The following is a 57,671-nucleotide window of genomic DNA, read 5'->3' as shown; positions in this document are numbered from 1 at the left end:
CGCGGGCTCGACCGGGACCCGCGGTGCCTCGGCGGCGCGCGGAGCCGGCGCCTCGGCTCGGACGGCGGCGGGCGTGCCGGCAGGCGGCGCGATCGGCGCCGCCGCTCCCCCGGCGCCGACCTGGCGCTCGAGGCGCTCGACGCGCGCGAGCGCACCGCGCTCGGTGTCGTCGCTCGACGGCACGAGCACGCGCGCGAGCATGAGTTCGAGATGCAGGCGCGGGGAGGTCGCACCGGTCATCTCGGTGAGGGTCTGGCTGACGAGATCGGCGACCCGGGAGAGCTCGGCCGGGCCGAACGACTGCGCCTGCACGGCCATGCGCGCCAGTTCGTCTTCGGGGACGCCCCGCAGCACGGCGGCCGCGGCCTCGGGCGTCGAGGCCGCGACGACGATGAGGTCGCGCAGCCGCTCGAGCAGGTCTTCGACGAATCGACGAGGGTCTTGGCCCGTCTGCACGACGCGGTCGGCCGCTGCGAACGCGCCGGCGGCGTCGTGCGCGCCGATCGCGTCGATGACCTCGTCGAGGAGGGCCCCGTGCGTGTAGCCGAGCAGCGCGACCGCGCGCTCGTAGTCGATCGCTGAACCCTCGGAGCCCGCGATCAGCTGGTCGAGCAGCGACAGGGTGTCACGGGGCGACCCGCCGCCGGCCCGCACGACGAGTGCGAGCACGCCGGGTTCGACCGAGATGCCCTCTTCGTTGCAGAGCTGCTGCACGTACTCGAGCATCGGCGCGGGCGGAACGAGCCGGAACGGATAGTGGTGCGTGCGCGACCGGATCGTGCCGAGCACCTTGTCGGGCTCGGTCGTCGCGAAGATGAACTTGATGTGCTCGGGCGGCTCTTCGACGATCTTCAGCAGCGCGTTGAAGCCGCCGGAGGTCACCATGTGCGCCTCGTCGATGATGAAGATCTTGTAGCGGTCGCGCGCGGGGGCGAAGATCGCCCGCTCGCGCAGGTCGCGGGCGTCGTCGACACCGCCGTGGCTCGCCGCGTCGATCTCGACGACGTCGAGCGAGCCGCCCCCGCCGCGCGACAGCTCGACGCAGCTCGGGCACACACCGCACGGGGCGTCGGTCGGCCCCTCGGCGCAGTTGAGGCAACGCGCGAGGATGCGAGCGGAAGTCGTCTTGCCGCACCCGCGCGGCCCGCTGAACAGGTAGGCGTGATTGACCCGATCGGTGCGGAGCGCCGTCATCAGCGGTTCCGTCACCTGGGACTGGCCGATCATCTCGGCGAACGTCTCTGGCCGGTAGCGGCGATATAGGGCGGTGACCACGCATCAATCGTAGTTGCCGCGTCCGACACGGCATCCGGATGCCTCGGGCGTACGATGCTCGGACGGAAGGAGCGTGATCACGGTGACGACGATGACCCCGGCTCAGCTCGAACGGTTCCAGGCCCGGTTGCTCGCCGAGCGTGCCGACGCCGAGGAGCGCGCCGCCGAGTTCGACGACCAGATGAGCGAGGTCCGCCATGCGCGGTCCGAGGCGAGCGCCGACGACGAGCACGACCCCGAGGGGCCCACGATGACCCAGGAATGGTCGCAGCGCACCGCCGTGCTCGCCGACGTGCAGGCGGAGCTCGCCGACATCGACCACGCCCTCGCCCGCATCGCCGACGGCACCTACGGCGTCTGCGCCCGCTGCGGCAAGCGCATCACCGTCGCCCGGCTCGACGCCCGGCCGACCGCGACGCTCTGCATCGACTGCGCACGCCTCGCTCGGTGACGACGGGGTGCCCGGCGCTCGGCGCCGGGCACCCCGTCCGCGGGTTCAGGCCCGGCCGGAGCGCCGCCGCACGACGAGCAGCATGCCGAGGCCGAGCAGGAGCACCCCGCCGCCCAGGACGAGCGGCCCGAGCAGGTCGACGCCGGTCGAGGCGATCGCTCCCGGCTTCGTTCCGGGCGTCGGTGCGGGTGACGACTCGTACGTGAAGCCGGCGGGCAGACTCGCCTCGCCGCACTCCTCGGTGCCGACGACCGTGACGTCGACGACGCCGGTACCGGCAGGAGCCACCGCGACGATCGTGCCGTCGTCGATCACCTCGAACGAGGTCGCCGGTGCGTCACCGAACAGCACCTCGGTCGCGTCGGTGAAGCACTGACCGGAGATGGTCACCTCTGTGCCGCCCGCCTCAGGTCCGTTCGGCGGATCGACGTCGTCGATCACCGTCGGCACGTAGGTGAACGCGAGCGGACCGCTCGCGCCGCCCGGCGTCGTCACGACCACGTCGACCTCACCGGCGGCGTGGGTCGGGGTCTCGAACGTGATCTCGGTGTCGCTCACCTGCGTGAACGGCACCGACACCCCGTCGACCGTGAGCTCGGTCGCACCGCCGAGCGCCGTACCCGTGACGGTCACCGACGTGCCGCCCGCGGTCGGTCCCTGCTCGGGCGTGAGGCTCGTCAGGCTCGGCACCGCGTAGTACGTGAACGGCAATGCGTTGCTCGGCCCACCCGCCGTGACGACGACCACGTTCACCTCGCCCGCCGCGTGCGCCGGGGTCTCGAACGTGATCTCCGTCGGGCTCACCTGCGTGAACGGCACCGACACCCCATCGACCGTCACCTCGGTCGCCCCACCGAGATCGGTACCCGTGATCGTCACCGGCGTACCACCGGCCACCGGACCCGCATCCGGATCGAGATCGGTCAGCACCGGCGCCGGCACGTACGTGAACGGCAACGCATTGCTCTCACCGCCCGGCGTCGTCACCACGACGTCGACCGGGCCCGCCGCGTGCGACGGCGTCTGGAACGCAACCGTCGTGTCGTCCACCTGCGTGAACGGCACCGACACCCCATCGACCGTCAACTCAGTCGCACCGGCAAGGTTCGTCCCGGTCACCGTCACGAGCGTGCCACCCGCCGTCGGCCCCTCCTCCGGCGAGAGCGCCGTGAGCGTGGGCACGTCGTAGTACGTGAACGGCAACGCATTGCTCTCACCACCGGGAGTCGTGACGACGACATCGACCGGTCCCGCCGTGTGCGCGGGGGTCTCGAACGTGATCTCGGTCGGGCTCACCTGCGTGAACGGCACCGACACCCCGTCGACCGTCACCGCCGTCGCCCCGCCGAGATCGGTGCCCGTGATCGTCACCGGCGTACCGCCCGCCACCGGCCCCGCATCCGGGTCGAGCCCCGTGAGCAGCGGACCGGGCAGGTAGGTGAAGACGAGCGGGTCGCTCGCGCCGCCCGGCGTCGTGACGACCACGTCGACCGGCCCGGCGGCATGCGCCGGGGTCACGAAGGTGATCTGCGTGCCGCTCACCTGCGTGAACGGCACCGGCACCCCGTCGACCGTCACCTCCGTCGCGCCGCCGAGTGCCGTGCCGTCGATCGTCACCGGCGTGCCGCCCGCCGCTGGGCCCTCGTCGGGCGTGAGGGTCGTGAGCACGGGCTCGTCGAAGTACGTGAACGGCAGCGCATTGCTGTCGCCGCCCGGCGTCGTCACGACGACGTCCACGGGGCCCGCGGCGTGCGCGGGCGTCGAGAACGTGATCTGCGTACCGCTCACCTGCGTGAACGGCACCGACACCCCGTCGACCGTCACCTCGGTCGCGCCGCCGAGATCGGTGCCCGTGATCGTCACCGGAGTGCCACCCGCAACCGGGCCCGCTTCGGGATCGAGGTCGGTGAGCACCGGCGCAGGAATGTACGTGAACGTCAGCGGGCCGCTCTCGCCGCCGGCGGTCGTGACCGTCACGTCGACGGGGCCGGCAGCGTGCGCGGGCGTCGAGAACGTGATCTGCGTGTCGCTCACCTGCGTGAACGGCACCGAGACACCGTCGACCGAGACCTCGGTCGCCCCGGCCAGGTCGGTGCCGTCGATCGTCACGGGGGTGCCGCCTGCGGCCGGCCCTTCGTCGGGCGTCAGCGTCGTGAGGACCGGAGCGGGCACGTAGGTGAACGTGAGCGGAGCGCTCACGCCCGCCGCGGTCGTGACCGTCACCCCGACCGGGCCTTCGGCGTGCGGCGGAGTCGAGAAGGTGATCTGGGTCTCGCTCACCTGCGTGAAGGGCACCGAGACACCGTCGACGGTGACCGCGGTCGCACCGCCGAGCGCCGTGCCGTCGATCGTCACGAGCGTGCCGCCTGCGGTCGGTCCCTCGTCGGGCGTGAGCGTCGTCAGCACCGGCGCGACGAGATTCGGTCCGACGAGGGCGCGAGCGAGGTTCAGCTCGAGGAGTTCGGGCACGATCGTCGTCGGCAGGAGGCTCAGGCGCAGGGCGGTCTCCTCGAAGACCTGGCCGGCGACGCCGGGCGACGGCTCCTGCACGTTCGCGAGCAGCGACACGACCGTGTTGAGGAGGAGCAGCGCAGGGTTCAACTCGTTGATGACGGGGTTCAGGACGTCGTCGGTCAGCGTGGTGAGGAAGGTTCCGAGCGCGCCGGTATCGGGGTCGATCACCGCGTCCACGATCGGGCCGAGGGTATCGAGGATGATCTCGTCGGTGAGTCCTCCGATCGGCAGGCCGCCGAGCGCGGTGATGCCGACCGTCGCCGTGCCGTCGGAGATCTGCAGGAGCGTTCCCGTCACCGTGACGTTGACGAGCGGGAGCGACAGCGGTGCCGGTCCGTTGATGTCGACGTCGATGGAGACGGCGGCGTTGTTCAGCGCGTTCGTGACCGCGAGATCGAGATCGGCGACGAGTCCGTCGACGAGTTCGGCGACCTGGCTCGTGACCTCGGTGAGCACCGCGCTCGAGAGCAGCTCGGTGCTCGGGTCGAGGTCATTGAGCCCTCCGACGAGTTGGTCGAGGTCGAGCGTGATCGTGCCGTTCTGCAGGTCGATGACGACGCCGCCGCCGGAGTCGAGCGGCACGTCGAGCACGGCGTCGACCGCGGCCTGCAGGTCGACGGTCACGGTCGCGGAGGCGTCTCCCAGGCCTCCGACCGCGAGGACGCTGCTGACGGCCGAGAGGACGCCCTCAACGAGCAGTCCATCGGGACCGGCGAGTGCGTCGACCTCTGCGTCGAGGTCGGCCACGGCTGCGTCGACCGTGCCGGTGATGCCCTCGACGACCGGGCTGTCCACGACGACCGTCGCGCTTGCGATCTCGTAGTCGCCGACGGGCGCACCGCCGGTGTTCGCCGCGGCGTTCGCGCTGATCGCGCCGAGCGTGACGTCGAGGTCGGAGATCGTCGTGGCGAACTCGGGGCCGAGCAGCTGGGCCAGGTCGAGGCTCATCGGGCCCGGCGCGACGCCGGGCGCGGGGGTGACCCCGGTGCCGATCGCACCCGAGTCCGAGATGAGCCCCGAGGCGCCGATCGACGATCCGTCGATCGCTGCGCTCGCGTACTGGCCGACGACGCCCGCCTCGGTGAAGTTCAGCGGCACCTGCACGCCGCCGCCGATGTCGATGCTCAGCACCGAGAGCGCCGAGAGGTCGAGGTTCGTCGAATTGGTCTCGGGGGTGACGCCGTCGCTGGAGGCCGTCTCGCCGTCGATGCCGGCGACAGCGCTCAGATCGACGAAATCGAGCAGCGTGCCCGAGAGGAACTGTCCTTCGGCGTACGACGTGTCCCCCGGTGCGGCTTGCGCGGAGATCGCACCGCCGCCCGCGGTGAGCGCGACGACCCCGACGGCGGCGAGCCATCGCAGGGCCCGGTGCCCTCGCGGGTCTTCGGCTCGGTGCGCTCCTCGGCGCCTCCGTTCGACGGTCGTACGGGCGCGCGCGACGAACATGTGACGTCCCCCCAGAGTCAGCGTGCGACGCCCCCCGCGCCGCATGGGCTCAACATATTGCGGCACGGCGCCACCCGATAGGGGAAGCGAGGAAAATCACCCCCGAACGGGGGTCAGGTCGAGCTCCGCAGCCCCCTGAACGACGTCAGGTACAGCGGCGACGATGCGAGCACGACGTAGAGGGCCGCACAGCCCGCGAGCGTCGGAACGAGGCCGAGCTGCTCGGCCGCGAGGCCGCCGAGGAACGCGCCGAGCGGCATCGTCGCGGCGACACCGGCCGTGGTCACCCCGAACACGCGGGCGCGCATGCCGTCGGGGATGAGGCCGTACATCGCGGTCGAGATCATGGGGTTGATCGCGCCTGCGGCGAATCCGGAGAGCGCGAGCACCGGCAGCAGCACCGGCACCGGCGCGCCGAGCGCCATCGTGAGGTACGGCAGCGTGCCGGCCACCATGAAGCATGCGGCGAACATGAGCCGTCCAGAGAAGCGATGCCCGACCGCCCCGAAGACGATCGACCCGGTGAGGGCGCCTGCCGCGAAGCAGCCGACCATGAAGCCCAGCTGGGCCGGGTCGCCGAGCACCTGCGTCGCGTAGAGCGGCTTCAGCACGGTCATGCCGGCCGCGTCGATCGCGTTCGTGAGCGTGACGAGCAGCACGATCGAGCGCAGCAGCGGCGAGGATGCCACGAAGCGAAGACCCTCGACGAAGCCGCCGCGCTCGGAGCGAGTCGCGGCGGACTGCTCCTGCGCCCGCCCGTCGGTCGATTTGGTGCGGGCGGTGCGCGGGATGAAGCACGCCACGAGCAGGGCCGAGACGGCGAACCCGCCCGCGTCGACGAGGAGCGCCGGCATCGGACCGAGGAAGGCGACGAGGGCGCCCGCCGTGCCCGCGCCGAGCATCACGGCCGTCCGCTGCACGGCCGCCTGTGCGCCGGCCGCGCGCTCGATCGGCCAGCGCGCGAGCGCCGCGAGGTCGGGCGTCATCGAGGTCTTGGCGGTGTCGCCGGGAGGGTCGAGGAGGCCGCCGAGGAATACGAGCGCGAGCATGACGCCGAAGGGCAGGCCGACGGTCGCATGCAGCAACGGGATCGCGAGCACGGTCACGGCGCTCGCGAGGTCGGCGACGATGCTCGACACCCGGTAGCCGAAGCGGTCGACGAGGACGCCGCCGAGGGCGCCGCCGATCACGAGCGGCACCGTGGAGAACACGCCGACGACCCCCGCGGCGAGCGGCGAGCCCGTCTCGGTGAGGGCGATGATCGGCAGCGCGACCAGGGCGACGGCGTTGCCCCCGAGCGAGAACAGCGCGGCGGCGAGATTCGCGAAGAGCGGGAGCCGCCGGGTCGCCGGTGGGTTTCGAGGCGCGTCCTCCTGCGTCGGGAGATCCGCGACCCGCTCGAGGTCGATCTCGGCGCTCATTGCTCGGTCCTCGGGAACGTGTGGGTGATCCAGCGCACCGCTCGGGTGCCGGGGCGCGGCTCGCGCCCGACCGCCCACCACTTCTCGCGCACGGCGGCCAGGTCTGCGGTGAGCTCCCGGAACTCGTCGAGCGTGAGCTGCGCGCCCCCGTCGCTCGAGTCCGATGCGGCGATCCACTCGGGCTCGAGCGCGAATTCGGCGTCGAGCGCGTCGAGCAGCTCGCGATGGTACGCGTCGATGACCGTCCTGCGCATCGCCTCGGCGGCCTCTCGGCGGTCGGGATCGTCGAGGTACGACTCGGCGTTCAGGCTCGTCATCTCGTGCGCCGACCGCCACCAGCGCTCGCGGCCGTCGCGCTCGTGCTCGGGCGCGGGCTCGACGAAGCCGTACTTCGCGAGGGTCGACAGGTGGTAGCTGATCGACCCCGATGCCGCGCCCGTCGCCTCGGCGAGCATGCCGACCGAGTGCGGCCCGTGCATGCGCAGCAGGCCGAGGATGCGCAACCGCAGCGGGTGCGCCATGGCGCGCATGGCCCCTGCGTCGCGCAGGTCGATGGAGTTCTCGTGTTCGCTCACACCGCCATGTTAACTCTGCAAGAGTTATTGCACAACAGTTGTTGCAGAGTTGCTCAGATCACCTCGAGCGCCTGGCGGGCGATCTCGAGCTCCTCGTTCGTCGGCACGACGAGCACGGTGACGGGCGACCCGTCGGTCGAGATCACGCGGGTCTGCCCCGAGCGCACCGAGTTCCGCTCGGCGTCGAGCTCGATGCCGAGCCGCTCGAGCCCGGCGAGCGCGGCGGCCCGAACGCGCACCGAGTTCTCGCCGACCCCGGCGGTGAACGAGATCACGTCGACACCGCCGAGCTGCGCGAGATAGGCCCCGATGTACGCCTTCAACCGGTGCGCGTACACGTCGAGCGCGAGCGCCGCGCGCTCGTCGCCCGCCCCGGCCGCTTCGACGAGGTCGCGCATGTCGGCGTGCCCGCCGAGCCCGAGGATGCCGCTGCGGCGGTTCAGCAGTTCATCGACGCCGTCGACGTCGAGCCCCGCGCGCCGCTGCAGGTGCAGGAGCACCGCAGGGTCGAGGTCACCCGACCGGGTGCCCATGACGAGCCCCTCGAGCGGCGTCATGCCCATGCTCGTGTCGACCGATCGACCGCCCTCGACCGCGCACGCCGACGCCCCGTTGCCGAGGTGCAGCACGATCTGGCGCAGCTCCTCGAGCGGCCGGCCGAGGAACTCCGCCGCGGCCCGTGAGACGTACCGGTGCGATGTGCCGTGGAACCCGTACCGCCGGATGCGGTGCTTGGCCGCCACGTCGCGGTCGATCGCGTACGTGTAGGCGGCCGGCGGCATCGTCTGGTGGAACGCCGTGTCGAACACCGCCACGTGCGGCACGTCGGGGAACGCCCGCTGCGCCGCCTCGATGCCCTCGAGGTTGGCCGGATTGTGCAGCGGCGCGAGGGTCGACAGCTCGTCGATGTTGATCTTCACGAGGTCGGTGATGACGGTCGGCTCGAAGAAGCGCGCACCGCCCTGCACCACCCGGTGCCCGACCGCGACCGGCGGGTTCGCCGCGAGCGGCGGCCCCGCCTCGGCGAACGCCTCGAGCATCACGTCGAAGGCCGCGAAGTGGTCGGGCACCTCGACGTCGCGTTCACGGGTGACGGATGCCTCGTCGCCGCCCCCGCCGCCCCCGTCGGCGCCGTCGGGCCCGTCCGTCGAGACGACGTGCTTCGCCCGCCCGCCGGGGCGCCCGATCCGCTCGACCAGCCCAGACGCGAGCGAGCGCCCGGAGCCGGACTCGATCAACTGGTACTTCAGTGACGAGGAGCCCGAGTTGATGACGAGGACGACGCTCACGAGGCATCCGCCGCCTGGATCGCCGTGATGGCCACGGTGTTGACGATGTCCTGCACGAGTGCGCCGCGCGAGAGGTCGTTGATGGGCTTGCGCAGGCCCTGCAGCACGGGCCCGATCGCGACGGCGCCCGCCGACCGCTGCACCGCCTTGTAGGTGTTGTTGCCCGTGTTGAGGTCGGGGAAGACGAACACGGTGGCCCGGCCCGCGACGTCCGACTGGGGCAGTTTCGTGCGCGCGACCGCCGCGTCGGCGGCCGCGTCGTACTGGATCGGCCCCTCGACCGCGAGCTCGGGGGCGCGCTCGCGAACGAGCTCGGTCGCGCGGCGCACCTTGTCGACGTCGGCGCCCTCGCCCGATTCCCCCGTCGAGTACGAGAGCATCGCGATGCGCGGCTCGATGCCGAACTGGGCGGCGGTCTGCGCCGACGAGATCGCGATGTCCGCGAGCTGCTCGGCCGTCGGGTCGGGCACGATCGCGCAGTCGCCGTAGACGAGCACCCGGTCGGCGAGCGCCATGAGGAACACGCTCGAGACGATGTCGACGCCCGGCTTCGTCTTGATGATCTCGAACGAGGGGCGGATCGTGTGCGCGGTCGTGTGCGCCGCGCCCGACACCATGCCGTCGGCCATGCCGAGCTCGACCATCATCGTGCCGAAGTACGACACGTCCTGCACTCGCTCGCGCGCCTGCTCGAGCGTGACGCCCTTGTGCGCGCGCCGCTTCTGGTACTCCTCGGCGAAGCGCGTCACGTAGACGAAGTCGTGATTCGACAGCACCGCCGCGCGCGAGATGTCGAGGCCGAGCCCGATCGCACGCGAGCGGACCTCGATCTCCTCGCCGAGGATCGTGAGGTCGGCCACGTCGCGGGCGAGCAGGGTCGCCGCAGCCCGCAGGATGCGGTCGTCGTAGCCCTCGGGCAGCACGATGTGCTTGCGCTCGCGGCGCGCCCGCTCGAGCAGGCCGTACTCGAACATGAGCGGCGTGACGACCTCGGGGCTCGCGATCTCGAGCCGGTCGAGCAGCGCGTCGGCATCGACGTGGTGCTCGAACAGCGACAGGGCCGTGTCGCGCTTGCGCTGCGACTCGGCGGCGAGCCGCCCGCGGGTGTGGGTGATCGCGAGGGCGGTCTCGTAGCTCGAGAGCTCGGTGCGGATGATCGGCAGCCCCGCCTTGAGGCCCTCGACGAGTCGCACGATGTGCTCGGAGAGGGGGAAGCCGCCGTTCAGCACGATGCCCGAGACCGACGGGAACGTCTGCGACGAGTGCGCCGTGAGCACTCCGAGCAGCACCTCGCTGCGGTCGCCGGGCACGATCACGACCGAGCCCTCGATGAGCCGCGAGAGCACGTTCTCCATCGACATCGCCGCGATCACGACGCCGAGCGCCTCGCGGTCGAGCAGGTCGGGGTCGCCCGCGTAGAGCTCGCCGTCGACGGCCTGCATGATCGTGCGCATCGAGGGCGCGACGAGGAACTGGTCCTCGGGGATGGCCCAGACGGCGACCTGGGATGCCTCGCCGGCGACGACGCCGCCGGGCCGGGCGCCCGCCACCGGGCCGAGCCCCGCCGCACGGACCGCGTCGACGATCTCGTCGAGCCGGTCGGGGTCGGCGCGATTGACCACGACGCCGAGGAGTGAGGCGTGCTCGCGCTCGAGCTCCTCGACGGCGAGCTCCGAGAGCTGGGCGAGCTCGTCGGGCGTGCGAGCGTCGCTGTCGCCGAGCCGCTCGCTGAGTGCACGCCCCTGGTACTCACCGACACGTCCGCCGAGCACGAGCAGCACCGGGGTTGCGAGGTTGGCGGCGATGCGCGCGTTGTACGCGAGCTCGGTGGGGCTGCCGACATCGGTGTAGTCGGAGCCGATGATGACGACCGCGTCGCAGCGGCCCTCGACGGCCTTGAAGCGGCGCACGATCGTCGCGAGCGCCGCATCGGGATCGGCGTGCACCTCGTCGTACGAGACGCCGATCGCCTCGTCGTAGGTGAGCGGCACCACGCCGTCGTGGGCGAGCAGCAGCTCGAGCACGTAGTCGCGTTCGGCGGTCGATCGCGCGATGGGCCGGAACACGCCGACCTTCGCCGCGCGTCGGGTCAGCGTGTCGAGCGTGCCGAGCGCGACGGTGGACTTGCCGGTGTTGCCCTCGGCCGAGCAGATGTAGATGCTGTGCGCCACGCATCCAGCCTATTCGGCGGGCTCCTCGCCCTGCCGGGCGTTCGGCTGGAAGTACTCCGAGTGTTCGCACTCGTCGGGCACGCTGCCGACCGAAGCCGCCTCGCGATAACCGCCACCCAGCAACACCGGGTCGCCGACCTCCGTGACGAGACCGTCGAACTCCACCTCGAGCCCGCCAGGTCCGCGACCCGCGCTTCGTCGGGCAGGACGATGCCGATGACGTCACCGCCCTCGGCGCGCGCCACGAGGCATCCGCTCTCGACGTCGATGCTGCCGACGGAGGCCGCCTGCTCCTCGATGTCGGAGCCGCCGACCCTCATGAGGACGGTCGTCGGGCCGACGGCGCGCGCCTCGACCGATGGGGCGGCGCACCCGGCGAGCGCGAGAATGCCGACCAGCGCGCCCGCGACGGCGCCACCCTCGACTCGGCCGAGTCCGGCCATCCCGCCCCCCTCGCGCCCCGTGCACGAGACCGACCACAAGATCAGGTGACCACGCCTCGTGCGACCACATGACCACATGACCACAGCAGGTGCAACCACGAGTCCGTCACGTCGGCACGAGTCGACCACGCTGCGAGGTGGCGGATTCGACCCCTACTCGGTGCGCGCTCGGCGGCGCCGCCGGAGGTTTCGCTCCGCAGACGGTGTGGACAAGTGGAATTGTGGACGGGCGACGTGTGGACAAGTGGAATTGTGGACGGGCGACGTGTGGAAATGTGGAATTGTGGCCGGCTTTCTCGGAGCGATACTCCCTCCGGGTGCGCGTTCCAGGGGGCTCGTGCGGCCCGCGGTGCAGCGGGGCCGCTCGACTCGGGTAGACTGTCCGAGGCTCCCCACGTGGCGCTATCCAGGCCAACTCCCCCAGGGCGGAAACGCAGCAAGGGTAACCGGGCTCTGGCGGGTGCGTGGGGGGTCACTGGAGGATTCGCCTAGTGGCCTATGGCGCACGCTTGGAAAGCGTGTTGGGTGAAAGCCCTCGGGGGTTCGAATCCCCCATCCTCCGCCAAGAACGATCACGCCGGGTGCGCGCACAGCACCCACACCGGGGTTCGAATCCCCCGTCCTCCGCCAAGAACGATCACGCCGGGTGCGCGCACAGCACCCACACCGGGGTCGAATCCCCCATCCTCCGCCAAGAACGATCACGCCCGTCACGCGATCGGCACCGCCCCTCGCCGGCATCTTCCCGATGCCGGTCGAGGGGTGTTCTGCGTCGAGGCATCCGCCCGTGCCCCCATGTCCGCCATCGTCGCCGGCAGCGCCTATGCTGTCCTGAGCCGGGTCGTGAGGGCCCGAGATGTCGACGAAGACGACGGCGTTCTCGTTGACCCCACGACGCCGGCACATTCTTCCCCTTCCGTCCGATCGCCGCGTCCACGCGCCTCGCGCCCCGCCGTGTCCTCATTAATGCCGAATAGCGTGCACCTCGCGCGAGGCGGATGATGTGAGAGATGTCAGCGGCACCGGTGGAAGCGAGGAGTGGGGATGCAGGGGGCTCCTCCATCAGCGCGGCGGCAGCAGGGGGCGACGGCCTCAGGGTGATCACCCTGAGGCCTCGTCGCACGCTCGGATGGAGCTACGGCGTCGCGGCAGCGGCGCTCGTGCTTCCACTGCTCGCCGTCGAGCTGTGGGTGCTCGATCCGACGGGGTCGTGGCCGATCGTCGCGGCAACGGCCGCGATCGTCGGCGGGCTGATGTGCCTCGCCTGGATCGCCTACCGCCGCACCCGGGTGTCGATCAGCCGCTACGGCATCGTCGAACGCGGATTCTTCGGCACCACCACGGTCGTCGCGGCCCGCGACGTCTCGAAGGTGCTGCGGCTCGACCTCTACCGGTCGAACAGCCTCGACACGACCGACGAGCTGTTCGTCGTGTGCCGCAGCGGCCGCGGCCGGTTCCGCATGCGCGGCCGGTTCTGGGACGCGTCGGCGATGGACCTCGTCGCCGGTGTGCTCGACGTCGAGGAGTCGACGCGGGACGAACCGGTGACGCTCGCCGAACTGCGCGAGAGCGATCCCGGGCTGCTCTACTGGTTCGAGCGTCGCTCGCTCATGGCCTGAGCCGCGAGGCCAGTGGTCTCGACACGCGTTTCGCGCTGCTCGGCCGACGGCATCGCGCTCCTCGACCGCCGGGTCACTGCGTCGCGACGCCGAGCTTCGGCGACGCCGGCGTGCTCGACGGCAGCTCGTGGAATCCCAGCCGGTCGTAGAACGCCCGCGCACCCGTGTTCTCGGCCGCGAGGCCGAGGTGGAGCGCAGCGACTCCTCGCTCGGCGAGTGCACCGCGCACCGTGTCGATGAGCCGGCGCCCCCAGCCCTGCCCCTGCAGTTCGGGCAGCAGGTCGATGTGCAGGTGGGCGGGGTACCGGTCGAGTTCGGGGATGAGCATGCGCTCGGAGTGCACGCCCGTGTCGATGAGGGCGGCCTCGGTGAACGCGGGTGCGTGCTCGGTCGGCGGCGCGGCGACGGGATGCCTCGCCGCGAAGCCCGGCGCCCACTCGCGCCGCCACCACTCGACGAAGTCCGCCGTGTCGGCGACGGCCATCACGTAACCCGCGGCACGTTGCTCGTCGGCCACGACGAAGGTGAGTTCGGGCGCGTACTCGACGTACGGCAGTGCGAACACCTCGGGCATGAGCGTGTCGTCGGAGTACACCCCCGTCGCGTCGCCGCCCGCTGCCGCGGTGCGCAGGCAGACCAGTGCGACGTCGTCGCGGTCGGCTGGGCGGTACGGGCGGATCTGGAACATCACGCCCATCCTCCCGTACCGGGTCTCGATACGCGTCCTCGTTCGTCGGGCGCTACTTCATCAGTGCAGCCTCAGCGGCGCTTGGCCATGCCGAAGATGCCGGTGATGACCTGCTTCAGCACGGTCTGGGTGGTGCGCGAGCCGAGCACTTCCTCGAGCGCCGACTTCTCCTTCGACCGCGACCGCGACGACGACCGGGAACTCCCCGACGTCTGCTTCATCAGTCGGTCGTACTCGGCCTGCGCCTTCTTGTCGGCCTTCGCGGCGTCGGCCTGAATCTTCGCCTGCATCTTCGCGTACTCGGCGTCGGCCTTCGCCTTGGCCGCCGCGGCTTCTTCGGCATCCACCCTCGCCGCGGCATCCGCGAGCTTCTTCGTCAGGATCTCGTGCGCCGACTCGCGGTCGATGCCCGTCGAGTACTTCGCCGAAAGCGGCGACGCGGCGACGGCCGCATCGATCGCCGCGTCGGGTGAGGGCGACATCGACGCCCGCGGTGCACGAAGCCTCGTCCACGCGACGGGCGACGGCGCGCCCTTCTCGTTCATCACCGTGACGATCGCCTCGCCCGTGCCGAGCACGGTGAGCGTCTCTTCCAGGTCGTAGCCCGAGTTCGGGTAGGTCGACACAGTCGCGCGCAGCGCCTTCGCATCGTCGGGCGTGAACGCGCGCAGTTGGTGCTGCACCCGCGAGCCGAGCTGGGCGAGCACGTCGCCCGGAACGTCCTTCGGCGTCTGCGTGACGAAGAACACGCCGACCCCCTTCGACCGGATGAGCCGCACCGTCTGGGTGATCTGCGCGAGGAACTCCTTCGACGCGTCCTTGAAGAGCAGGTGCGCCTCGTCGAAGAAGAAGACGAGCTTCGGCTTGTCGAGGTCGCCGACCTCGGGCAGGTCGGTGAAGAGATCGGCGAGCAACCACATGAGGAACGTGGAGTACAGCGCCGGCTTGTCGGCGACACCCGGCACCTCGAGCAGGCTGATGACACCCCGTCCGTCGGGCGCGGTGCGCAGGAACTCGGCCGTGTCGATCTCGGGCTCGCCGAAGAACACGTCGGCGCCCTGGTCGGCGAAGGTGATGAGCTCGCGCAGGATCACGCCGACGGTCGCCTTCGAGAGGCCGCCGAGGCCCTCGAGCTCGCCCTTGCCCTCGTCGCTCACGAGGTAGGCGAGCACCGCCCGCAGGTCTTCGAGGTCGAGCAGCGCGAGGTTGTTCTTGTTCGCGTAGTGGAAGACGAGTCCGAGGCTCGATTCCTGGGTGTCGTTGAGGCCGAGCACCTTCGACAGCAGGAGGGGCCCGAAGCCCGAGATCGTCGCGCGGATGGGCACGCCCCTGCCGACGCCGCCGAGTGAGAAGAACTCGGTCGGGAAGCTCGCCGCCGTCCAGTCCTGCCCGATTCCGGCCGTGCGCTTGAGGAGCTTCTCGTTGCCCTCGCCCGGCGTCGCGACGCCGGAGAGATCGCCCTTGATGTCGGCGGCGAACACGGCGACGCCCGCCGCGGAGAGCTGTTCGGCGAGCACCTGGAGCGTGCGGGTCTTGCCGGTGCCGGTCGCGCCGGCGACGAGGCCGTGCCGGTTCGTCATCGCGATCGGGATGCGCACCGGCACGTCGGGCATCGCGTCGCCGTTGACGAGGGCGCCCATCTCGAGGGCCGGGCCCTCGAAGGCGTACCCGCTGCGCACCGCGTCGATGTGCTTCGCGTCGAGGGGGCCGGATGCCTCGGCCGCGGCCTGCTCGGGCGCCGCGACCGGTTCGGGCGAGGCCGCCGCCGGCGCGGCGGGTGGTGCCTCCGACGCGGGTTCCTCCGCCACGGCTTCGGCCGCGGCATCCGACTTCGTCGCCGCCTCGGCGGCCGCCTTCGCGAGCGCCGCCGCCTCCTCGGCGGCCTTGATCGCCGCCTCCGCCTGCGCCTGCAGCGTCTTCGCCGCCTCGGCCGCAGCGGCGGCCGCCTCCTGAGCTTGCTTCACCGCGTCATCGGCCATGCGGCGATCCTATCGAGGCGCCGGTACCGGACCCGGGGCCGCCTTCGCCGAGCCGGGGCGCGCGTCGCGGAGCATTCCCGCCACGACCAGTGCGACGGCCCCGACGAGCACGAGCAACCACAGCCCGAGGGCGTACGAGTTCGTCTCGGCGTTGTAGGTCGCACCCATCACGAGCGGCGGGAAGTACCCGCCGAGACCGCCGGCCGCGGCGACGACGCCGGTCACCGCGCCCACCTTGTCCTTCGGCGTCGACGGCCCGACCCAGGCGAAGACCGCGCCCATGCCGAGGCCCATCGCCGCGGCCATGAGGATGAACGTCACCCCGGTCACGATGCCCTCGGGCGGCTGCTGCCCGACGATGTACGCGAGCGACACGATGCCCGCGAGCGAGATGAGCGAGATGACCTTCGGACCGACGCGGTCGGAGAGCGCACCGCCGATCGGCCGGGCCACGACCGCGGCGGTGGCGAACAGTGCGGTGCGCGTGCCCGCGCCGACCGGGTCGACCTCGTCGGGGTAGATCGTCGTGAGGTACTTCGGCAGGAACGTCGAGAAGGCCACGAAGCCTCCGAAGACGATGCCGTAGAGGAATGCCATCTCCCACGTGATGCGGAGCTTCAGTGCGCTGACGACCTTCGGCACGAGCGGCTGCCGGCTCGACTCCCAGGCGGGCGAGTCGCGCAGGAACAGCCAGACGATGATCGCCGTCGCGGCCATGATGCCGGCGACGAGGAGGTGCGTCGGCAGGTAGCCGATCGACTCCGCGAGACGCGGCGTGAGGAACGCGGAGATCGCCGTGCCGATCATGCCCATGCCGAACACGCCGGTCGCGAAACCGCGTCGCTTCGCTTCGTACCAGGCGCTCGAGAAGGGCACGCCGACCGCGAAGATCGTGCCCGCGACGCCGAGGTAGAACCCCGCGACGAGCAGCAGCGGGAAGCTCTTGATCTCGCCCGCGAGCGCGACGAGCAGCACGGCCGGCACCGAGCCGAGCAGCACGATGGTGAACATCCTGCGTCCGCCGAAGCGGTCGGTCATGGCACCCGTCACGATGCGGCCGAGCGCGCCGACGAGCACGGGCGTCGCGAGCATGAGCGAGATCTGCCCCTCGTCGAGCCCCATCTCGGTCGCGTACGTCTTCTGCAGCGGGGCGATGAGCATCCACGCCCAGAACCCGATCGCCGAGGCGAAGGTGGCCAGCAGCACCTGTCCGAGCTGCCCCTTCAGCGAGGGACCGCCCTGCGCCTCGGCCACTGCCCCGGCCTGCTTCGATGACTCGCTCAACGCTGCCCCCGATCGGTGCGATGTGCCGGCGAACCCGCCGTCTGCGCCCGACAGTACCGGGCGCATGACCCGTGTGGCCAGCCATTTCGGCCGAGTTCGTGAACATCGAATAAACCCGGTGAAACGCCTCGACAGACCGCCGTCGCGACCAATACGGTCGGTAGTGTCCGCGTCAAGCGGCAACCACCGGCGGCGCCGGCAACGGCGTTCGTCGCACAGGCGAGGAGGCCTTCGTGAGTCAGACGCCCCCGAGTTCGAGCGGTCCAGCCACCGACGGCGCGCTCGCCGATGCCCTCGTCAAGCTCGGCCGCTTCGTGCGGCCCGGCGAGGTGTCTCCCGACCTCCGCACCGTGACGCTCGAGGGCGGCCGCAAGGGCGACGTCTTCTACCGCGACCGCTGGTCGCACGACAAGGTCGTGCGCTCCACCCACGGCGTGAACTGCACGGGCTCGTGCTCGTGGAAGGTCTACGTGAAGGACGGCATCATCACGTGGGAGACGCAGCAGACCGACTACCCCTCGGTCGGCCCCGACTCCCCCGAGTACGAGCCACGCGGCTGCCCCCGCGGCGCGGCGTTCAGCTGGTACACCTACTCGCCGACGCGCGTCCGCTACCCGTACCTGCGCAGCGTGCTGCTCGAGCGGTACCGTGCGGCGAAGGCCCGGGTCGGCGGCGACCCCGTGCTGGCCTGGGAGGCGCTCGTCACCGACCGCGAGGCATCCCGCGCGTACAAGCGGGCCCGCGGCAAGGGCGGGCTCGTGCGCGCGAGCTGGGACGAGGCGCTCGAGATCATCGCGGCGGCCCACGTGCACACGATCAAGGCGCACGGCCCCGACCGGGTCGCGGGCTTCTCGCCGATCCCGGCGATGTCGATGGTGTCGCACGGCGCCGGCGCGCGCTTCGTCAACCTCATCGGCGGCACGATGCAGTCGTTCTACGACTGGTACGCCGACCTTCCCGTCGCGAGCCCGCAGGTCTTCGGCGACCAGACCGACGTGCCCGAGTCGGCCGACTGGTGGAACTCGAGCTACCTCATGATGTGGGGCTCGAACGTGCCGGTCACCCGCACGCCCGACGCGCACTTCATGACCGAGGCGCGCTACCGCGGCCAGAAGGTCGTGACCGTCTCGCCCGACTACGCCGACAACACGAAGTTCGCCGACGAATGGCTCGCCCCGCACCCCGGCACCGACGCGGCGCTCGCGATGGCGATGGGTCACGTGATCCTGCGCGAGTTCCTCGTCGAGCGACGCACCCCGCGCTTCGTGCACTACCTGAAGACCTATTCGGATGCCCCGTACCTGATCACCCTCGAATCGCGGGGCGACGGGTTCGTGCCGGGCAAGTTCCTCACCGCGGCCGACCTCGGCGGCGAGGCGGCCGAGACGGCCAACGCGGCGTTCAAGACCGTGCTGCTCGGCGAGGGCGGCGAACCCGTCGTGCCGAACGGCTCGCTCGGTCACCGGTTCGGCGCCGAAGACGAGGGCAAGTGGAACCTCGACCTCGAGGACGTCGACCCGCTGCTCTCGATCATGGACGACGCCGCATGGCTCGGCGCGACCGCGGCCGTCGACCTGCCGCGCTTCGACGTCGCGCCCGAGCCGGGCGCGGAGCACGAGGGCGGCACCGGCGTCGTGCGTCGGGGCGTGCCGACGCTCGAGGTCGCGGGCCGTACGGTGACGACCGTGTTCGACCTGCTGCTCGCGCAGTACGGCGTCGGACGCGACGGGCTGCACGGCGAATGGCCGACCGGCTACGACGACCCGTCGACGCCCGGAACGCCCGCCTGGCAGGAGGAGGTCACCGGCGTCCCCGCGGAGCAGGCCGAGCGCATCGGGCGCGAGTTCGCCGACAACGCCGAGCGCTCGGGCGGCCGCTCGATGATCCTCATGGGCGCTGGCACCAACCACTGGTTCCACTCCGACACGATCTACCGCACCTTCCTCGCACTCACGACGATGACCGGCTGCCAGGGCGTGAACGGCGGCGGCTGGGCGCACTACGTCGGCCAGGAGAAGGTGCGGCCCGTCACCGGGTACACGCAGTACGGCACCGCGAGCGACTGGTCCAGACCCGGCCGCGCGATGATCGGCACCGCGTTCTGGTACCTCGCGACCGACCAGTGGCGCTACGACGGGCTGCCCGCCGATCAGCTCGCCTCGCCGCTGGCCTCGGGCCTGTTCGCCGGGCGGACGACGGCGGACTGCCTCGTGGAGTCGGCCAAGCGCGGCTGGATGCCGAGCTATCCGACGTTCGACCGCAACCCGCTCGACCTCGTCGACGAGGCCCGGGCCGCCGGCCGCGAACCCGCGGACTACGTCGTCGACTCGCTGAAAGACGGGTCGCTGCGCTACGCGTGCGAGGACCCCGACTCGCCCGAGAACTTCCCGCGTGTGCTCAACGTGTGGCGGGCGAACATCCTCGGCTCCTCGGGCAAGGGAAACGAGTACTTCCTCAAGCACCTGCTCGGCACCGACTCGGCGGTGCGCGCGGGCGAGGCACCGCCCGAGCGCCGGCCGAACACCATCGAGTGGCACGACGAGGCTCCCGAGGGCAAGCTCGACCTGCTCGTCACGACTGACTTCCGCATGACCTCGACGACGCTGTTCTCCGACGTCGTGCTGCCCGCCGCGACCTGGTACGAGAAGCACGACCTCTCGTCGACCGACATGCACCCGTTCGTGCACTCGTTCAACCCGGCGATCGCGCCGCCCTGGCAGACGAAGACCGACTTCGAGATCTTCCACCTCATCGCCCAGCGGCTCTCGGAGTACGCCCGCGTGCACCTCGGCACGCGCAGCGACCTCGTCGCGGCGCCGCTCATGCACGACACCCCCGACGCGATGGCGACTCCGCACGGCATCGTCGAGGACGGGCAGCCGCTCGTGCCGGGCGTCACGATGCCGAAGCTCGTCGTCGTCGAGCGCGACTACACCGCGATCGCCGACAAGATGGCGACGCTCGGCCCGCTCGCGGTGAAGGCCGGCATGGTCACGAAGGGCATCGTCTTCGACCCCACCCCCGAGGTCGCCGAGCTCGGACGGCTCAACGGGGTCGCCACGGGCGGCGCGGGCGCCGGGCAGCCGCTGCTCGACACCGACGTGAAGGTCTGCGAGGCGATCCTCGCGCTCTCGGGCACGACCAACGGGCGGCTCTCGGTGCAGGGCTTCCGCCAGCTCGAGAAGCGCACGGGCCAGCGCATCGCGCAGCTCGCGGAGGACCACGAGGGCGGGCGTATCCGCTTCGCCGACGTGCAGTCGCGACCGGTGTCGGTGATCACGAGCCCCGAGTGGTCGGGCTCCGAGCACGGCGGCCGGCGGTACACGGCGTTCGCGATCAACGTCGAGCACCTGAAGCCGTGGCACACCCTCACCGGGCGCCAGCACTTCTTCCTCGACCACGACTGGATGAGCGAGCTCGGCGAGAACCTGCCGGTCTACCGGCCACCGCTCGACCTCGCGCGACTCTTCGGCGACTCGCCGGCTCCCGGATCGACGGCGCCGAGCGGCGACCCCGCGGCGGCCGGACGTGCCGAGGTCGCGGTGCGCTACCTCACGCCGCACTCGAAGTGGTCGATCCACTCGGAGTACCAGGACAACCTCTTCATGCTCTCGCTCTCGCGCGGCGGCCCCACGATCTGGATGAGCCCGCAGGACGCGGAGAAGATCGGCGTGCGCGACAACGAGTGGATCGAGTCGTACAACCGCAACGGCGTCGTCGTCGCCCGCGCGATCGTCTCGCACCGCATGCCCGAGGGCACGGTGTACATGTACCACGCGAAGGACCGAACGGTGGATGTGCCGCGGACCGAGACGAGCGGCCTCCGCGGCGGCATCCACAATTCGCTGACCCGGGTGCTCTTGAAACCCAGCCACCTGATCGGCGGCTACGCGCAGCTCGCCTTCGCGTTCAACTACCTGGGGCCGACCGGCAACCAGCGAGACGAAGTCACGGTGATCCGCCGTCGCAGCCAGGAGGTCGAGTACTGATGAAGGTCATGGCGCAGATGTCGATGGTCATGAACCTCGACAAGTGCATCGGCTGCCACACCTGCAGCGTCACCTGCAAGCAGGCGTGGACGAACCGCTCGGGCGTCGAGTACGTCTGGTTCAACAACGTCGAGACGCGGCCCGGCATCGGGTACCCGCGTCGCTACGAGGACCAGCAGAAGTGGGGCGGCGGCTGGGTGCGCACGAAGTCGGGCCGTCTGAAGCTCCGCTCGGGCGGCCGGCTCAAGAAGCTCGCGACGATCTTCTCCAACCCGAAGCTGCCCGAGATCCACGACTACTACGAGCCCTGGACCTACGAGTACGACATGCTGCTCAACGCCCCCGCGGGCGAGCACACCCCGGTCGCGAAGCCGAAGAGCCTGCTGACCGGCGAGGACATGAAGATCTCGTGGTCGGCGAACTGGGACGACAACCTCGGCGGCTCCCGCGAGACGATGCAGGACGACCCGATCCTGCAGCACATGTCGGAGCACGTCGCGAGCGAGTTCGAGCAGACGTTCATGTTCTACCTTCCGCGCATCTGCGAGCACTGCCTCAACCCGTCGTGCGTGGCCTCCTGCCCGTCGGGCGCGATGTACAAGCGGGTCGAGGACGGGATCGTGCTCGTCGACCAGGACCAGTGCCGCGGCTGGCGCATGTGCGTGTCGGGATGCCCCTACAAGAAGGTCTACTTCAACCACAAGACCGGCAAGGCCGAGAAGTGCACGCTCTGCTACCCGCGCCTCGAGGTCGGACTGCCGACCGTGTGCTCCGAGACCTGCGTCGGGCGGCTGCGCTACCTCGGGCTCGTGCTCTACGACGCCGACAAGGTCGCCGAGGCGGCCCGGGTCGAGAACGAGCAGGAGCTGCTCGAGTCGCAGCGCAGCGTCTTCCTCGACCCGCACGACCCCGCCGTCGTGCAGGCCGCGCGCGAGGCCGGAATCCCGGAGGACTGGATCGACGCGGCCCAGCGCTCCCCCATCCACAAGCTCATCAACGAGTACAGGGTCGCGCTGCCGCTGCACCCCGAATACCGCACGATGCCGATGGTCTGGTACATCCCGCCGCTCTCCCCCGTCGTCGACGTCGTGGCCTCGTCGGGCAACGACGGCGAGGACGCGAAGACGCTGTTCTCGGCCATCTCGAAGCTGCGGATCCCGCTCGAGTACCTCGCCGGCCTCTTCACCGCGGGCGACACGCGCCCCGTCGAGGCGTCGCTGCGCAAGCTCGCCGCGATGCGCTCGTACATGCGCGGCATCAACCTCGGCGAGGGCAAGGACGAACGCATCGCCGACGCCGTCGGCATGACGGGCGAGACGATCGAGGAGATGTACCGGCTGCTCGCGATCGCGAAGTACGAGGAGCGTTACGTCATCCCCGCCGCGCACACCGAGCAGGCGCGCGAGCTCGACGAGCTCGCGTGCTCCCTCGACTACGACGGCGGCCCGGGCATGGGCGGCGCGGGCCCCTTCGGCTCGTCGAGCGGCCAGCAGGTGCCGGTCGCGGTCGAGAACTTCCACGCGCTGAAGAACCGGCAGACCGCCGACCGGCCGTCGACACCGGGCCGGGTGAACCTGCTCAACTGGGACGGCAACGGCTCGCCGCAAGGCCTGTTCCCGCCGAAGGGCGACGGCGTGGGCGACGGGGGCGAATGATGGCCAGGCTGCCGCTCATCTTCCGCCGCCCCGGCTCTGTGCCGAACGCGTCGGGTCCGCGCATCGCGCTGAGCGACGACCAGCGTCGCCTCGCGCACATGGCCGCGTCGCTGCTGCTCGACTACCCGGGCGAGGGCTTCGCCGAGCGCGCGGCCGCGGTCGAGGCATCCGTCCCGGGGCTGCCGTCCGAGCTGTCCGGCGAGTTCTTCGGGTTCCTCGAGCACGTCTCGTCGACGCCCGCCGCCGCGCTCGAGGCCGAGTACGTCGCGACCTTCGACCTCAAGCGCAAGTGCTGCCTCTACCTGACGTACTTCCAGGCGGGCGACACCCGCCAGCGCGGCGCCGCGCTGGTCTCGTTCATCGAGACGTACCGCGCCACCGGGTGGGAGTTCGACGCCGACGAGCTGCCCGACTTCCTGCCCGCCGTGCTCGAGTTCTCCGCCCGCAGCGATTCGCCCGAGGCATCCGAGCTGATCGCCGCCCACCGCGACGGGCTCGAGGTGCTGCGGGAGGCCCTCGAGAAGCAGGGCAGCCCGTGGGCCGGGCTCGTCAGGGCCGTGTGCCGGTCGCTGCCCGAGCTCGACGACGCGACCCGCGAACGCTATCTCGCACTCGTGAACGAGGGGCCGCCCGCCGAGACGGTCGGACTGTCGTTCCTCGGGAGCATCCCGCCGTACCGGCCGGTCGGCGCCGCGCACGAGGAGGTCCGCGCATGAACGACGCCTGGAACGTGCTGCTCTGGGTCGCCCTGCCGTACGCGGCGTTCGCGGTGTTCGTCGTCGGGCACATCTGGCGGTACCGCTACGACAAGTTCGGCTGGACGACGCGGTCGAGCCAGACCTACGAGAACCGCCTGCTGCGCTGGGGGTCGCCGATGTTCCACCTCGGCATCCTCATGGTGATCGCGGGGCACGTCGTGGGCCTGCTCATCCCCCGCGAATGGCTCTACGCGATCGGCATCGACGAGCACATGTACCACCTCGGGGCGACCGTGCTCGGCTCGTTCGCGGCACTGCTCACGATCGCGGGACTCGTGATCCTCATCTACCGACGGCGCACGGTCGGACCGGTGTTCCTCGCGACGACGCGCATGGACAAGGTCATGTACGTCTTCCTCGGCGGCGTGATCCTGTTCGGCACGCTCGCGACCGTCATGTACCAGGTGCTCGGGCCGGGGTACGAGTACCGCGGCACGGTGGGGCCGTGGTTCCGCAGCCTCATCCTCCTGCAGCCCCAGCCCGAGCTCATGGCCGACGTGCCGCTCATGTTCCAGCTGCACGTGCTGTGCGCGACGCTGCTGTTCGCGCTGTGGCCGTTCACGCGACTCGTGCACGTGTTCTCGGCGCCGATCGGCTACCTGTTCCGGCCGTACATCGTCTACCGCTCGCGCGACGCCGCGAGCACCCGTCCGGGCACGAGCGGACGGAAGCGCGGCTGGGAGGGCATCCAGACGCCCGACCCGAAGAAGCTCACGAAGCTCTGACGAGGCTTCGCGCGCCTCGCCTCATGCCGGGAACGGCAGCGCGCGTCCCGTCTCGATCCACGACTTGAAGCTCGAGAGCACGAGCGGCCACGTGTCGCTCGTCTCGGCCTCGGCAGGATGTCCTTCGCTCCACTCGTCGTTCGTGAACGTGAGCTTCGTGAGCGCGTCGCCCGCCGAGCTCATGCGCCAGGTCATACGGCTGCGGAGCTCCGCGTGGTTCTCGCGGTAGGTCGGGCCCGGATGCTCGGAGAGCTGCAGCAGCGCTCCGGGCTCGGCGGCGAGCACCTCGCCGTAGACGTGGACGGTCTCGTCGCCGTCCTGGCCCGGGCCGACGTACTCGTAGCGCTCGCCGGGGGCGAGCTCGCCGCGGAGCACCGAGCCCCACATGACGGCGCGGCTGCCGTCGTCGCCGGTGATCGCGTCCCACACCTGCTGCGGCTCGGCTGCGACGTACAGGGTCATCTCGAAGTCGGACATGGTCGGTTCTCCGCTCTCTGGTTCTGCCGGTCGATTTCCGCCGGTCGATTCGGTTCGACGCTACGGATGCCGCGTGGCGGGCGTCTTGCAGAAACGCGACAGCGACTCGGTGAGGGGCGGCGGGCGACGGGTGTCGGCGGACGACGCCATACTCGGACCATGCAGCCCTCGGACTACTGGCGCACGCGCGCCGGCGCCGCCGACAAGGGCGTGCTCGCGCCGAGGCGCGGCGAGCCGGGTCTGGCACCGATCGCGGCCGACGCGGCCGCCCAGCACGCCGCCGACGCGCCCGTGCGGCTGGCCCGATTCCCGGCGCCGCCCCCCGTCGCGCACGTCGTGCGGCACTTCTGGGTGCCCAGGTGGCGGTTGCCCGCCGGCGTGGTCATCGAACAGGGCGTGCTCGAGTACCCGTCGGCGAACCTCGTCGTCGAGCCCGACGGCACCGCGCTGCACGGTCCGTCGATCGGTCGCGGCGTCTCACGGCTCGAAGGCGAGGGTTGGGCCGTCGGCGCCCTCCTGCAGCCCGGCGTCGCCGGGCTCATCGCGCCGGGCGAGGTCCGCTCGCTCGTCGGCGGTTCTGTGCCGGTCGAGGCGTTGCGGCTGCGGGGTACCGCGGCAGGCGTCTCGCGGGTCCGCACGGCGGCCGAGGACGGCCGCGACGACGAGGCGGTCGCGGCGTTCGCCGACTGGCTCGGCGCGCAGCACATCGTCCTCGACCCCGATGCCGCCCTCGCGGCGCGCGTCGTCGAGCTCGCCGAGACCGACCGTACGATCCTGCGGGCGGGCGAGCTGGCCGACGCGAGCGGGCTCGGGCTGCGTGCGCTCGAGCGTCTGGTGCGCGCGCGGCTCGGCCTCACCCCGAAGTGGCTGATCAGTCGATACCGCATGCAGGAGGCCGCGCATCGGCTCGCCGCCGACGACCCGCCGTCGCTCGCCGACCTCGCCGCGGAGCTCGGCTTCGTCGACCAGGCGCACTTCACCCGCGAGTTCCGCACGGTCATCGGCGAGACGCCGCGGCGCTACGCCGCAGCGGCGCAGGCGACCCGGGCGGCGGGGGTTCCCTCCGGCCACCCGGCCGACCTAGGGTGAGGAGCGTGAGCCCTGCAGCGCGAGCGGACGAGGTCATCGAAGTCGACGGTCGCGAGGTGCGCATCTCGCACCCCGACAAGGTCGTCTTCCCCGAGCCGGGGCTCACCAAGCTCGATCTCGTGAAGTACTACCTCGCGGTCGCCGACGGTGCGCTGCGCGGCGCGGGTGGGCGCCCGATGGTGCTCAAACGGTTTGTCAAGGGCATCGACCAGGAGGCCTTCTTCCAGAAGCGCGCTCCCGACAAGCGCCCCGAGTGGATCGAGACCGCGACGCTGCACTACGCGTCGGGCAATTCCGCCGAAGAGGTCGTCGTGAACGATGCGGCCGCGCTCGCCTGGGTCGTGAACCTCGGATGCATCGACCTCAACCCCCACCCCGTGCGAGCCGGCGACCTCGACCATCCCGACGAGCTGCGCGTCGACCTCGACCCGATGCCCGGCGTCGACTGGTCGCAGATCGTCGACGTCGCGTTCGTCGCGCGCGAGGTGCTCGACGACGTCGGGCTGGTCGGCTGGCCGAAGACGTCCGGCTCTCGCGGCATCCACATCTCGGTGCGCATCGCACCCGAGTGGACCTATCCCGAGGTGCGGCTCGCCGCCGAGACGCTCGCGCGCGAGGTCGAGCTCCGCGCTCCCGGCCTCGCATCCGCCCGCTGGTGGAAGGAGGAGCGCGGCGAGAGCGTGTTCGTCGACTTCAACCAGAACGCGAAGGACCGCACGGTCGCCTCGGCGTACTCGGTGCGTCCGCTGCCCGACGCCCGCGTCTCGACCCCGCTCGACTGGGCGGAGGTCCGCGAGAGTCGTCCCGAGCGCTTCACCGTCGCGACGGTCCTCGCACGCTTCGCCGAGCGCGGCGACGCCGCGGCCGGCATCGACGACGCGGTCGGCCGTCTCGATGGTCTGCTGCGACTCGCCGAGGAGCTCGGCCCCGCCGAGAAGCCCCCGCGCCGCGGCTCGGGCGATGGCTCCGGGCAACGGCAGTCGACGATGCCGCTCATCGAGATCGCCCGCGCCAAGACGAAGCCCGAGGCCCTCGAGGGCCTGGAGCGGTGGAAGGAACGTCACTCCGACGTCGTGCCCCGGCTCGAGCCGGCCGACGTGCTCGTCGACGGCATGCGAGGCAGTTCGTCGCTCTGGTACCGCATCCGGGTGAACCTGCAGCATGTGCCCGAGGCGGAGCGGCCGCCGCAGGAACCGCTCGAGGTCGATTACGACCCGTGGGCGAAGTACCGCGACGAGAACGGCGAGCTGTCGTTCCCCGGCGGCCGCCCCGGCGATCGTTCCGGCGGCACGACTGGCCGCGCCTCGTGAGCGACTTCGGTCCCGTCGACCCCGGTCATCACGCCGACATCGAATGGTTGCACCGCTGGCGCCTGCATCCCGAGGGCGACCCGCAGACGACGGCGTCGAGCACGCTGATCCCCGTGAGAACCATCGACGGGGTCGCGGCGGTGCTCAAGGTCGCCCACGTGGAGGAGGAGGAGCGCGGCGCCGAGCTGCTCGAACAGCTCGACGGACACGGCGCTGCGCGCGTCCTGCAGCGCGAGGGGCAGGCGGTGCTGCTCGAACGGGCCACCGGCACGGGCGACCTCGTGCGCATGGTCGTCGACGGCGACGACGACGGTGCGACGCGGGTGATCTGCGCAGCGGCGCGCCGCGTGCACCTCGACCCGGCGGAGCTCCCCACGCTCACCGACTCGGGGGTGCCGCTCCTCGTGCCGCTCGAGCAGTGGTTCCGCGAGCTGTTCGCGCACGCCGACGACCTCGACCCGCTCCATCGGCAGGGCGCCGACTACGCCGACCGGCTGCTGTCGACGCAGCGGGACGCGCGCGTGCTGCACGGCGACCTGCACCACGGGAACGTGCTCGACTTCGGCGAGCGCGGATGGCTCGTCATCGACCCCAAGGGGCTCGTCGGCGAGGCCGCCTTCGACTACTGCAACCTGCTCTGCAACCCGTCGCACGCGCGGGCGCTCATGCCCGGGCGGCTCGAGCGCCAGTTCGGCATCGTCGTCGCCGAGACCGGCGTGCTGCCGTCGCGGCAGCGAGACTGGCTCGTGGCCTGGTGCGCACTGTCGTCGACGTGGTTCGCGATCGCCGACGACCCGTCGCACGCCGAGTCGGTCACACGTCTCGGCGTGACCGCCGCCGATCTCGCGCTCTGACGGGCGGGCGGGCGTCAGGCGCGCGAGATCTCGACGACCGGCCGCGACGCCCACTCGCGCACGAGCTCGGTGCGCACGGCGACCCCGGTACCCGGGCCGTCGGGCACCCGGAGCTGCCCGCGGTGCTCGCCGTCGCCGAGCACGAACGGCTCGGTCACATCGTCGGCGTAGTAGCGGTCGGAGGCCGACGTGTCGCCGGGCAGCGCGAACCCGGGCAGCGCGGCGAGCGCGACGTTCGCCGCACGGCCGATCCCGGTCTCGAGCATGCCGCCGCACCACACCGGCACGTCGAGCTGACGGCACGCGTCGTGCACGCGCAGCGCCTCGAGGTAACCGCCCATCCGGCCGGGCTTGATGTTGACGACGCTCGTCGCGCCGCGATCGATCGCGTCCACCGCCGTCGCGGCATCCAGGATCGATTCGTCGAGGCAGACGGGGGTCTCGCACGCGGCAGCGAGCCGGGCGTGGGTGGCGATGTCCTCCTCGGCGAACGGCTGCTCGATGAGCAGCAGGTCGAACGCGTCGAGGCTCGCGAGCAGCGGGATGTCGTCGCCCGTGTACGCCGTGTTCGCGTCGACCTGCAGGAGACCGTCGCGTCCCATGAGCTCGCGGACGGCCGCGACGGGCAGGACGTCCCAGCCGGGCTTGATCTTGAGCTTGATACGGCGGTAGCCGGCCTCGAGGTACCCGGTGACCTCGTCGAGCAGTTCCTCGAGCGTCGGCGCGATGCCGACGGAGACCCCGCAGTCGACCCACTCGCGCTCCGCTCCGAACGCCTCGCCCATCGATCGGCCCTGGGCGCGCAGCTCGGCGTCGAGGACGGCCGACTCGAGGGCGGCCTTCGCCATGCGGTGGCCCGCGACGAACGCGAGCGTGCCGGCGACCGACCGTGCGAGCGGCAGCGAGGCGCCGCGGGTGCCGGGGCCGTCGGCACCTGCCGCTCCGGCGACTCCGGCCGTTTCGGCCGCGTGGTGCGCGGCGTCGTACGCGCGACGGTGTGCGGTCGCGTCGAGCAGTGCCGGGCCGAGGAACCGTTCGATCACGGATGCCGCGCCGTCGACGTACTCGGAGGAGTAGAAGGGCTCGCGGCCGGCGACGCACTCGCCCCACCCCTCGCCGGCGTCGGTGCTCACGTGCACGAGGAGCGCTTCGCGCACCGTCTCGCGACCGAAGCTCGTCTCGAACGGCCGCACGAGCGGCACCTCGATGCGATGCAGCGCGATCGTCTCGATGCGGGTCGGGTTCGTCGTCATCTCGCCTCCTCGGCGTCGGGCTCGGCCTCGGTGAACACGTAGTCCCCGGCGTCGTCGAGCTCGGGTCGCAGCCCCTGCCGCGCCATCTCGGTGAACGCGCGCACGGATGCCGCGCGCATCCGTGCGGCATCGGCAGCGGCATCCCGCCTGACTGCCTCGAAGTCGGGCACGAGCGCGAAGCCCGACTCCCCCGACCAGCGCGGAGGCGCACCGCCGGCGAGCGCGCGGAGCACCCGCGACGACGTGAGTCGCCAGCGCACCTCGAAGCGATCGCTGCGGTCGGCGCCCGAGATCTCGTCGCCGAGCACGCCGTAGAACTCGGGGAGGTAGGCGGCGACCTCGGCCCCGAGCCGCACGAGGTTCATGCGGGCGTTGCGGCGGATGAGGGGGTCGAACGTCCAGCGGACCTCGACGACGCCGTGCTCGAGGCAGATCGCCCGCTGGCGGAGCTTCAGCGCGAGCCCGATGCCGTGCCCGCGCGCCGCCGGGGCGACCGCGTTCATGTGCGAGTGCAGGTGGAGGCCCTCGTTCCAGCCGAGGAACCCGAGCGTCGCGCCGAGCAACTCACCCGGGATCGCGTACGGCGGCGTCGCCGAGGCATCCACGCCGCCCTCGTCGTCGGCGACCGCGACGAGCACCGTCGCGCCCGCGTGCGCCAGCGCCCGGATCATCGAGTGGTCGGGGCCGCGCCCCTCGCCCCAGGTCGACTCGAACCGGGCGAGCACCGCCTCGATCTCGTGCTCGGCGGCCTCGCGCGTGATGACGCCCGCGCCGAGGTCGGCGCGATCGGCGGCGGCAAGGGCCTCGGCGACGTACTGCCCGGCGACATCGGCGTCCATGTGTCGAGGCTAGCCGAGCGCGGGCACGGTGATCGGGCACGTTCTACAGGCACTTTCGGTCGTGGTTCGGCGTGTCGGGCGAGACACGCCGAGCGCGGGCCAAGAGTGCCTGTCGTTGCTGCGACCTGTGCGAGCATCGCCCCGCCCAGGCGAGTGTCGAAGCTCAATCGACGAGCGGCGGGAGCCCGCGGAGCCGCATAAGCGCCTTCGCGTCGTCGACGACCCGCTCGACGGCGCTCGCGACGAGAGGCCACTCATCGAGCACGTGCTTCGCCGTCGGACGAAGCACCGGCCGACCATACGACTGGCTGACAAGGGTGCGGTCGCGATCTTCGAAGAATCGATCGTTGCCATGGAACGCCTCGCCGTCGACCTCGAAGAGCACGCAGCCATCGATGCAACCGTCGAATCTGCCGTAGCCGGCGACATCCACCTGCGGCCGAACGACGTGACCGGCCCGCGCGACGCGACGAACGAACAGGCTCTCGACGCCCGACTCGGGGACTCCGGTGAACTCGTCGCGCAATGTGGAGACCGACTTCGGCAGTCGCGCCAACAGCGCGTCGAGCTGACGTGCGCTGAGCTGACGCTCGTGGAGGACCGAATCGAGCAGCGCTCGCCCGTTCTCGTCGTCGAGGCACCGAAGTGCCGACGCGATCGCGGCCTGTGGGGAGACGATCCAATCGAAGGCATCAGCGGGCGCCGGATCGGGGCGATAGTGGATCCGCGGCTCCATGGAGCCCGCCAGAAGGACGAACCGACGCTCCCGCCGCCGCTCCGGTACCTTCGGCTGCCAGACGCCCGCAGCCTCACGTTTCGTCGGTTCGATCCACGGCGAGCGGCGCGACGCGGAATGCGGCACCTGCAGATGCAGACGACGATCATCGCCACCCCAAAGCCCGAGCCTGCCGAGTGCCGACACGCATGCGATGCGACCCCCGACCTGCACCGCGCGAATCTGATCACGATCGGCGAGCGGTGATGCGATCCATCCGGTCCGGGGAGCAGTGACGGCGCCGGCGTCGAGCGCTGCCCGGATATCGCGCGCAGATACGCCGCGCGCCCGAAGGGTGCGGGCCCGGGCGATCTCACCGAGCAGGCTGAGGGTGACGGCGAGCAGCGACATCTCTCGAGCTTGGTGGCGGTGCTGACTGCGAGGCGGTGCCGTGGCGACACACGCGACCAGAGCGCCGCTTCGTCGACCTGTGGAGGACAAGTCCGGCGTCGGGAAACAGGCACTTTGACGAATTCACCGGCGTGTCATGGGCGACGCGCCGCGCAATTCAAGAGAACGCCTGCGATCCGGGATGCCCCGGCGCCGAACCGCACACACTCGAACTCGCACGGACCGAGCACCGGAATCCGCCCGAGCACGAACGCTGCCGACGACGCCGTCCGGCGGCACGCGCGCGAGCGCCCCGCCCGGCGGAGCCGGACGGGGCGCTCGTGAGCCGACCCGATCAGCAGAAGGCGCCGGTCGACGCCCAGACCTCGGGGACCTCGGCGAGACCCTCGCGGGTGACGGTCGCCTCGATGAGGCCGTACGACCGGTCGCTCGCGTAGAACACCTCGTTGGGGTTGTCGAGGCCGAACGGCTCGAGGTCGACGACGAAGTGGTGCTTGTTCGGCATCGAGAAGCGGATCTCCGCGATCTCGGGATGCGCCTCGAGCACCGCCTGGCCCATCTCGAAGAGGGTCGTCTGGAGCGCCGCCGAGTAGTTCTCGGTGAACGTCTCGAGCAGGATCGCCTTCACGCTGTCGTAGACGGCGTTGTAGTCGACCTCGGCGCCCGGCTGGTAGCGCCAGCGCGTGGCGACGCTCGTCGCGAGGATGCGATCGGTCGTCTCCTGGAGGGTCGTGTAGCGGTCCTTCGGGTAGCCGACGAAGCCCGACTGGGTCGTCTTCAGCACCGTGAGGTCCTTGAGGCCCGCGATGACGTGGCGGGTGTCGCCGTCGGCGATGACCGCGGCCGTGCGGATCTCCTGGCCCTTGCGCACGAACGAGTGGTCGTGGGGCTGGCCGTGGGCGGTGATGCGCTCCCACGCGTAGCTCTCGGCGAGCCAGCGTCCGCCGGTCACCCAGTCGAACTCGCCGATGAAGTGGTCGGCGAGGCGAAGCAGGAACGCCTCGGGCGAGCCGACGCCGTCGCGGGCGAAGGCGAACACGGTGTTCTTCTGCGTGTCGGTCGCGACCACGTGCGAGTTGTCGCCGTCGAGGTGGGCACCGGCGAAGTCGCCGCGCAGCTGCGAGGTGACGTTGAGGTCCTCGATCTCGTGGCGGTCGGTGTCGCGGGTGACCTTGACGACGCGGACCTCGGCCTTGCCGTACTGGTTCGGGCCGAGCACGATGGCGCCGGGCTCGGCGCTCGACGCGCCGCCTGCGGCGGTGTCGGTGGTGGTCACGGTGTTGATCAGGGTGTCGGTCATGGTGGATCTAACTTCCTCGGTAGGTCGAATAGGCGAAGGGGCTCAGCAGGATCGGCACGTGGTAGTGACGACCCTCCTCGGCGACGAGGAAGGTGAGCAGCACTTCGGGGTAGAAGGCGTCGGTCTGGGTGGAGGCGAAGTAGGCGCCGGTGTCGAACCGCAGCCGGTACTCGCCGTTGGGGATCGTCTCGGGGCCGAGCTGTTTCGCCCGCCCGTCGTCGTCGGTCACGGCGCTCGCGAGGAGCTCCCAGCCGTCCCCGCTGGAAGCGGAGCCGGAAGCTCCGGAGCCGCCGACGGAACGCCGGTACAGCTCGACGGGCACCCCGGCGGCGGGCCTGCCGCGCTGGGCGTCGAGCACGTGCGTCGTGATCTGCGAAACGGTCATGCGGCGATGGCCCCTTTCAATCTCAGAACGGCGATCTCGCGCAGCTGCTCGGCGACGACCGCGTCTTCGGTCGCCTCGTCGTTGCCGAGCCGAGTGGTGAGCGCGTCGAGGATCTCGCCGGCGGAGCGGCCGGCCGCACGGATGAGGAACACCCGCCCGAACCGCTGCTCGTACGCCGCGTTGCCCTCGGCGAGGGCCCGTGCGATCTCGGCGTCGGCCGGGTCGACGCCCGCCTGCTCCGATCGCGACATGGCCGCTTCGGTGCTCGCACCGCTCGCACGCTCCCCGATGCGGGGATGGTGGCTGAGCGCCTGCTCGACCTCGCCGGCCGTGAACGGCGACGCCGCGGTGACGGCCTCGCTCACGAGCTCGTCGATCGAGCCGTACGGTCGACGGTCGGCGAGGTGCTCGCACCACCGCGTGACGTCGACGCATGGTCGAAGCGTGGCGATCGCCTCCGAACGATCGGCTTCGTTGAACTGTTCAAGCTTCATCGCTTGAGTCACTTTCTCATTCTGCTGGCATCCACGGTGTACGGATATACGAAACTCATGTTTCGCATCGTGGAACTGTTATTTCAGCATGTGACAATGCTAACAAATACGGATGCCCCGTAGCAACGATTTCCGATGAAGAAGTCGTGCCACGAGGCATCCGATTGCAGTGTGCTCAGAGACCGAGCTGCTCCCGCAGACGACCGACGTGCCCATTGGGATCGACGTTGTACTCGAGCGCTGCGACGCGCCCCTCGTCGTCGACGACCGCGGTCGAGCGGATGAGCCCGTCGAACGTACGGCCCGCGACCGTCTTCTGGCCCCACGCGCCCCACGCCCTGGCGACCTGCGCCCCCTCGTCGGAGAGCAGCGGGAACGAGAGCTGCTCGGCCTCGGCGAACTCGGCGAGCCGCGACACCGGGTCGGGCGAGATGCCGAGCACCGTGTAGCCCGCCGACTGGAACGACGCGAGGCTCTCGCGGAAGTCGCACGCCTCGGTCGTGCAGCCCGGCGTGAACGCGGCCGGGTAGAAGTAGACGATGACGGGACCGCCGCGGTGGTCGCTGAGCCGCCGCACTGCACCGGTCGCGTCGGGCAGGGCGAAGTCGGGTGCGGGCTGGCCGGTCTCCAGCTCTTCGGACGAGTTGATCATGAGGTGCTCCGTTTCATCGGTCGACGGGATGCCTCGGCGCCGGTGCCCCTCGCGAGGTCCGGTGGTCCGTTTCGGTCGGCGGGAGGAAGGTGTGGGGATGATGGTGTTGCCTGCTGGCGGTCGGGAACGGATTCGGCCGCGAGCCGGAACGGTATCGGACCGTCCGGCCGCGCGGCCCCCGGGATGCTACGCGTTCCCTTTTCGAAGCATCCGGCCCTGGGCCCGTTCGCGGTCGACGGGGGCGCCGGCGAGGTAGGCGCCGCGAACGGCTCCCGTGAGCTCGCGGCCGTCGTACGGCGTGACGGGGTGTCGATGCTCGAGCGCCTTCGCATCGACGGTGAATCGCTCGTCGGGCGCGAAGACCGCGAAGTCGGCGGCGAGGCCGGTCGCGATGCGCCCCTTGGTGGTGAGGCCGACGCGCTCGGCGGGCCGCTGCGCCATCCATTCGACGACGCGATCGAGCCCGATGCCGCGCTCGCGCGCCTCGGTCCAGATGAGCGGCAGGCCGAGCTGCAACGATGCGATGCCGCCCCAGGCGAGCTCGAAGTCGCCGTCGCCGGCGTACTTCAGCTCGGGCGTCGACGGCGAGTGGTCCGAGACGACGAAGTCGATGACGCCGTCGCGCAGGCCCGCCCACAGCGCGTCGCGGTTCGCATCCTCGCGGATCGGCGGGCAGCACTTGAACGCCGTCGCGCCTGCTGGCACGTCCTCGGCGAACAGGGTGAGGTAGTGCGGGCACGTCTCGACGCTGAGATCCGTGCCCGCGGCCTTGGCCCGGGCGATCTGCCCGAGCGAGTCGGAGGAGCTGAGGTGCAGGATGTGCGCCCGGGCGCCCGTGCGGGTCGCACGGTCGATGACCTCGGCGATCGCCGTGTCCTCCGCTTCGCGGGGGCGCGAGGCGAGGAAGTCGGCGTAGCCCGGGCCGCCGGCGTGCGGTGCCGCGTCGATGACGTGCGCATCCTCGGCGTGCACCACGAGCATCGAGTCGTGCTCGGCGATGACCCGCATCGCCTGCTCCATCTCGTCGGCGGTCACCTGCGGGAACTCGTCGACGCCCGAGTGCAGCAGGAAGCACTTGAACCCGAACACGCCCTCGGCCGCGAGCGGTGCGAGCTCGTCGAGGTTGCCGGGCACGACGCCGCCCCAGAAGCCGACGTCGACGAAGGTCTGGCCCTCGGCGGCCGCGCGCTTCTCGTCGAGCGCCGCGACCGACACGGTCGGCGGGATCGAGTTGAGCGGCATGTCGATGATGGTGGTCACTCCGCCGGCCGCGGCCGCGCGGGTCGCCGAGGAGAAGCCCTCCCATTCGGTGCGACCGGGTTCGTTGACGTGCACGTGCGTGTCGACGAGGCCGGGCAGCAGCACCTCGTCGGCGGCGAGCTCGACGACCTCGTCGCCGACGAGGCCCGTGCCGAGCGGTGCGATCGACGCGATGCGGCCGTCGCGCACGCCGATCTCGACGGCGCGTTCGACCGGTCCGCCGTCGCTCGCGACGAGCGCGCGTGCTGCGCGGAACACCACGTCGTACCCGGCGGGAGACGCCGTCTGGTCGGTGGCCCGCTGGGATGCCTGGTCGGCGATGAGGTCGGTCACGAGTTCCTCCGCGAGTCGGGTCAAGAGATCGGATGCCTCGGCCATGCTGCGAGCCGGATCGGGCTCGAGCTCGGCGAGGGCGCGAGCGGCGGCGAACCCGGCGCGGTGCACCTCGTCGTCGCTCAGCAGGCGGCGGCCGCTCACCGCGTAGACGGGCACCCCCGCACGCCGGGCGGCGCGGGCGACGCCGATCGGCGTCTTGCCCATGAGGCTCTGCGCGTCGAGGCTGCCCTCGCCGGTGATCACGGCGTCGGCCCCGGCGAGCCGGGCCTCGAGCCCGGTGAACTCGAGCACGACGTCGATGCCGGGCCGGCGTTCGGCGCCGAGCACCGCGAGCGCGGCGAAGCCGGTGCCGCCGGCGGCACCGGCACCGGGTCGTTCGGCGGCGACGCGCGCGGGCACCGCCAGGATCGGGTCGTGCTCGGCGAGCACCCCGACGAGGTTCGCGAGGGCCGCGTCGAGCGCGGCGACGTCGTCGGGGGTCGCGCCCTTCTGCGGGCCGAAGACCGCGGCGGCGCCGAACGAGCCGAGCAGCGGGTTGTCGACATCGCTCGCGAGCACGATCTCGGTCTCGGTCAATCGCGGGTCGAGTCCGTCGAGGTCGATGCGGGCGAGGCCGGCGAGCGCGGCCCCTCCGTGCGGCAGCTCGGCACCCGTGGCGTCGAGCAGCCTGGCCCCGAGTCCCTGCAGCACGCCGGCTCCCCCATCGGTCGAGGCACTGCCGCCGATGCCGAGCACGATGCGCCGGGCGCCGGCGTCGAGGGCGGCCGCGATGAGCTGCCCGGTGCCGAGGCTCGTGGCGCCCGAGGCATCCGCCCCGCCGGTCGGAACCAGGTCGAGCCCCGACGCCCGCGCCATCTCGACGACCGCCTCGTCGCCGCGCAGGGCGAAGTCGGCCTCGACCGGCGAGCCGAGCGGGCCGGCGACGAGCGCCGTGCGGCGCTCGAAGCCGGCCGCGAGCGCCGCCTCGAGCGTGCCCTCGCCGCCGTCGGCCACCGGGATCGCGTCGATCTCGATCGCGGAGTCGACGCGCCGGGCGCCCTCGGCGACCCTGGCGGCCACCTCGGGAGCCGACAGCGACCCCTTGAACTTGTCGGGCGCGATCACGATGCGCATGTGTTCAGTCTTCCGTGTCGTGAGGACGATGGACAGGCGTCAGTCGAGCAGGGCGTAGACGGCCTCGGGCGCGTCGTCGGGCGTCTCGGCGAGGTCTTCGAACTCGTTCATGGTGTCGAGGTCGGCGCCCATCGCGATGTTGGTGACGCGCTCGAGGATGACCTCGACGACCACCGGCACCTGGAACTCCGCCTTCAGGCGCTCGGCCTCGGCGAAGCCCGCCGCGAGGTCCTCTGGGCGCTCGACGCGGATCGCCTTGCAGCCGAGGCCCTCGGCGACCTTGACGTGGTCGACGCCGTAGCCGGTGGCGACGCTGGCGGGATCGAAGGGGGTGTTGACGTTGTCGAACGCGAGCGACACCTCGTAGTCCATCTCGAAGCCGCGCTGCGACTGGCGGATGAGTCCCAGGTAGCTGTTGTTGACCACGACGTGGACGTACGGCAGCTGGTGCTGCGCACCGACGGCGAGCTCTTCGATCATGAACTGGAAGTCGTAGTCGCCCGAGAGCGCGACGACCTTCGCCTCGGGCTTGCCGCGCACGACGCCGAGCGCGGCGGGCAGCGTCCAGCCCAACGGGCCGGCCTGGCCGGCGTTGATCCACTGGCGCGGTTCGTACACGTGCAGCAGCTGGGCGCCCGCGATCTGCGACAGGCCGATCGTGGTGACGTACGTGGTGTCGTGGCCGAACGCGGAGAGCATCTCCTGGTAGACGCGGTGCGGCTTCATCGGCACGTCGTCGAAGTTGGTCTTGCGCTGCAGGCGCGCCTTTCGGTCGCGGCATTCCTCGGCCCAGCCGTGGTAGTCGGGCAGCTCGGCGACACGGTCGCGGGCCGCCTCGAGCAGGGCGTCGATGAACGCGCCCGCGTCGGAGACCACGCCGTAGTCGGGTGCGAACACGCGGCCGATCTGCGTCGGCTCGATGTCGACGTGCACGAAGGTGCGGCCCGTGCGGTAGGTGTCGAGGCCGCCGGTGTGACGGTTCGCCCACCGGTTGCCGATGCCGAGCACGAAGTCGCTCTCGAGGAAGCTCGCGTTGCCGTACCGCTGCGAGGTCTGGATGCCGACGAGGCCCGCCGCCAGCGGGTGGTCGTCGCCGATCGCACCCCAGCCCATCAGGGTCGGGAACACGGGCACGCCCAGGGTCTCGGCCAGTTCGACGAGCTTCGCGGAGGCGCCCGAGTTCACGACGCCGCCGCCCGCGATGATCGCAGGGTGCCTCGAGGCCGTGAGCAGGTCGAGCACCCTCTCGGCCTGCGCGCGGGTCGCGGCGGGCTTCGCCACCGGCAGCGGCTCGTAGGTGTCGATGTCGAACTCGATCTCGGTCATCTGCACGTCGAAGGGCAGGTCGATGAGCACGGGGCCCGGGCGGCCCGAACGCATGATCTGGAACGCCGTCTGGAAGACGCCGGGAACCTGCGCGCCCTCGAGCACCGTCTTGGCGAACTTCGTGACGGGCTTCGCGATGGACGCGATGTCGACGGCCTGGAAGTCCTCCTTGTCGAGCTTGGCCACCGGCGCCTGGCCGGTGATGCACAGCATCGGGACGGAGTCGGCGATCGCTGCGTACAGGCCCGTGATCATGTCGGTGCCCGCGGGCCCCGACGTGCCGATGCAGATGCCGATGCGACCGTCGGCGGTGCGGCTGTAGCCGTCGGCCATGTGCGACGCGCCCTCGACGTGGCGGGCGAGGGTGTGCCGGATGCCGCCGTTCGCGCGCATCGCGGAGTAAAGGGGGTTGATGGCGGCACCGGGCAGCCCGAAGGCCTCGGTCGCGCCCTCTTTGATCAGGATCTGGACGATGGCGTCGACGGCGCGCATGCGGGTCATGGGAGTGCTCCTTCGGAGACGTGGGTGGAAGATCTGGGTGGATGCCGCGGCACTGCGCCGCGGCATCCGCGAACCGCCCCGGCCTGAACGCCGGACGGGCCGCTACTCGCGGCCGGCGAGCGCGGCGGTGAGCTTGAAGAGCCCCGAGTGGTCGAGTCCGCCGTCGCCGCGGGCGACGAGCGAGGTGACGAGCTGGGCGACGGCCGAGCCGAGCGGAACGGTGATGCCGGCCCGGCGTGCGGCGGCGGTGACGATGCCCAGGTCCTTGTTGTGGAGGGCGAGGCGGAATCCGGGGGCGAAGTCGCGGTCGAGCATCTTCTGCCCCTTCTGGTCGAGGACCTTGGAGCCGGCGAGTCCGCCGCCCAGGACCTTCAGCGCGGCGTCGGTGTCGACGCCGAAGGCTTCGAGGAAGACGACCGCCTCGGCGAGCGCCTGGATGTTGACGGCGACGATGAGCTGGTTGGCCGCCTTCACGGTCTGGCCGGCGCCCGCGGGGCCGACGTGCACGATGGTCTTGCCGATGCCCTCGAGCACGGGCAGGGCCTTCGCGAAGTCGCCCTCCGAGCCGCCCACCATGATCGAGAGCACGCCGTCGACGGCGCCCTGCTCGCCGCCCGAGACGGGCGCGTCGACCGCGCCGAATCCCTTCGAGACGGCCTCCTCGGCGAGCTCCTTGGCGACGTCGGGGCGGATCGACGAGTTGTCGATCCACAGGGTGCCCGGCTCGGCGTTGGCGAACACGCCGCCCTCGCCGCGCACGACGGACTCGACGTCGGGCGAGTCGGGCACCATCGTGATGACGGCCTCCGCGCCCTTCACGGCGTCGGCGATGCTCGCGGCACCGCGGCCGCCCGCCGCGACGAGCGCGTCGATGGGCGCCTGGCTGCGGTTGAAGCCGGTGACATCGTGGCCGGCGGCGACGAGGTTCTTGGCCATGGGCAGGCCCATGATGCCGAGGCCGATGATCGCGATCTTGCTCATGAGTTGGTCCTTCGTGTTGCGTCGTGCGGGTCGGTCGGTGCCTGCGCGTGGCGGTCAGGCGGTGGCGGCGGTACTGGTCGCAGCGCTCGGCTCGGCGCCGGCGAGCCAGGTGAACGCCTCGTCGATCGGGGCCTTGTACTCGAGGCCGATCGGGCCGCCGTAGCCGAGCTCGCGGCTGCGGGCGATCCACGCCTCGAGCGGCAGCCCGCCGGTGCCGGGGGCACCGCGGCCCGGGTCGTCGGCGATCTGGATGTGGCCGAACGAGGGGGCGTGCGCCTCGATGACGGCGGCGACGTCGTCGCCGTTGACCGCGAGATGGTAGAAGTCGGCGAGGAGCTTGAGGTTCGCGGTGCCGGATGCCGCGCGCACGGCGTCGATCACCCGCACGGCGTCGGCCGCCGTCTTCAGCGGGTACGCCGGAGCGCCCGAGACCGGCTCGAGCAGCACGGTGCCGCCGATCGGGGCGACGCCCGCGGCTGCGGCCGCGAGGTTCTCGATCGCCGCCGCGTCCTGCTCGGCGGCGTCGACGCCCTCCTGGCGGAGGCCGTAGAGGGCGTTGAAGCCCTTCGTGCCGAGCTGCTCGCCGATGCCCGCGACGACCGCGATGTTGTCGCGGAACTCGTTCGAGCGGGCCGGCCACGAGACGAGGCCGCGGTCGCCGGCGGGCATGTCGCCCGCGTTGAAGTTGAGGCCGGTCAGCTGCACGCCCGCGTCGCGGATCGCGCCGACGAAGGCGTCGACGTCGCGGTCGGCGGGCACCGACTCGGCGAACGGCCACCAGAACTCGACGGCGTCGAAGCCCGCGGCCTTGGCCGCGGCCGGGCGCTCGAGCAGGGGCAGCTCGGTGAGGAGGATCGAGCAGTTCACCGTGTACGTCATCGTCGACTTCCTTCGTGTTGCCTATTTCCGTATTCCGGAAGAATTCTTCTGCTGTATGAAATCGTAAGCGCCGAGTGGCGAGACGTCAACCCTCGTCGGACGCTCGCCGCGGCATCCGCGACGAGATGTCGGAGAATTCAGCACCCAGAGCCCGAAGCGCCAGCCGAACGGCCGATTCCTCCGACATCTCGGCGCGGGGCGCCCCGGACACGACGAAGCGCCCGGCGACGATACGTCCCGGGCGCCCGTGTGTGAATACCTTTCAGGGAGGGGTGTGGTGGGCACGGGGTGTCATGGCCGTCTTCGACCGCAGAACACCCCTGCTTCCCACACCCCGTCCTGAAAACGGATGCCGCGACTCAGGTGAGCCGGATCTGCCGGTTCATGTCCTTGTACAGGAGGTAGCGGAACGGCTCGGGGCCGCCCGCGTAGCAGGCCTGCGGGCAGAACGCGCGCAGCAGCATGTAGTCGCCCGCCTCGCACTCGACCCAGTCGTCGTTGAGCCGGTAGACGGCCTTGCCCTGCAGCACGAACAGCCCGTGCTCCATGACGTGGGTCTCTGCGAACGGGATCGATCCGCCGGGCTGGAACGTCACGATGTTCACCTGCATGTCGTGCGCGAGGTCGTTCGAGTCGGTGAACCGCGTGGTCGCCCACGCCCCGTCGGTGTCGGGCATCGGCACGGGCTCGATGTCCTGGTCGCGGGTGACGAACGACGCCGGCGGCGCGATGCCGTCGACGGGTTCGTACGCCTTGCGGATCCAGTGGAAGCTCGTGAGCTCCGCGCCCTCGTTCGCGAGCGACCAGTCCGCCCCCGGCGCGAGGAAGGCGTAGCCGCCCTCCTCGAGCACGTGCCGCTCCCCCTCGAGCGTCAGCGTGAGCGAGCCGGTCGTCACGAACACGACGCCCTCGACGCCCGCCTCGGCCTCGGGCTTCTCAGCCCCGCCGCCCGGCGCGATCTCGACGATGAGCTGCGAGAAGGTCGTGGCGCCGCCCGCGACGGGCCGGGCGATGATCCACGACCGCGTGCCGCGGAAGCCGGGCAGGTTGCTCGTGACGATGTCGCGCAGCACGCCCTTCGGGATGAAGGTGTACGCCTGCTTGACGACGGCGCGGTCGGTGAGCAGGTCGGTCTGCGGCGGCAGCCCGCCCTGCGGGGTGTAGTAGCTCATGCGTGTTCCTCGTGATCAGGGGTGGGTCGCGACATCCTCAGTCGTTCGCCGCAGTCGCGGCGAGCTTCGGATGTGCGAGCAGGGTGAGCGCGCGCCGGTCGATGCCGATGTCGGCGACGATCTCGGCCTCGCCGACCGCGCCGCATTCGACGCCGCGCAGCACGAAGTCGGCGAGCGCGCGGGCCGTGGCGGGTTCGTCGAGCACGGCGCCCGGCGTGCGCTCGAGATAGTTGCGCAGGCGCGCGGATGCCTCGGGGTAGCCCTCCCGGAAGAAGGCGTAGGTCGCGAGGTACCGGGTCGGAAGCTGGTGCGCGTGCAGGTCCCAGCCCTGGTAGAACCCCCGCTCGAGCGAGCGGCGCACGAGCCGGGCGTGCAGGCGCCACGCCTCCTCGGTGCGGTCGCCCAGCGGCAGGATGTTCGTCGAGCCGTCGGAGAGGCGGATGCCGGTGCCGGCCACCGCGAGCTGCATGACCTCCTTCGCGAGGTCGGCGACGGGGTGCTCCATCGACTGGTAACGGGCCGCGATCTGCAGCGAGGCGCTGTAGTCGTAGGTGCCGTAGTGCAGGGCGCTGATGCGTCCGGGCGCGGCGACCGCGAGCTGCGCGACGGGCGATGTGCCGCCCGAGCCGAGGATGAGCTGCGGCGTCTCGACCTGCACCTCGAAGCGCAGGCGCCCGTCGGGCAGCCCGTGGGCGCGCTCGAGCGCGGTCACGACGTCGACCATCGCCTCGACCTGCGCGACCGTCGTGACCTTCGGCAGGGTGAGCACGAGCCCGTCGGGCAGGCCGGCGGGGCCCGACTGCGCGACGAGCGCACCGATGAAGAGATCGAGGGTGCGGATGCCTCGTGCCCTCGTGGGCGCCTCGAAGCACTTGAAGCGGATGCCGATGAACGGCGGCGCGACCCCCGCCGCGACGGCGGCGGCGACCTGCTCGGCGGCGCGCACGGCATCGGCGTCCTCGGTCTCGTCGCCGCGGTCGCCGTAGCCGTCCTCGAAGTCGAGGCGAACGTCTTCGATGGGCTCGCGGGCGAGTTTCTCCCGCACTCGCGGCGCGATGCGCGCCGCGAGTGCGGGATCCACCCCGATGCGGACGGCGAGCGCCTCGAACCCGCCGTCCGCAGTCACGGACTCCTCGGCTGCGCGGCCCCACGCCGCGGGCAGCTCGGGAGTGAAGGTGTCGGCCGGCACGTACACGGTGTGCACGGGCTGGCGGGAGCCGTCGTCGCCCGGGTAGACGGTCGCGAGCAGCTCGTCGGTGTCGGCGAGCCGCGCCTCGACGCGAGCCAGGTCGTCGGCGGTCAGGGCGGTGCGGGGCACGGCGGCGCCTGGCAGCGCCGTGCCCGGTGCGCCCGCGACGTCACTGGCTGCCATGCTCATCCCAGCAGCTCGTAGGCGGGCAGGGTGAGGAAGTCGACGTACTCGTCGGAGGTGCAGATCTCCTCGATGAGCTCGGCGGCCGGCTCGTAGTAGGCGGCGAACCGCTCGGCGGGGACCTCCCCGCGGAGGCGGTCGACCTCTTCGGCGAGCACCCGGCGCACGAGCTCGACGGTCACGGTGTCGCCGGTGTCGGCGAGCACGACGCCGTTCCTCACCTGCTGCCAGACCTGCGAGCGCGAGATCTCCGCGGTCGCGGCATCCTCCATCAGGTTGTGGATCGCGACGGCGCCGTTGCCCGACAGCCAGACCGCGGTGTAGGCGACCGCGACGTAGAGGTTGTCGTGCAGGCCCGCCTCGGTGACGTCGCCGCCCGCGGAGGCGACGTCGAGCAGCTGGGCCGCGGTGACCTCGACCTCGGGGCGCTGCTTGTCGAGCTGGTTCGGGCGGGCCCCGAGCACCTCGTCGAACACCTCGCGGCAGACGGGCACGAGGTCGGGGTGCGCCACCCACGAGCCGTCGAAGCCGTCGTTCGCCTCGCGGGTCTTGTCGGCGCGCACCTTGTCGAAGGCCGCACGGGTGACCTCGAGGTCGTTGCGGTTCGGCACGACGGCGGCCATGCCGCCCATCGCGAAGGCGCCGCGTCGGTGGCAGGTCTTCACGAGCAGCTCGGTGTAGGCGCGCATGAACGGCGCCGTCATCGACACCTGCGCCCGGTCGGGCAGGATGAACGCGTCGCCCGCGTCGCGGAAGACCTTGATCAGGCTGAACAGGTAGTCCCAGCGGCCGGCGTTGAGGCCCGAGGCGTGCTCGCGCAGCTCGTAGAGGATCTCCTCCATCTCGAAGGCGGCCGGGATCGTCTCGATGAGCACCGTCGCGCGGACCGTGCCGCGGGCGATGCCGAGGTACTGCTGCGCGAACACGAACACGTCGTTCCAGAGGCGGGCCTCGAGGTGGCTCTCGATCTTCGGCAGGTAGTAGTACGGGCCCTCGCCGTTCTCGATGAGCTGCTTCGCCGTGTGGAAGAAGTGCAGGCCGAAGTCGACGAGCGAGCCGCTGCCCTCGCGCCCGTCGACGACCACGTGCCGCTCGGGCAGGTGCCAGCCGCGGGGCCGCGTGACGACCGTGGGGCGACGCACGTCGGTGCGGAGCGCGTACGCCTTGCCCTGCGGAGACGTGAACGCGAGCGTGCCGCGCGCCGCGTCGCGGAGGTTCAGGATGCCGCCGACGACGTTCTCCCAGTTCGGGGCGGCGGCGTCCTCGAGATCGGCGAGCCACACGCGCGCCTCGGAGTTGAGGGCGTTGATCGCCATCTTCGCGGGCGACGGCGGCCCCGTGATCTCGACCCGGCGGTCGAGGAGCGCCTCGGGGGCGGGGGCCACGCGCCACTCGGACTCGCGGATCTCGCGCGTCTCGGGCAGGAAGTCGAGGGTGCCGCCGGCGGCGATGCGGTCGCGCTTGACCGCGCGGGCGGCGAGCAGCTCGAGGCGGCGCCCGTCGAACTCGCGGTGCAGCGCCTCGACGAAGGCGAGCGCCTCGGGCGTCAGGATCTCGTCGGCACCGTCGATCTCGGCGGGGCGGGTGATCCGAAGGGAACTGGTGTCGGTGCTCATGCGGCGGCTTCCTGCGTCTCTGCGGTGGGCTCGGTGTCGGCGGCAGGAGCGCTCTCCTGCCGGGCGTCTTCGCGGTGCGCGGCGCCGGCGACGGCTTCGGCGACGGCACGGGCGACATCCGGGTCGAAGACGCTCGGGATGATGTAACTCGCGTTGAGTTCATCATCGCGCACGCACGAGGCGATCGCCTCTGATGCGGCCACGAGCATCTCGGGCGTGATGTCGACGGCGCCCGAGTCGAGCAGCCCTCGGAAGAAGCCGGGGAAGGCGAGCACGTTGTTGATCTGGTTCGGGAAGTCGCTGCGCCCCGTCGCGACGACGGCCGCGTGGCGGGCCGCGACGACCGGGTCGACCTCGGGGTCGGGGTTCGCCATGGCGAAGACGATCGCGTCGTCGGCCATGCTCTCGATCTCGGCCTCGCCGAGCAGGTTCGGGGCACTCACGCCGATGAAGACGTCGGCGCCGGCGAGCACCTCGGCGAGCGTGCCGGTGAGGCCCTCGGCGTTGGTGTTCGAAGCGAGCCGGGTGCGGTGCTCGTCGGCGTACCGCTCGCCGCGGTGGATGGCGCCGTTGCGGCCGCAGGCGACGATGTTCACCGCACCCTCGGCCTTGAGCAGCTGGATGATCGCGTTGCCGGCCGCACCGACCCCGGACACGACGATGCGCACCGTGTCGAGGCGCTTGCCGACGACGCGCAGCGCGTTCATGAGCGCCGCGAGCGTGACGATCGCGGTGCCGTGCTGGTCGTCGTGGAAGACGGGGATGTCGAGCTCCTCGCGCAGGCGCCGCTCGATCTCGAAGCAGCGCGGCGCGGCGATGTCCTCGAGGTTGATGCCGCCGTAGACGGGCGCGAGGGCCTTGACGATGCCGATGATCTCCTCGGTGTCCTGCGTATCGAGGGCGACCGGCCAGGCGTCGACGTCGGCGAACTGCTTGAAGAGGGCGGCCTTGCCCTCCATCACGGGGATCGAGGCGGTCGCGCCGATGTTGCCGAGGCCGAGCACCGCCGAGCCGTCGGTGACGACGGCGATCGTGTTGCCCTTGACGGTGAGGCGGCGGGCGTCGGCGGGGCGGTCGGCGATCGCGAGGCAGACCCGGGCGACGCCGGGGGTGTACGCGCGGGAGAGGTCGTCGCGGTTGCGGAGCGGCGTCTTCGGCACGATCTCGAGCTTGCCGCCCTGGTGCAGGCGGAAGGTGCGGTCGGCGACCTCGTGCACGACGACGCCCTCGCGTGCGGCGAGCGCTGCGGCGACCTGGGCGGCGTGCTCGGCGCTCCCGGCGTAGCAGGTGAGGTCGACGAGCACGCGATCGGTGCTCGACTCGCTGACGTCGACCGCGGTGATGACCGCACCGGCGTCGGCCGCCGCGACGACGAGTTCGCTCGTCGCGGTGACGCCGGCGGGCGCCTCGACGCGGAGCTGAATGGAGTAACCGGGACTGGGATTCGCCATCGGATCGACTTTCTTGAATGCCCGCGTTGTTTCAAGCGCGGCGGTTTCCGTATTACGGATGTTAATGTCTGCCATTCGGAAACTCAACCCCGGGATGCGGCGACCGTGGCCGGCACGGGAATCCGCTCGCCGCCCATCGTGGAGTCGTGCGGTATGTTGACTGCAACCCGGCAGGTTTTCCGCGATGCGGATATGGTCTGCCACGATCACGAACGGGAGCAGCGCATGGCGGAGGGCCAGCCCGAAGGCGTCAAGTCGGTCGCGAGGGTGTTCGACCTGCTCGAGCTGATCGCCGACGCCGGCGGCGACGTCACGCTGAGCGAGCTCTCGACGATGGCCGAACTGCCGCTGCCGACGATCCACCGCCTGCTCCGCACGCTCGTCGCGCTCGGCTACGCGCGTCAGCTCGCGAACCGCCGCTACGCGCTCGGACCACGCCTGGTGCGCCTGGGCGAGGTGGCCAACCGCCAGTTCGGGCGGCTCGCCCGCCCCCAGCTGAAGGAACTCGTCGAGCGGCTCGGCGAGACCGCGAACCTCGCGACCCTCGACGGCGACCAGGTCATCTACGTCTCGCAGGCGCCGTCGCCGCACGCGATGCGCATGTTCACCGAGGTCGGCCGCCGCTCGCACCTGCACGCGACGGGCGTCGGCAAGGCGATCCTCGCGCAGCTCGACGACGACACCGTGCGCGACATCATCAGTCGCACCGGCCTGCCCCAGTCGACCGTGCACTCGATCGACTCGATCGACGCGCTGCTCGAAGACCTGCGCGTCACGCGCGAGCGCGGCTACGCGATCGACGACGGCGAGCAGGAGATCGGCGTGCGCTGCTACGCGATGACCGTGCCGGGTGCGCCCATCCCGACGGCGGTCTCGGTGTCGGGCCCGGTCGCCCGCGTCGACGAGGACTTCGCCGAGCGAGCCATCCCCGTGCTGCGCGAGGTCGTGCAGGAGATCGCCGACGCCACCGCCGCCGCCTGACGCCGCGCGAACGCCACGCGGTTCGCGCCGCACACCCAGGGCACGCGCGCACCCGCGCGCCCGCGCGCACACCCACCCGCACGTGCCCGCGCGCGCACCCGCACGCCACCCACACGCGCACCCCCACCCGCACCCGCACCCGCACCCGCCGATCGCCGATCGCCGATCGCCGATCGCCGAGTGTCGCCGTTCCGACCGAATGATGCCGACGCTTCGGCAACCCTCGGTCGGAACGGCAACGCTCGGTGGAGACCTCTTGACGCGGCATCCCTCATCGTCATATTCTTTCCGTGATTCAGAATTATGCTTCCGTCATTCGGAAGCTGCTCGAGGAGAGGAGGGTGACGATGCACGACCGCCACGACCACGAGGACGCCGCGCGCGTCAACCGACCGCTCGCCGTGAGCTACGCCTCGATCGAGGTCGATCCCGACATCTACATTCCGGCGCGCGCCGACCGACGGGGCTTCTTCGCCCGCTGGTTCCACCGCGCGCCCGAGCTGAGTCGCCGGGTGGCCTGACGCGAGCGACGCGCGCACGCACGCACGCACGCACGCGAGCACGCGAGCACGCGAGCACATGACTGAATATCCGTTCTGCGAAATCGGGATTCCGAATCGCAAGAACTACCTGCCACCGACGCAGTACTATCGGTATGTACTGCTGAAGCAGGCGCGGTGCGAGGTGGGGCCACCGGGGCCCCGGTGCCGCAGGCGTCATCGACGACGCCTCACCCGAGGAGATCCCATGGACGAGATCGCCATCACCGTCAACGGGCTTCGACGCCCGCTCGAAGGTGCCACCGCCCACACCACCGCGCTCGACTGGCTGCGCGACACCGGGCTCACGGGCAGCAAGGAGGGCTGCGCCGAAGGCGAGTGCGGCGCGTGCGCGATGCTCGTTGCGACGTCGGGCACCGACGGCGGCACCGAGTGGACCGCGGTCAACGCGTGCCTCGTGCCCGTCGCCGCGCTCAACGGCCAGGAGGTGGTGACGGCCGAGGGGCTCGGCTCCCCCGAGTCGCTGCACCCCGTGCAGGAGAAGCTCGCCGAGGCGGGCGGCTCGCAGTGCGGCTACTGCACCCCGGGCTTCGCCTGCAGCATGGCGGGCGAGTACTACCGCGCCGACCGCGTTCCGGCGCCGGCCCACGCGCACGACGTGGTCGACGAGCACGACGAGGGATGCCTCGTGCATGACGCCGAGCACGGGCCGAACGGCTTCGACCTGCACGCCCTCAGCGGCAACCTCTGCCGCTGCACCGGGTATCGCCCGATCCGCGACGCCGCCTACGAGCTCGGCATGCCCGAGCCGGGCGACGAGCTCGCCGCTCGCCGCGACCGCCCCGCTCCCGCAGCGGTGCCGACCGACTTCACGGCGGGCGGCGGGCGGTTCGTCCGGCCGGCGACGCTCGACGAGACCCTGCGACTGATCCGCGACGAACCGTCGGCACTGCTCGTGGCCGGGTCGACCGACCTCGGCGTCGAGGTCAACCTGCGCGGCCGCCGCGCCCCGCTCGTGGTCGCGGTCGAACAGCTCGACGAGCTGCGCACGCTCAGCGTCGGCGACGACGTGATCGAGATCGGGGCGGCACTGCCGCTCACCGAGGTCGAACGCCGGCTCGACGGCCGGGTGCCGCTGCTCGCCCAGCTCTTCCCGCAGTTCGCGTCGCGACTGATCCGCAACCGCGGCACGTTCGGCGGCAACCTCGGCACCGGCTCCCCCATCGGCGACACCCCGCCGGCGCTCCTCGCGCTCGGCGCCCGGCTGGTGCTCGCGTCGGCCGACGGCGAGCGCGAGGTCGAGCTCGCCGACTACTTCACGGGCTACCGGCAGACGATCCGCCGGCCCGACGAGCTCATCCGCGCGGTGCGCATCCCGCTCCCGCTCGCGCGCGTCACGGCGTTCCACAAGATCGCGAAGCGCCGCTTCGACGACATCTCGAGCGTCGCGCTCGGCTTCGCACTCGACCTCGAGGGCGGCGTCGTCACGAACGCCCGCATCGGACTCGGCGGCGTCGCCGCGACCCCGCTTCGCGCGTACGACACCGAGGCCGCACTGATCGGCAAGGCCTGGAACATCGCGACCGTCAAGGCGGCCTCGACGGTGCTGCAGGGCGAGGGCACGCCGATGAGCGACCACCGCGCCTCGAGCGACTACCGCTCGCTCATGCTCGGCAGTGCGCTGCTGAAGCTCTACTCGACCACGATCCACGACGACAAGGAGGTGTCGGCATGAGCGCCCTCGCCGACCGTCCCGCCAACCCCGTCGTCGGCCGTCGTGCCGCGCACGAGAGCGCCGCGCTGCACGTGACCGGCGCCGCCATGTACACCGACGACGTCGCCGGCCTCTCGACGGGGGTGCTCACCGCGTGGCCCGTGCAGTCGACGAACGCGCACGCCCGCGTGACGATCGACGTCGCCCCCGCCTACGACGTGCCGGGCGTCGTGCGCGTGCTCACCGCCGACGACGTGCCCGGTCTCAACGACGCCGGCATCAAGCACGACGAGCCGCTCTTCCCGAGCGAGGCCATGTTCTACGGGCACGCCCTCGTCTGGGTGCTCGGCGACTCTCCCGAGTCGGCCCGCCTCGGCGCCGAGGCCGTGAAGGTCGAGTACGAACCGCTGCCGTCGATCATCACGGTGCGCGAGGCGATCGACGCCCGCTCGTTCCAGGGCATCGCCCGCACCGTCGAGCGCGGCGACGCCGCGACCGCCATCGCGGAGGCCGACCGCGTCTTCGAGGGCGTCACCGAGTTCGGCGGCCAGGAGCACTTCTACCTCGAGACGCAGGCCTCGTTCGCCGTGCGCGACAGCGAGGGGCAGTACTTCATCCAGTGCTCGACGCAGCACCCGTCCGAGACGCAGGAGATCGTCGCGCACGTGCTCGGCATCCCCTCGAACGAGGTGACCGTGCAGCAGCTCCGCATGGGCGGCGGCTTCGGCGGCAAGGAGATGCAGCCGCACGGACTCGCCGCGATCGCCGCACTGGGCGCGAAGCTCACCGGCCGTCCCGTGCGCCTGCGGCTCAACCGCACGCAGGACCTCACGATGACGGGCAAGCGCCACCCCTTCCACATCACGTGGAAGGTCGGCGTGAGCGCCGACGGGTACCTGCAGGGGCTCGACGCGACGCTCACCGCCGACGGCGGCTGGAGCCTCGACCTCTCAGAGCCGGTGCTCGGCCGCGCGCTCTGCCACCTCGACAACGCCTACTGGATTCCGAACGTGCACGCGCACGGGCGCATCGCGAAGACGAACAAGACGTCGAACACGGCGTTCCGCGGCTTCGGCGGCCCGCAGGGCGTCTTCCTCATCGAGGACGTCCTCGGCCGCATCGCCCCTGAGCTCGGCATCGACCCGACCGTGCTGCGCGAGCAGAACTTCTACGTCCCGGGCCAGTCGACCCCGTACGGCCAGCTGGTGAAGGACGCCGAGCGGATGCCGCTCATCTGGTCGCAGCTGAAGGGCGAGTGCGACTTCGACGCGCGCAGCGCCGAGGTCGCGGCGTTCAACGCCGAGCACGACGACGTGAAGCGCGGACTCGCGATCACGCCCATCAAGTTCGGCATCTCGTTCAACTTCGCCGCGTTCAACCAGGCCGGCGCGCTCGTGCACGTCTACAAGGACGGCTCGGTGCTCATCAACCACGGCGGCACCGAGATGGGCCAGGGCCTGCACACGAAGATGCTGCAGGTGGCCGCGACCGCGCTCGGCCTCGAGCTGCACCAGGTGCGACTCGCACCGACCCGCACCGACAAGGTGCCGAACACCTCGGCCACCGCGGCCAGCTCGGGCTCCGACCTCAACGGCGGCGCCGTGAAGAACGCGTGCGAGCAGATCCGCGAGCGCATGGCGAAAGTCGCCGGTCGCCTGCTCGACGTCGACGAGCGCGACGTGCGCTTCGAGGGCGGCTACGTCACGGGCCTCGGCAACCGCGACCTGCGGCTGAGCTTCGCCGAGGTCGCCGAGGCGGCGTACCTGCAGCGCGTACAGCTCTGGGCGGCGGGCTACTACCGCACCGAGGGGCTGCACTGGAATCCCGATCTCATGCAGGGCTCGCCCTTCAAGTACTTCTCCTACGGTGCCGCGGCGACCGAGGTCGAGGTCGACGGCTTCACGGGCGCCTACCGGGTGCGCCGCGTCGACATCATCCACGACGTGGGCGACTCGCTCTCGCCGATGCTCGACATCGGCCAGGTCGAGGGCGCGTACGTGCAGGGTGTCGGATGGCTCACGCTCGAGGAGCTCCGCTGGGACGAGACCGACGGCCCCGGCCGCGGGCGCCTGCTCACCCAGTCGGCCTCGACCTACAAGCTGCCGAGCTTCTCGGAGATGCCCGAGGAGTTCAATGTTCGCCTGTTCGAGAACGCCCGCGAAGACGGCGCGGTCTACGGTTCGAAGGCTGTCGGCGAGCCGCCGCTCATGCTCGCGTTCAGCGCCCGCGAGGCGATCCGCACGGCGGTCGGGGCGTTCGGCCCGGCCGGCCGCGGCGTCGTGCTCGGCTCCCCCGCGACCCCCGAGGCGGTCTACTGGGCGGTCGAGGCGGCGCGGGCCGAGGCATCCGCCGAGTTGGATGCCTCGGAGCCGAGCCGCACGGGCGTCGGCGCCGACGCGGGCCCCGAGCCCGCGTTCGCGGGCGCGGACTCTTGAACGGAGGTCGCGCACGATGGACTGGCTCGACGCGCTACGACGCCTCCGCGACGCGAGGACGCCCGCGGTGATCGTCACGCTCGCCATCGTGCGCGGCCACGCGCCGCGCAACGGCGGCGCGAAGATGGTCGTCGCACCCGACACGGTGTTCGGCACCGTCGGCGGCGGCAATCTCGAGCAGACGGCGATCGACCGAGCGCGCGACCTGCTCGCGACCGGCTCGGCCGAACCCGAGCTGCTCACCCTGAAGCTCAGCGACAAGGCCACGACCGAGTACGGCGTGCAGTGCTGTGGAGGAGAGGTCACCCTCATGCTCGAACCCGTGCGGGTCGTGCCGTCGGTCGCCGTGTTCGGCATGGGGCACGTGGGCCTCGAGCTCGCGCGCATCCTCGCGCGGCAGGAGCTCGAACTGCACCTCGTCGACTCGCGAGCCGAGATGCTCGCGCCCGAGCGCCTCGGCGTGCCCGGCGTCTCGGGTGTGCTCGCCGACGCCGTCGCCGACGTCCGGGTGCACCACGAGCCCGTGCCCGAGGCGGGCCTCGTCGGGCTGCCGCCCGGCGCCCATGTGCTGATCATGACCCACGACCACCTCGAGGACCTCGCGATCACCGACAGCGCACTGCGCCGCGAGGGTCTGGGATCGATCGGACTCATCGGATCGAAGTCGAAGTGGGTGAGGTTCCAGGCGAAGCTCACCGAACTCGGCCACGACGACGCGGCGCTCGCGCGGGTGACGACGCCGATCGGCATCCCCGAGGTGGCGGGCAAGGCGCCCGCGACGATCGCGGTGAGCGTGGCGGCCCGCATCCTGCAGCTCATCGAGGAGGCGCAGCCGGCCGAGGTCAACGAAACCGACGCGGGCGCCGACGCGTCCCGGGTCGCCGATGCCGACACGGCGGAGGCCGATGTCGCCGTCGCGGCCGACGACCCTCGGGTTCCGGGCGCGGGATCCGCGGCATGACCGCGCCGACGCGCTCGGTCATCGTCACGGGAGCCGGCACGGGCATCGGGCGGGCGACCGCCCGGGCCCTGCTCGCCGCAGGCTTCTGCGTCACGCTCGCGGGGCGGCGCAGCGCTCCGCTCGAGGAGGCCGCCGCGACGGGCGACGACGGCACGAGGCATGCAGATGCGCTCGTCGTGCCGTGCGACGTCACCGACGCAGCCGAGGTCGACGCACTCGTCGCCGCCCATGTCGAGCGTTTCGGGCGGCTCGACGTGCTCGTGAACAACGCGGGCGTGCCCGGCCCCGTCGCCGACGTCGGCGAGCTGCGGCCCGACGACTGGGCGGCCGTCGTCGCCGTGAACCTGACGGGTGCGGTGCTGTGCGCCGGGGCGGCGTTCCGGCAGATGGCTGCCCAGCACCCGAGCGGCGGACGCATCATCGACAACGGGTCGATCTCGGCGCAGTCGCCGCGTCCGAGGTCGGTCGCCTATACGACCACGAAGCATGCGATCGCCGGACTCACGAAGTCGATCGAACTCGACGGCCGGCCGTACGGCATCAGCTGCACGCAGCTCGACGTCGGCAACGCTCGCACCGAGCTGCTCGACGGGTTCGTCGGCGAGGGTGCGCTGCAGGCCGACGGGCGCCGCGTCGTAGAACCGACCATGGACGTTGCGATCGTCGCCGGCCTCATCGTGCAGCTCGCCTCGCTGCCCTCAGAGGTGAGCGTGCCGCAGCTGACGGCGACCGCCGCGGGCATGCCGTTCATCGGCCGCGGCTGAGCACCCCGTCGACGCCGGCGACCGCTCCTCCTGCCTCCGGCATCGCGACCGCTCCCCGCCCTCGGCATCGCGACCGCTCCCCGCCCCGGCTCTCCACCCACACAGCCTGTCGACAAGTGAACTTGTCGACAACCGACGCGTGCACTTGTCGACTTGTCGACATCCAACGTGTGCACATGTCGACTTGTCGACAACCGACGTGTGCACATGTCGACTTGTCGACATCCAACGTGTGCACATGTCGACTTGTGCACGTCCCTCCCGAGCGCGTATGCCCGACGGTGCCATCCAGAACGCATCGGAGCTGCACTCGATGCCCAGACCCGCGCGTCGACTGCACCCTCGATTGGTGCGGTCGACGTCCTCGTCACAGCGCGTGAGCGACATCACGACGGCCGCGGCGCGGAGCGGAGCCGGACGGCGGCGCTGCATGGCGGCGCAGCGGCGCAGCGGCGCAGCGGCGCAGCGGCCCAGTGACCCAGCAGCCCAGCGACCCAGCAGCCCAGTGCCCCAGCAGCCCAGCGACCCAGCAGCCCAGCGACCTTGCGGCTACCCAGGGCGACCTTGCGGCTACCCCGGGCGCATCAAGCTGCTGGCACCTCCGGGCGGCGGCGGAGCGCGAGCGGCAGCGTCGCGAGCGAGATCGCGGCCGCCACCAGGAACGCGACGCTGAACGAGCTGCCGGTCGCGATGAGGCCGACGATGATCGCGCCGATGCCGCTGCCGGCGTCGAAGCCGATGTTCCACACGGCACTCGCGAACACCGACTGACTCGGCGGCACGACGGCGAATGCCTCGCCCATCGTGAGGTTCTGCAGCGCGCCGTAGCTCACGCCGACGAAGGCGAGCCCGACGAGGAGCGGCACGGTCGAGGCATCCGCACCCGATGGCGCTGCGTCGCCCGTGCCCGCCGTCCCGGCACCCGCACCGATCGCGGCCCACGCGACGAGTCCGAGTCCGACCGTCGTCACCACGACGAACGGCCAGAGCAGCCGGTGCGTGCCGAAGCGGTCGGCCAGTCCGCCGACGAGCCAGCGGGTGAGCGCCGCCATCGCCGTGAGCAGGGCGAGCCCGATGGTGACCGTGACGGCGTCGCCGGTGAGCTGCGGGGTGAACGTGATGAGCGCGCCGCCCGCGAGCGTCACCCCGAGCAGCACGCCGACGGGCGCCGCGAGCGCGCGCAGCGCCGCCCACCGACCGGGCGCGGCATGCACGTGCCCCGCCGCCTCGGCCTCGGCCGCCTGCTCGGCGTGCCTCACGTGCAGGCGTCGCGCGAGTCGCACGGCGGGTACGATGCCGACGAGCGGCAGCGCGCCGGCGACGAACACCCACTGGTATCCGAAGGCCTCGGCGACCCAAGGGGCGAGCGGCAGCAGCACGAGCTGGGGGCCTGCGATGGCGAGCCCGAACGCCCCGATCGCGCGGCCGCGCCGGGCGGGCTCGACGAGATCGGCGACCGCGCCCGATCCGGCGACGGTGAGCACGGCGAAGCCGGCCCCGCGCACCGCGGCGATCGCGAGCACCAGCCCGAGCTCGTTCGACGCGAGGTGGGCGAGCGACGGCGCGCCGAGCAGCACGAGCCCGGCGACGAGCACCGGTCCCCAGCCGAGGCGGCGCAGTGCGCCGGGCACGAAGGTCTGGAACAGCACGGTCGAGAGCATGAACACGCCGGTGACGAGTCCGGCGCCGGCGGCGTCCGCCCCGCCCGTGACCGCCCACTGCGGAGCGACGGGGAGCAGCACGGCATAGCCTGAGAACCCCGCGGCGACCATCGTCAGCAGCGCCGGCATGCCGGGTGCGCGCCAGACCGATTCCGTCACGTGCGTTCCTCTTTCCTGCAGATGCGATCGCGATGCGAGGCTTCACCGGGTGTACGACCGGGATGCCGCCAGCGAGGCTGACCCGACCCCGAGCCGTCGCCCGCGCCGACATGCCGCGACGGCCTGACCCGTCGCACACGAGGTGCGCACGGTTCAGGCCGTCGACGCGGTGCCGGCTGCGTCTAGCCTGCCAGCATCGCCTCGATGGGGCCGCGCACGAAGTAGAGCGCGAAGCCCGCCGAGACCACCCACATGAGCCAGTGCACCTTGTTGGCGCGACCCGAGAGGGCGTTGACGAGGGTCCAGGCGATGAAGCCGACGCCGATGCCGTTCGCGATCGAGTAGGTGAGCGGCATCGTCACGATCGTGAGGAACGCCGGCAGCGCGACCGCGAAGTTCGAGAACTTGATCTCCTTGATCTGCCCCATCATCATCGCGCCCACGACGACGAGGGCGGCCGAACCGACCTCGATCGGCACCACGAGGGTGAGCGGGGTGAGGAACATCGAGAGCAGGAAGAGCACGCCGACGACGAGCGACGCGACACCCGATCGGGCGCCCTCCCCGATGCCCGAGGCGCTGTCGACGTAGACGGTGTTCGACGACGTCGACGTCGCTCCTCCCGCGACCGCACCGAGGCCCTCGACGACGAACGCCGAGCGCAGGCGGGGGAAGGTGCCGTCCTTGTAGGCGAGGCCGGCGTTCTTCGCGAGGCCGGTCATCGTGCCCATCGCGTCGAAGAAGTTCGAGAACACGAGGGTGAAGATGAGCATCGTCGCGCTCAGCGCCCCGATGCGGCCGAAGGCGCCGAAGAGGTCGAACTGCCCGACGAGGCCGAAGTCGGGAACCGTGACCCACGACGTCGGAAGCTCGGGGATCGTCATGTGCCAGCCGTTCGGATCCTCGTACGACGGGCCGAGGTTCAGGATGGCCTGCGCGATGATCGCGACGATCGTCGTCGCGACGATACCGATGAGGATGCCTCCGGGCACGCGCCGCGCGACCAGGATGCCGATCGTGATGAGGCCGAGCAGGAAGATGAGCGTCGGCACCGAGGTGATCGAGCCGGCGTCGCCGAGCTGCACGGGCGGGCCGCCCGGGGTGCGGTTGACGAAGCCCGAGTCGACGAAGCCGATGAACGCGATGAAGAGGCCGATGCCGACCGTGATCGCCGCCTTGAGCGCCTGCGGTACGGCCTTGAAGATCGCGGTGCGGGCGCCGGTGGCCCCGAGCAGCACGATGATGATGCCGTTGATCACGACGAGGCCCATCGCCTCGGGCCAGGTGACCTGTCCGACGACCGAGACCGCGAGGAACGAGTTGATGCCGAGTCCGGCCGCGATCGCGAACGGGAGTCGGGCGAAGACGCCGAACAGGATCGTCATGACGCCCGCGGTGAGGCCGGTGGCTGCGCCGACCATCGCGGGGTTCAGCACGTTGCCGTCGACGTCGGGCACGTTGCCGAGGATGAGCGGGTTGAGGATCACGATGTACGCCATCGTGACGAAGGTCACGATGCCGCCGCGGAACTCGCGGGCGAGCGTCGAGCCGCGCGCCGTGATCTCGAAGAACCGGTCGAAGGCGTTCTTGGGTGCGGCGTCGACGGTGGTCGTCGCACCGGTGGGCAGCGGGTTCGGGATGCTCGCGACCGCGAAGGTGTCGAGTGGCGGTTCGGTCGGGTCGGGGGTTTGGGAATCTGCGGTCCCGGCGGTGCCGTCGGACTGCGTCACGGCGGCGTCGTCGCCGGCGCGGGTGGTCGAATCCATGAGAGGGCTTCCTTGCTGTTCATCGCCGGCGCGGTGGACTCCCCGGGGTACCGGGTGGATCTCCGTTGATCCGACTCATGGGCGGCCGCTCGTTCAGCAGGGTTCCTGCGGCGGCCGGGTTCGAAGCTAGCAGCCGGGCAGGCGTGCGTCCAGACCTTTTCGGAATCCCGTTTCCACATTGTGGACATATGGATTGCGTTCCCGCAGATGCGGCGATATTCTCCTCATCATGACGCAGTATCGGATCAGCGAAGCCGCCGAGCTCCTCGGTGTGAGCGACGACACGGTGCGCCGATGGGTGCACGACGGCCTGCTGACCTCCGCGAAGGACGAGGCCGGCCTTCAGGTGGTGCCCGGCGCCGAGCTCGCCGAACGCGCGAAGGCGGTCGCCGCGACCGTGGCCGACCGCAGCCATGTGCGCCGCAGCGCGCGCAACCGGTTCGTCGGCCTCGTGACCGACGTGCAGATCGACGGCCTCATGGCCCAGGTCGAGCTGCAGTGCGGCCCGCACCGGGTGGTCTCGCTCATGTCGGCCGAGGCCGCGCGCGAGCTGCGCCTCGAGGTCGGCTCACGCGGCGTCGCCGTGGTCAAGGCGACCACGGTCATCATCGAGACCGAGAAGGATGCCTCGCCGTGACCCGCCTCCGCCGCTTCGCCGTGCC

45 protein-coding genes, 1 tRNA gene and 1 other RNA gene (2 of these 47 running past the window's edge) are annotated in these 57,671 nt (G+C 71.3%); 19 read left to right on the top strand and 28 right to left on the bottom strand.

Features of this window, described 5'->3' with window-relative positions:
* Nucleotides 1-1,275: the 5' portion of a DNA polymerase III subunit gamma and tau gene (locus PX701_RS12600; protein ID WP_275506484.1), read on the bottom strand. Its footprint begins 1,071 nt before the window's first position; the window shows 1,275 of its 2,346 coding nt (coding positions 1-1,275); its start codon is at nt 1,273-1,275; the stop codon falls past the left edge of the window.
* A gap of 91 nt (nt 1,276-1,366) precedes the next feature.
* On the opposite strand from PX701_RS12600, the gene PX701_RS12595 reads away from it, so the two are divergent.
* Nucleotides 1,367-1,726 carry a TraR/DksA family transcriptional regulator gene (locus tag PX701_RS12595; protein WP_231432376.1) on the top strand — a complete coding sequence of 120 codons (360 nt, stop codon included), beginning with the start codon at nt 1,367-1,369 and terminating at the stop codon, nt 1,724-1,726.
* Nucleotides 1,727-1,771: 45 nt separating this feature from the next.
* On the opposite strand, the gene PX701_RS12590 is transcribed toward PX701_RS12595, so the two are convergent.
* From PX701_RS12590 to PX701_RS12565, 6 genes are all read right to left on the bottom strand, one after another.
* Entirely contained in the window at nt 1,772-5,686 is a 3,915-nt protein-coding gene (locus PX701_RS12590) for an IPT/TIG domain-containing protein (RefSeq protein ID WP_275506483.1), read from the bottom strand.
* Nucleotides 5,687-5,799: 113 nt separating this feature from the next.
* Nucleotides 5,800-7,107 (bottom strand): MFS transporter, encoded by a 1,308-nt coding sequence (locus PX701_RS12585; RefSeq protein ID WP_275506482.1) that lies wholly within the window; start codon nt 7,105-7,107, stop codon nt 5,800-5,802.
* Entirely contained in the window at nt 7,104-7,682 is a 579-nt protein-coding gene (locus PX701_RS12580) for an ArsR/SmtB family transcription factor (protein ID WP_231431760.1), read from the bottom strand. The genes PX701_RS12585 and PX701_RS12580 overlap by 4 nt, the downstream gene beginning before the upstream one ends.
* A 53-nt stretch (nt 7,683-7,735) precedes the next feature.
* Nucleotides 7,736-8,971 carry an acetate/propionate family kinase gene (locus PX701_RS12575; protein WP_275506481.1) on the bottom strand — a complete coding sequence of 412 codons (1,236 nt, stop codon included), beginning with the start codon at nt 8,969-8,971 and terminating at the stop codon, nt 7,736-7,738.
* Complete coding sequence (pta, locus tag PX701_RS12570; RefSeq protein WP_275506480.1) at nt 8,968-11,142, bottom strand: phosphate acetyltransferase; 2,175 nt, start codon at nt 11,140-11,142, stop codon at nt 8,968-8,970. Before pta ends, PX701_RS12575 begins: the two co-directional genes overlap by 4 nt.
* A 9-nt stretch (nt 11,143-11,151) precedes the next feature.
* Nucleotides 11,152-11,307: a hypothetical protein gene (locus tag PX701_RS12565; RefSeq protein ID WP_231431763.1), complete on the bottom strand. Its 156-nt coding sequence runs from the start codon at nt 11,305-11,307 to the stop codon at nt 11,152-11,154.
* A 661-nt stretch (nt 11,308-11,968) separates the two neighbouring features.
* Between PX701_RS12565 and ffs the strand changes: the two genes are divergently transcribed.
* From ffs to PX701_RS12550, 3 genes are all read left to right on the top strand, one after another.
* An RNA gene (gene ffs, locus PX701_RS12560) (signal recognition particle sRNA small type) lies at nt 11,969-12,065 on the top strand.
* Nucleotides 12,063-12,150: transfer RNA gene (locus PX701_RS12555), tRNA-Ser, on the top strand. The genes ffs and PX701_RS12555 overlap by 3 nt, the downstream gene beginning before the upstream one ends.
* A 532-nt stretch (nt 12,151-12,682) precedes the next feature.
* Nucleotides 12,683-13,204: a hypothetical protein gene (locus PX701_RS12550; protein WP_231431764.1), complete on the top strand. Its 522-nt coding sequence runs from the start codon at nt 12,683-12,685 to the stop codon at nt 13,202-13,204.
* A 73-nt stretch (nt 13,205-13,277) separates the two neighbouring features.
* Here the strand turns inward: PX701_RS12550 and PX701_RS12545 are convergent, their stop codons facing one another.
* From PX701_RS12545 to PX701_RS12535, 3 genes are all read right to left on the bottom strand, one after another.
* Nucleotides 13,278-13,892, bottom strand: a complete 615-nt coding sequence (locus PX701_RS12545) for a GNAT family N-acetyltransferase (protein ID WP_275506479.1) — start codon at nt 13,890-13,892, stop codon at nt 13,278-13,280.
* Nucleotides 13,893-13,963: 71 nt separating this feature from the next.
* Nucleotides 13,964-15,871: a helicase HerA-like domain-containing protein gene (locus PX701_RS12540; RefSeq protein ID WP_275506478.1), complete on the bottom strand. Its 1,908-nt coding sequence runs from the start codon at nt 15,869-15,871 to the stop codon at nt 13,964-13,966.
* A gap of 9 nt (nt 15,872-15,880) precedes the next feature.
* Nucleotides 15,881-17,155 carry a nitrate/nitrite transporter gene (locus PX701_RS12535; protein WP_374201141.1) on the bottom strand — a complete coding sequence of 425 codons (1,275 nt, stop codon included), beginning with the start codon at nt 17,153-17,155 and terminating at the stop codon, nt 15,881-15,883.
* A gap of 233 nt (nt 17,156-17,388) precedes the next feature.
* Here PX701_RS12535 and PX701_RS12530 point away from each other — a divergent pair, with 233 nt between their 5' ends.
* From PX701_RS12530 to narI, 4 genes are read left to right on the top strand one after another with little or no spacing between them, the layout of a single operon-like run.
* Entirely contained in the window at nt 17,389-21,144 is a 3,756-nt protein-coding gene (locus PX701_RS12530) for a nitrate reductase subunit alpha (protein WP_275506477.1), read from the top strand.
* Nucleotides 21,144-22,799, top strand: coding sequence for a nitrate reductase subunit beta (narH, locus tag PX701_RS12525; RefSeq protein ID WP_275506476.1), 1,656 nt, complete (start codon nt 21,144-21,146; stop codon nt 22,797-22,799). The genes PX701_RS12530 and narH overlap by 1 nt, the downstream gene beginning before the upstream one ends.
* Nucleotides 22,799-23,515 carry a nitrate reductase molybdenum cofactor assembly chaperone gene (gene narJ / locus PX701_RS12520; protein WP_275506475.1) on the top strand — a complete coding sequence of 239 codons (717 nt, stop codon included), beginning with the start codon at nt 22,799-22,801 and terminating at the stop codon, nt 23,513-23,515. Before narH ends, narJ begins: the two co-directional genes overlap by 1 nt.
* A complete protein-coding gene (narI, locus tag PX701_RS12515; RefSeq protein WP_275506474.1) occupies nt 23,512-24,282 on the top strand; it encodes a respiratory nitrate reductase subunit gamma in 771 nt (256 codons plus the stop codon). Before narJ ends, narI begins: the two co-directional genes overlap by 4 nt.
* A 21-nt stretch (nt 24,283-24,303) precedes the next feature.
* On the opposite strand, the gene PX701_RS12510 is transcribed toward narI, so the two are convergent.
* Entirely contained in the window at nt 24,304-24,759 is a 456-nt protein-coding gene (locus tag PX701_RS12510) for an SRPBCC domain-containing protein (protein ID WP_275506473.1), read from the bottom strand.
* Nucleotides 24,760-24,918: 159 nt separating this feature from the next.
* Here PX701_RS12510 and PX701_RS12505 point away from each other — a divergent pair, with 159 nt between their 5' ends.
* The 3 genes from PX701_RS12505 to PX701_RS12495 are packed head-to-tail and all read left to right on the top strand — an operon-like array spanning nt 24,919 to nt 28,012.
* Entirely contained in the window at nt 24,919-25,848 is a 930-nt protein-coding gene (locus PX701_RS12505; RefSeq protein WP_275506472.1) for an AraC family transcriptional regulator, read from the top strand.
* Between the two features lie 5 nt (nt 25,849-25,853).
* Nucleotides 25,854-27,158, top strand: a complete 1,305-nt coding sequence (gene ligD / locus PX701_RS12500; RefSeq protein ID WP_275506471.1) for a non-homologous end-joining DNA ligase — start codon at nt 25,854-25,856, stop codon at nt 27,156-27,158.
* A complete protein-coding gene (locus PX701_RS12495; protein WP_231431775.1) occupies nt 27,155-28,012 on the top strand; it encodes an aminoglycoside phosphotransferase family protein in 858 nt (285 codons plus the stop codon). Before ligD ends, PX701_RS12495 begins: the two co-directional genes overlap by 4 nt.
* 14 nt (nt 28,013-28,026) lie before the next feature.
* Here the strand turns inward: PX701_RS12495 and menC are convergent, their stop codons facing one another.
* The 15 genes from menC to PX701_RS12415 all read right to left on the bottom strand — a co-directional run bounded on the left by menC (nt 28,027) and on the right by PX701_RS12415 (nt 46,068).
* Entirely contained in the window at nt 28,027-29,265 is a 1,239-nt protein-coding gene (gene menC / locus PX701_RS12490) for an o-succinylbenzoate synthase (protein ID WP_275506470.1), read from the bottom strand.
* The gene (locus tag PX701_RS12485; protein ID WP_275506469.1) at nt 29,262-30,104 is read right to left on the bottom strand and encodes a hypothetical protein; all 843 of its coding nucleotides are present in this window, start codon (nt 30,102-30,104) and stop codon (nt 29,262-29,264) included. The genes menC and PX701_RS12485 overlap by 4 nt, the downstream gene beginning before the upstream one ends.
* A gap of 163 nt (nt 30,105-30,267) precedes the next feature.
* Nucleotides 30,268-31,230 (bottom strand): hypothetical protein, encoded by a 963-nt coding sequence (locus PX701_RS12480; RefSeq protein WP_275506468.1) that lies wholly within the window; start codon nt 31,228-31,230, stop codon nt 30,268-30,270.
* A 334-nt stretch (nt 31,231-31,564) separates the two neighbouring features.
* Nucleotides 31,565-32,530, bottom strand: coding sequence for a factor-independent urate hydroxylase (gene pucL / locus PX701_RS12475; protein ID WP_231431781.1), 966 nt, complete (start codon nt 32,528-32,530; stop codon nt 31,565-31,567).
* A 7-nt stretch (nt 32,531-32,537) separates the two neighbouring features.
* Nucleotides 32,538-32,915, bottom strand: a complete 378-nt coding sequence (gene uraH, locus PX701_RS12470; protein ID WP_231431782.1) for a hydroxyisourate hydrolase — start codon at nt 32,913-32,915, stop codon at nt 32,538-32,540.
* Complete coding sequence (gene uraD, locus PX701_RS12465) at nt 32,912-33,409, bottom strand: 2-oxo-4-hydroxy-4-carboxy-5-ureidoimidazoline decarboxylase (RefSeq protein WP_231431783.1); 498 nt, start codon at nt 33,407-33,409, stop codon at nt 32,912-32,914. The genes uraH and uraD overlap by 4 nt, the downstream gene beginning before the upstream one ends.
* Before the next feature lie 175 nt (nt 33,410-33,584).
* Nucleotides 33,585-34,061 carry a thioredoxin-dependent thiol peroxidase gene (bcp, locus tag PX701_RS12460; protein WP_275506467.1) on the bottom strand — a complete coding sequence of 159 codons (477 nt, stop codon included), beginning with the start codon at nt 34,059-34,061 and terminating at the stop codon, nt 33,585-33,587.
* Between the two features lie 186 nt (nt 34,062-34,247).
* A complete protein-coding gene (allB, locus tag PX701_RS18565) occupies nt 34,248-36,770 on the bottom strand; it encodes an allantoinase AllB (protein WP_420831075.1) in 2,523 nt (840 codons plus the stop codon).
* Nucleotides 36,771-36,809: 39 nt separating this feature from the next.
* Nucleotides 36,810-38,597 (bottom strand): glyoxylate carboligase, encoded by a 1,788-nt coding sequence (gene gcl / locus PX701_RS12445; protein ID WP_275506466.1) that lies wholly within the window; start codon nt 38,595-38,597, stop codon nt 36,810-36,812.
* Between the two features lie 102 nt (nt 38,598-38,699).
* Entirely contained in the window at nt 38,700-39,578 is an 879-nt protein-coding gene (locus PX701_RS12440; protein ID WP_275506465.1) for a 2-hydroxy-3-oxopropionate reductase, read from the bottom strand.
* 54 nt (nt 39,579-39,632) lie between these two features.
* Nucleotides 39,633-40,457, bottom strand: a complete 825-nt coding sequence (locus PX701_RS12435; RefSeq protein WP_275506464.1) for a hydroxypyruvate isomerase family protein — start codon at nt 40,455-40,457, stop codon at nt 39,633-39,635.
* 359 nt (nt 40,458-40,816) lie between these two features.
* On the bottom strand, nt 40,817-41,629 hold the full coding sequence (locus PX701_RS12430; RefSeq protein ID WP_275506463.1) for a bifunctional allantoicase/(S)-ureidoglycine aminohydrolase: 813 nt from the start codon (nt 41,627-41,629) through the stop codon (nt 40,817-40,819).
* Nucleotides 41,630-41,666: 37 nt separating this feature from the next.
* Nucleotides 41,667-43,007, bottom strand: coding sequence for a DUF6986 family protein (locus PX701_RS12425; RefSeq protein WP_275506462.1), 1,341 nt, complete (start codon nt 43,005-43,007; stop codon nt 41,667-41,669).
* Nucleotides 43,004-44,617, bottom strand: a complete 1,614-nt coding sequence (gene aceB / locus PX701_RS12420; protein ID WP_275506461.1) for a malate synthase A — start codon at nt 44,615-44,617, stop codon at nt 43,004-43,006. Before aceB ends, PX701_RS12425 begins: the two co-directional genes overlap by 4 nt.
* Nucleotides 44,614-46,068 carry an NAD(P)-dependent malic enzyme gene (locus PX701_RS12415; RefSeq protein ID WP_275506460.1) on the bottom strand — a complete coding sequence of 485 codons (1,455 nt, stop codon included), beginning with the start codon at nt 46,066-46,068 and terminating at the stop codon, nt 44,614-44,616. The genes aceB and PX701_RS12415 overlap by 4 nt, the downstream gene beginning before the upstream one ends.
* A 225-nt stretch (nt 46,069-46,293) precedes the next feature.
* On the opposite strand from PX701_RS12415, the gene PX701_RS12410 reads away from it, so the two are divergent.
* From PX701_RS12410 to PX701_RS12385, 6 genes are all read left to right on the top strand, one after another.
* Nucleotides 46,294-47,049 (top strand): IclR family transcriptional regulator, encoded by a 756-nt coding sequence (locus PX701_RS12410; RefSeq protein WP_231431792.1) that lies wholly within the window; start codon nt 46,294-46,296, stop codon nt 47,047-47,049.
* Nucleotides 47,050-47,390: 341 nt separating this feature from the next.
* Nucleotides 47,391-47,570, top strand: a complete 180-nt coding sequence (locus PX701_RS12405) for a hypothetical protein (RefSeq protein ID WP_275506459.1) — start codon at nt 47,391-47,393, stop codon at nt 47,568-47,570.
* 226 nt (nt 47,571-47,796) lie between these two features.
* Entirely contained in the window at nt 47,797-49,284 is a 1,488-nt protein-coding gene (locus tag PX701_RS12400; RefSeq protein WP_275506458.1) for a xanthine dehydrogenase small subunit, read from the top strand.
* Entirely contained in the window at nt 49,281-51,698 is a 2,418-nt protein-coding gene (xdhB, locus tag PX701_RS12395; protein WP_275506457.1) for a xanthine dehydrogenase molybdopterin binding subunit, read from the top strand. Before PX701_RS12400 ends, xdhB begins: the two co-directional genes overlap by 4 nt.
* A gap of 16 nt (nt 51,699-51,714) precedes the next feature.
* Nucleotides 51,715-52,659, top strand: a complete 945-nt coding sequence (gene xdhC / locus PX701_RS12390) for a xanthine dehydrogenase accessory protein XdhC (RefSeq protein ID WP_275506456.1) — start codon at nt 51,715-51,717, stop codon at nt 52,657-52,659.
* A complete protein-coding gene (locus PX701_RS12385; RefSeq protein ID WP_275506455.1) occupies nt 52,656-53,423 on the top strand; it encodes an SDR family oxidoreductase in 768 nt (255 codons plus the stop codon). The genes xdhC and PX701_RS12385 overlap by 4 nt, the downstream gene beginning before the upstream one ends.
* A gap of 584 nt (nt 53,424-54,007) precedes the next feature.
* Here PX701_RS12385 and PX701_RS12380 read toward each other — a convergent pair.
* Together PX701_RS12380 and PX701_RS12375 are read right to left on the bottom strand one after the other, a co-directional pair.
* A complete protein-coding gene (locus tag PX701_RS12380; RefSeq protein WP_275506454.1) occupies nt 54,008-55,243 on the bottom strand; it encodes an MFS transporter in 1,236 nt (411 codons plus the stop codon).
* 182 nt (nt 55,244-55,425) lie between these two features.
* A complete protein-coding gene (locus PX701_RS12375; protein ID WP_231431798.1) occupies nt 55,426-57,009 on the bottom strand; it encodes an NCS2 family permease in 1,584 nt (527 codons plus the stop codon).
* A 229-nt stretch (nt 57,010-57,238) separates the two neighbouring features.
* Between PX701_RS12375 and PX701_RS12370 the strand changes: the two genes are divergently transcribed.
* Together PX701_RS12370 and modA are read left to right on the top strand one after the other, a co-directional pair.
* Nucleotides 57,239-57,646 carry a TOBE domain-containing protein gene (locus PX701_RS12370; RefSeq protein WP_231431799.1) on the top strand — a complete coding sequence of 136 codons (408 nt, stop codon included), beginning with the start codon at nt 57,239-57,241 and terminating at the stop codon, nt 57,644-57,646.
* A protein-coding gene (modA, locus tag PX701_RS12365) for a molybdate ABC transporter substrate-binding protein (protein WP_231431800.1) crosses the window boundary here: on the top strand, nt 57,643-57,671 show its start. It continues 799 nt past the right edge of the window; the window shows 29 of its 828 coding nt (coding positions 1-29); its start codon is at nt 57,643-57,645; the stop codon falls past the right edge of the window. Before PX701_RS12370 ends, modA begins: the two co-directional genes overlap by 4 nt.

The sequence above is a fragment of the Agromyces chromiiresistens genome (genome assembly GCF_029167465.1).
GTDB classification, from domain to species: domain Bacteria; phylum Actinomycetota; class Actinomycetes; order Actinomycetales; family Microbacteriaceae; genus Agromyces; species Agromyces chromiiresistens.
The sequence above is the reverse complement of the archived record's forward strand: the minus strand, read 5'-3'. Positions and strand labels throughout refer to the sequence as shown.

What these genes read in the sequence shown, in the direction of transcription:
- bcp (WP_275506467.1), bottom strand. Translation starts at nt 34,061, where the DNA reads ATGATCAACTCGTCCGAAGAGCTGGAGACCGGCCAGCCCGCACCCGAC.
- PX701_RS12540 (WP_275506478.1), bottom strand. Translation starts at nt 15,871, where the DNA reads ATGGCCGATGACGCGGTGAAGCAAGCTCAGGAGGCGGCCGCCGCTGCG.
- PX701_RS12485 (WP_275506469.1), bottom strand. Translation starts at nt 30,104, where the DNA reads ATGGACGCCGATGTCGCCGGGCAGTACGTCGCCGAGGCCCTTGCCGCC.
- xdhC (WP_275506456.1), top strand. Translation starts at nt 51,715, where the DNA reads ATGGACTGGCTCGACGCGCTACGACGCCTCCGCGACGCGAGGACGCCC.
- PX701_RS12585 (WP_275506482.1), bottom strand. Translation starts at nt 7,107, where the DNA reads ATGAGCGCCGAGATCGACCTCGAGCGGGTCGCGGATCTCCCGACGCAG.
- PX701_RS12510 (WP_275506473.1), bottom strand. Translation starts at nt 24,759, where the DNA reads ATGTCCGACTTCGAGATGACCCTGTACGTCGCAGCCGAGCCGCAGCAG.
- PX701_RS12385 (WP_275506455.1), top strand. Translation starts at nt 52,656, where the DNA reads ATGACCGCGCCGACGCGCTCGGTCATCGTCACGGGAGCCGGCACGGGC.
- PX701_RS12435 (WP_275506464.1), bottom strand. Translation starts at nt 40,457, where the DNA reads ATGACGTACACGGTGAACTGCTCGATCCTCCTCACCGAGCTGCCCCTG.
- PX701_RS12410 (WP_231431792.1), top strand. Translation starts at nt 46,294, where the DNA reads ATGGCGGAGGGCCAGCCCGAAGGCGTCAAGTCGGTCGCGAGGGTGTTC.
- narH (WP_275506476.1), top strand. Translation starts at nt 21,144, where the DNA reads ATGAAGGTCATGGCGCAGATGTCGATGGTCATGAACCTCGACAAGTGC.
- PX701_RS12590 (WP_275506483.1), bottom strand. Translation starts at nt 5,686, where the DNA reads ATGTTCGTCGCGCGCGCCCGTACGACCGTCGAACGGAGGCGCCGAGGA.
- PX701_RS12415 (WP_275506460.1), bottom strand. Translation starts at nt 46,068, where the DNA reads ATGGCGAATCCCAGTCCCGGTTACTCCATTCAGCTCCGCGTCGAGGCG.
- PX701_RS12425 (WP_275506462.1), bottom strand. Translation starts at nt 43,007, where the DNA reads ATGAGCATGGCAGCCAGTGACGTCGCGGGCGCACCGGGCACGGCGCTG.
- PX701_RS12400 (WP_275506458.1), top strand. Translation starts at nt 47,797, where the DNA reads ATGGACGAGATCGCCATCACCGTCAACGGGCTTCGACGCCCGCTCGAA.
- PX701_RS12480 (WP_275506468.1), bottom strand. Translation starts at nt 31,230, where the DNA reads ATGTCGCTGCTCGCCGTCACCCTCAGCCTGCTCGGTGAGATCGCCCGG.
- PX701_RS12370 (WP_231431799.1), top strand. Translation starts at nt 57,239, where the DNA reads ATGACGCAGTATCGGATCAGCGAAGCCGCCGAGCTCCTCGGTGTGAGC.
- narJ (WP_275506475.1), top strand. Translation starts at nt 22,799, where the DNA reads ATGGCCAGGCTGCCGCTCATCTTCCGCCGCCCCGGCTCTGTGCCGAAC.
- menC (WP_275506470.1), bottom strand. Translation starts at nt 29,265, where the DNA reads ATGACGACGAACCCGACCCGCATCGAGACGATCGCGCTGCATCGCATC.
- PX701_RS12440 (WP_275506465.1), bottom strand. Translation starts at nt 39,578, where the DNA reads ATGAGCAAGATCGCGATCATCGGCCTCGGCATCATGGGCCTGCCCATG.
- PX701_RS12595 (WP_231432376.1), top strand. Translation starts at nt 1,367, where the DNA reads ATGACCCCGGCTCAGCTCGAACGGTTCCAGGCCCGGTTGCTCGCCGAG.
- gcl (WP_275506466.1), bottom strand. Translation starts at nt 38,597, where the DNA reads ATGACCCGCATGCGCGCCGTCGACGCCATCGTCCAGATCCTGATCAAA.
- PX701_RS12430 (WP_275506463.1), bottom strand. Translation starts at nt 41,629, where the DNA reads ATGAGCTACTACACCCCGCAGGGCGGGCTGCCGCCGCAGACCGACCTG.
- PX701_RS12375 (WP_231431798.1), bottom strand. Translation starts at nt 57,009, where the DNA reads ATGGATTCGACCACCCGCGCCGGCGACGACGCCGCCGTGACGCAGTCC.
- pucL (WP_231431781.1), bottom strand. Translation starts at nt 32,530, where the DNA reads ATGACCGACACCCTGATCAACACCGTGACCACCACCGACACCGCCGCA.
- uraH (WP_231431782.1), bottom strand. Translation starts at nt 32,915, where the DNA reads ATGACCGTTTCGCAGATCACGACGCACGTGCTCGACGCCCAGCGCGGC.
- xdhB (WP_275506457.1), top strand. Translation starts at nt 49,281, where the DNA reads ATGAGCGCCCTCGCCGACCGTCCCGCCAACCCCGTCGTCGGCCGTCGT.
- allB (WP_420831075.1), bottom strand. Translation starts at nt 36,770, where the DNA reads ATGCGCATCGTGATCGCGCCCGACAAGTTCAAGGGGTCGCTGTCGGCT.
- aceB (WP_275506461.1), bottom strand. Translation starts at nt 44,617, where the DNA reads ATGAGCACCGACACCAGTTCCCTTCGGATCACCCGCCCCGCCGAGATC.
- uraD (WP_231431783.1), bottom strand. Translation starts at nt 33,409, where the DNA reads ATGAAGCTTGAACAGTTCAACGAAGCCGATCGTTCGGAGGCGATCGCC.
- PX701_RS12505 (WP_275506472.1), top strand. Translation starts at nt 24,919, where the DNA reads ATGCAGCCCTCGGACTACTGGCGCACGCGCGCCGGCGCCGCCGACAAG.
- PX701_RS12545 (WP_275506479.1), bottom strand. Translation starts at nt 13,892, where the DNA reads ATGTTCCAGATCCGCCCGTACCGCCCAGCCGACCGCGACGACGTCGCA.
- narI (WP_275506474.1), top strand. Translation starts at nt 23,512, where the DNA reads ATGAACGACGCCTGGAACGTGCTGCTCTGGGTCGCCCTGCCGTACGCG.